This is a genomic window from Pseudomonas sp. TE3728, from assembly GCF_056279145.1.
The window spans coordinates 6142392-6198024 of sequence record NZ_JBWBQT010000001.1 but is presented as its reverse complement, the minus strand read 5'-3'; the positions used below and the strand labels follow the sequence as shown (position 1 = coordinate 6198024).

At 58.8% G+C, this 55633-nt stretch carries 57 protein-coding genes, 1 tRNA gene and 1 pseudogene (2 of these 59 only partly in view); 22 read left to right on the top strand and 37 right to left on the bottom strand.

The features are described 5' to 3' along the window. The 5 genes from prpF to ACZ89R_RS27460 all read right to left on the bottom strand — a co-directional run. Window positions 1–64, bottom strand: the start of a protein-coding gene (gene prpF, locus ACZ89R_RS27480) for a 2-methylaconitate cis-trans isomerase PrpF (protein ID WP_429547512.1). Its footprint begins 1127 nt before the window's first position; 64 of the gene's 1191 nt are visible here — the first part of the coding sequence; its start codon is at window positions 62–64; the stop codon falls past the left edge of the window. 55 nt (window positions 65–119) lie between these two features. Next, window positions 120–2714 (bottom strand): Fe/S-dependent 2-methylisocitrate dehydratase AcnD, encoded by a 2595-nt coding sequence (acnD, locus tag ACZ89R_RS27475; protein WP_429547513.1) that lies wholly within the window; start codon window positions 2712–2714, stop codon window positions 120–122. Between the two features lie 206 nt (window positions 2715–2920). Next, complete coding sequence (gene prpC, locus ACZ89R_RS27470; RefSeq protein ID WP_429547514.1) at window positions 2921–4048, bottom strand: bifunctional 2-methylcitrate synthase/citrate synthase; 1128 nt, start codon at window positions 4046–4048, stop codon at window positions 2921–2923. 174 nt (window positions 4049–4222) lie between these two features. Continuing rightward, window positions 4223–5113, bottom strand: a complete 891-nt coding sequence (gene prpB, locus ACZ89R_RS27465; RefSeq protein ID WP_007902093.1) for a methylisocitrate lyase — start codon at window positions 5111–5113, stop codon at window positions 4223–4225. Then, entirely contained in the window at window positions 5110–5829 is a 720-nt protein-coding gene (locus ACZ89R_RS27460) for a GntR family transcriptional regulator (protein WP_177319500.1), read from the bottom strand. Before ACZ89R_RS27460 ends, prpB begins: the two co-directional genes overlap by 4 nt. A gap of 301 nt (window positions 5830–6130) precedes the next feature. Between ACZ89R_RS27460 and rloA the strand changes: the two genes are divergently transcribed. The 4 genes from rloA (at window position 6131) to pabB (ending at window position 10750) form a co-directional block, all read left to right on the top strand. After that, window positions 6131–6667, top strand: coding sequence for a retropepsin-like aspartic peptidase RloA (gene rloA, locus ACZ89R_RS27455; protein ID WP_007902103.1), 537 nt, complete (start codon window positions 6131–6133; stop codon window positions 6665–6667). Window positions 6668–6672: 5 nt separating this feature from the next. After that, window positions 6673–8208: an osmotic stress tolerance membrane protein RloB gene (gene rloB / locus ACZ89R_RS27450; RefSeq protein WP_123496383.1), complete on the top strand. Its 1536-nt coding sequence runs from the start codon at window positions 6673–6675 to the stop codon at window positions 8206–8208. After that, the gene (locus ACZ89R_RS27445; RefSeq protein ID WP_123496381.1) at window positions 8208–9194 is read left to right on the top strand and encodes an alpha-L-glutamate ligase-like protein; all 987 of its coding nucleotides are present in this window, start codon (window positions 8208–8210) and stop codon (window positions 9192–9194) included. The genes rloB and ACZ89R_RS27445 overlap by 1 nt, the downstream gene beginning before the upstream one ends. Before the next feature lie 218 nt (window positions 9195–9412). Then, on the top strand, window positions 9413–10750 hold the full coding sequence (gene pabB, locus ACZ89R_RS27440) for an aminodeoxychorismate synthase component I (protein ID WP_429547515.1): 1338 nt from the start codon (window positions 9413–9415) through the stop codon (window positions 10748–10750). A 97-nt stretch (window positions 10751–10847) separates the two neighbouring features. Here pabB and thrH read toward each other — a convergent pair whose 3' ends face one another. Beyond that, window positions 10848–11465, bottom strand: a complete 618-nt coding sequence (thrH, locus tag ACZ89R_RS27435) for a bifunctional phosphoserine phosphatase/homoserine phosphotransferase ThrH (RefSeq protein WP_008074130.1) — start codon at window positions 11463–11465, stop codon at window positions 10848–10850. Between the two features lie 174 nt (window positions 11466–11639). Between thrH and ACZ89R_RS27430 the strand changes: the two genes are divergently transcribed. Further along, complete coding sequence (locus ACZ89R_RS27430; protein WP_008074131.1) at window positions 11640–12380, top strand: phosphoadenylyl-sulfate reductase; 741 nt, start codon at window positions 11640–11642, stop codon at window positions 12378–12380. 121 nt (window positions 12381–12501) lie between these two features. On the opposite strand, the gene ACZ89R_RS27425 is transcribed toward ACZ89R_RS27430, so the two are convergent. Beyond that, window positions 12502–13425: a LysR family transcriptional regulator gene (locus ACZ89R_RS27425; protein WP_429547516.1), complete on the bottom strand. Its 924-nt coding sequence runs from the start codon at window positions 13423–13425 to the stop codon at window positions 12502–12504. Between the two features lie 124 nt (window positions 13426–13549). Here ACZ89R_RS27425 and ACZ89R_RS27420 point away from each other — a divergent pair, with 124 nt between their 5' ends. Further along, window positions 13550–14296: a 3-oxoacyl-ACP reductase family protein gene (locus tag ACZ89R_RS27420; RefSeq protein WP_123496375.1), complete on the top strand. Its 747-nt coding sequence runs from the start codon at window positions 13550–13552 to the stop codon at window positions 14294–14296. Window positions 14297–14482: 186 nt separating this feature from the next. On the opposite strand, the gene ACZ89R_RS27415 is transcribed toward ACZ89R_RS27420, so the two are convergent. Continuing rightward, a complete protein-coding gene (locus tag ACZ89R_RS27415; protein ID WP_429547517.1) occupies window positions 14483–15178 on the bottom strand; it encodes an HAD-IA family hydrolase in 696 nt (231 codons plus the stop codon). A gap of 262 nt (window positions 15179–15440) precedes the next feature. Here ACZ89R_RS27415 and ACZ89R_RS27410 point away from each other — a divergent pair, with 262 nt between their 5' ends. Continuing rightward, window positions 15441–20228 (top strand): RHS repeat-associated core domain-containing protein, encoded by a 4788-nt coding sequence (locus tag ACZ89R_RS27410; RefSeq protein ID WP_429547518.1) that lies wholly within the window; start codon window positions 15441–15443, stop codon window positions 20226–20228. Then, window positions 20225–20527, top strand: a complete 303-nt coding sequence (locus ACZ89R_RS27405) for a hypothetical protein (protein WP_429547519.1) — start codon at window positions 20225–20227, stop codon at window positions 20525–20527. The genes ACZ89R_RS27410 and ACZ89R_RS27405 overlap by 4 nt, the downstream gene beginning before the upstream one ends. A gap of 91 nt (window positions 20528–20618) precedes the next feature. Here the strand turns inward: ACZ89R_RS27405 and ACZ89R_RS27400 are convergent, their stop codons facing one another. The 11 genes from ACZ89R_RS27400 to ACZ89R_RS27350 all read right to left on the bottom strand — a co-directional run bounded on the left by ACZ89R_RS27400 (window position 20619) and on the right by ACZ89R_RS27350 (window position 25442). After that, entirely contained in the window at window positions 20619–20963 is a 345-nt protein-coding gene (locus tag ACZ89R_RS27400; RefSeq protein WP_429547520.1) for a hypothetical protein, read from the bottom strand. Between the two features lie 101 nt (window positions 20964–21064). Continuing rightward, the gene (locus ACZ89R_RS27395; RefSeq protein ID WP_063342996.1) at window positions 21065–21289 is read right to left on the bottom strand and encodes a hypothetical protein; all 225 of its coding nucleotides are present in this window, start codon (window positions 21287–21289) and stop codon (window positions 21065–21067) included. A 108-nt stretch (window positions 21290–21397) separates the two neighbouring features. Continuing rightward, window positions 21398–21568 (bottom strand): hypothetical protein, encoded by a 171-nt coding sequence (locus ACZ89R_RS27390; RefSeq protein ID WP_168185114.1) that lies wholly within the window; start codon window positions 21566–21568, stop codon window positions 21398–21400. A 128-nt stretch (window positions 21569–21696) separates the two neighbouring features. After that, on the bottom strand, window positions 21697–22122 hold the full coding sequence (locus ACZ89R_RS27385; protein ID WP_429547521.1) for a glycine zipper domain-containing protein: 426 nt from the start codon (window positions 22120–22122) through the stop codon (window positions 21697–21699). A 187-nt stretch (window positions 22123–22309) separates the two neighbouring features. After that, on the bottom strand, window positions 22310–22675 hold the full coding sequence (locus ACZ89R_RS27380) for a glycine zipper domain-containing protein (RefSeq protein ID WP_192346936.1): 366 nt from the start codon (window positions 22673–22675) through the stop codon (window positions 22310–22312). A gap of 347 nt (window positions 22676–23022) precedes the next feature. Next, window positions 23023–23217 (bottom strand): hypothetical protein, encoded by a 195-nt coding sequence (locus tag ACZ89R_RS27375; protein ID WP_008072999.1) that lies wholly within the window; start codon window positions 23215–23217, stop codon window positions 23023–23025. Between the two features lie 144 nt (window positions 23218–23361). Next, window positions 23362–23682: a YbjQ family protein gene (locus tag ACZ89R_RS27370; protein WP_007902143.1), complete on the bottom strand. Its 321-nt coding sequence runs from the start codon at window positions 23680–23682 to the stop codon at window positions 23362–23364. Window positions 23683–24309: 627 nt separating this feature from the next. Further along, window positions 24310–24516, bottom strand: a complete 207-nt coding sequence (locus tag ACZ89R_RS27365) for a hypothetical protein (RefSeq protein WP_429547522.1) — start codon at window positions 24514–24516, stop codon at window positions 24310–24312. A 28-nt stretch (window positions 24517–24544) separates the two neighbouring features. After that, a complete protein-coding gene (locus tag ACZ89R_RS27360) occupies window positions 24545–25003 on the bottom strand; it encodes a DUF2442 domain-containing protein (RefSeq protein WP_429547523.1) in 459 nt (152 codons plus the stop codon). A gap of 3 nt (window positions 25004–25006) precedes the next feature. After that, window positions 25007–25240, bottom strand: coding sequence for a DUF4160 domain-containing protein (locus ACZ89R_RS27355; protein ID WP_429547524.1), 234 nt, complete (start codon window positions 25238–25240; stop codon window positions 25007–25009). A gap of 112 nt (window positions 25241–25352) precedes the next feature. Continuing rightward, a tRNA-Ser gene (locus ACZ89R_RS27350) sits at window positions 25353–25442 on the bottom strand. A 308-nt stretch (window positions 25443–25750) separates the two neighbouring features. Here ACZ89R_RS27350 and ACZ89R_RS27345 point away from each other — a divergent pair. The 3 genes from ACZ89R_RS27345 (at window position 25751) to ACZ89R_RS27335 (ending at window position 28485) form a co-directional block, all read left to right on the top strand. Continuing rightward, window positions 25751–26440 (top strand): crotonase/enoyl-CoA hydratase family protein, encoded by a 690-nt coding sequence (locus ACZ89R_RS27345; protein ID WP_123496361.1) that lies wholly within the window; start codon window positions 25751–25753, stop codon window positions 26438–26440. A 203-nt stretch (window positions 26441–26643) separates the two neighbouring features. Then, window positions 26644–27366, top strand: a complete 723-nt coding sequence (locus ACZ89R_RS27340; RefSeq protein WP_008073003.1) for a lysophospholipid acyltransferase family protein — start codon at window positions 26644–26646, stop codon at window positions 27364–27366. A 147-nt stretch (window positions 27367–27513) separates the two neighbouring features. Continuing rightward, window positions 27514–28485 carry a magnesium and cobalt transport protein CorA gene (locus ACZ89R_RS27335; RefSeq protein WP_429547525.1) on the top strand — a complete coding sequence of 324 codons (972 nt, stop codon included), beginning with the start codon at window positions 27514–27516 and terminating at the stop codon, window positions 28483–28485. Window positions 28486–28591: 106 nt separating this feature from the next. On the opposite strand, the gene ACZ89R_RS27330 is transcribed toward ACZ89R_RS27335, so the two are convergent. The 3 genes from ACZ89R_RS27330 to ACZ89R_RS27320 form a co-directional block, all read right to left on the bottom strand. Further along, on the bottom strand, window positions 28592–29326 hold the full coding sequence (locus ACZ89R_RS27330; RefSeq protein WP_429547526.1) for an amidotransferase: 735 nt from the start codon (window positions 29324–29326) through the stop codon (window positions 28592–28594). 107 nt (window positions 29327–29433) lie between these two features. Further along, window positions 29434–31575: a 3-hydroxyacyl-CoA dehydrogenase NAD-binding domain-containing protein gene (locus tag ACZ89R_RS27325; protein ID WP_429547527.1), complete on the bottom strand. Its 2142-nt coding sequence runs from the start codon at window positions 31573–31575 to the stop codon at window positions 29434–29436. 38 nt (window positions 31576–31613) lie between these two features. After that, the gene (locus ACZ89R_RS27320) at window positions 31614–32819 is read right to left on the bottom strand and encodes an acetyl-CoA C-acetyltransferase (RefSeq protein WP_429547528.1); all 1206 of its coding nucleotides are present in this window, start codon (window positions 32817–32819) and stop codon (window positions 31614–31616) included. A 637-nt stretch (window positions 32820–33456) separates the two neighbouring features. Here ACZ89R_RS27320 and ACZ89R_RS27315 point away from each other — a divergent pair. Next, the gene (locus ACZ89R_RS27315; RefSeq protein WP_429547529.1) at window positions 33457–34278 is read left to right on the top strand and encodes a c-type cytochrome; all 822 of its coding nucleotides are present in this window, start codon (window positions 33457–33459) and stop codon (window positions 34276–34278) included. A 118-nt stretch (window positions 34279–34396) separates the two neighbouring features. Here ACZ89R_RS27315 and ACZ89R_RS27310 read toward each other — a convergent pair whose 3' ends face one another. From ACZ89R_RS27310 to ACZ89R_RS27270, 9 genes are all read right to left on the bottom strand, one after another. Beyond that, entirely contained in the window at window positions 34397–35206 is an 810-nt protein-coding gene (locus ACZ89R_RS27310; protein ID WP_429433531.1) for a transglutaminase family protein, read from the bottom strand. Continuing rightward, window positions 35203–36153 (bottom strand): alpha-E domain-containing protein, encoded by a 951-nt coding sequence (locus tag ACZ89R_RS27305; RefSeq protein ID WP_010456611.1) that lies wholly within the window; start codon window positions 36151–36153, stop codon window positions 35203–35205. Before ACZ89R_RS27305 ends, ACZ89R_RS27310 begins: the two co-directional genes overlap by 4 nt. 12 nt (window positions 36154–36165) lie before the next feature. Beyond that, window positions 36166–37575 (bottom strand): circularly permuted type 2 ATP-grasp protein, encoded by a 1410-nt coding sequence (locus ACZ89R_RS27300; RefSeq protein WP_007902187.1) that lies wholly within the window; start codon window positions 37573–37575, stop codon window positions 36166–36168. 461 nt (window positions 37576–38036) lie between these two features. Beyond that, on the bottom strand, window positions 38037–38378 hold the full coding sequence (locus tag ACZ89R_RS27295; protein ID WP_007902188.1) for a ribonuclease E inhibitor RraB: 342 nt from the start codon (window positions 38376–38378) through the stop codon (window positions 38037–38039). Window positions 38379–38593: 215 nt separating this feature from the next. After that, window positions 38594–38827, bottom strand: a complete 234-nt coding sequence (locus ACZ89R_RS27290; RefSeq protein ID WP_008073014.1) for a hypothetical protein — start codon at window positions 38825–38827, stop codon at window positions 38594–38596. A 224-nt stretch (window positions 38828–39051) separates the two neighbouring features. After that, on the bottom strand, window positions 39052–39243 hold the full coding sequence (locus tag ACZ89R_RS27285; RefSeq protein WP_007902193.1) for a PLDc N-terminal domain-containing protein: 192 nt from the start codon (window positions 39241–39243) through the stop codon (window positions 39052–39054). A gap of 83 nt (window positions 39244–39326) precedes the next feature. After that, on the bottom strand, window positions 39327–39857 hold the full coding sequence (locus ACZ89R_RS27280) for a hypothetical protein (protein WP_429547530.1): 531 nt from the start codon (window positions 39855–39857) through the stop codon (window positions 39327–39329). Between the two features lie 148 nt (window positions 39858–40005). Then, window positions 40006–40524 carry an ankyrin repeat domain-containing protein gene (locus tag ACZ89R_RS27275; RefSeq protein WP_429547531.1) on the bottom strand — a complete coding sequence of 173 codons (519 nt, stop codon included), beginning with the start codon at window positions 40522–40524 and terminating at the stop codon, window positions 40006–40008. Between the two features lie 129 nt (window positions 40525–40653). Next, complete coding sequence (locus tag ACZ89R_RS27270; protein ID WP_429547532.1) at window positions 40654–42492, bottom strand: long-chain-acyl-CoA synthetase; 1839 nt, start codon at window positions 42490–42492, stop codon at window positions 40654–40656. Between the two features lie 321 nt (window positions 42493–42813). Between ACZ89R_RS27270 and ACZ89R_RS27265 the strand changes: the two genes are divergently transcribed. Continuing rightward, window positions 42814–43092, top strand: a complete 279-nt coding sequence (locus ACZ89R_RS27265; RefSeq protein WP_007898807.1) for a DUF3509 domain-containing protein — start codon at window positions 42814–42816, stop codon at window positions 43090–43092. Between the two features lie 143 nt (window positions 43093–43235). Here ACZ89R_RS27265 and ACZ89R_RS27260 read toward each other — a convergent pair whose 3' ends face one another. From ACZ89R_RS27260 to aroC, 4 genes and pseudogenes are all read right to left on the bottom strand, one after another. After that, entirely contained in the window at window positions 43236–43781 is a 546-nt protein-coding gene (locus tag ACZ89R_RS27260; RefSeq protein WP_429547533.1) for a 1,2-dihydroxy-3-keto-5-methylthiopentene dioxygenase, read from the bottom strand. Continuing rightward, window positions 43778–43906 (bottom strand): annotated as a pseudogene (locus ACZ89R_RS27255) (hypothetical protein); the annotation flags it as partial. The gene ACZ89R_RS27260 and the pseudogene ACZ89R_RS27255, both read right to left, overlap by 4 nt. Window positions 43907–43942: 36 nt before the next feature. Further along, window positions 43943–45088, bottom strand: coding sequence for an MFS transporter (locus ACZ89R_RS27250; protein WP_429547534.1), 1146 nt, complete (start codon window positions 45086–45088; stop codon window positions 43943–43945). A gap of 81 nt (window positions 45089–45169) precedes the next feature. After that, the gene (gene aroC / locus ACZ89R_RS27245) at window positions 45170–46261 is read right to left on the bottom strand and encodes a chorismate synthase (protein WP_030131637.1); all 1092 of its coding nucleotides are present in this window, start codon (window positions 46259–46261) and stop codon (window positions 45170–45172) included. Window positions 46262–46346: 85 nt separating this feature from the next. Here aroC and ACZ89R_RS27240 point away from each other — a divergent pair, with 85 nt between their 5' ends. Together ACZ89R_RS27240 and ACZ89R_RS27235 are read left to right on the top strand one after the other, a co-directional pair. Further along, window positions 46347–47345, top strand: coding sequence for an alpha/beta hydrolase (locus tag ACZ89R_RS27240; RefSeq protein ID WP_429547535.1), 999 nt, complete (start codon window positions 46347–46349; stop codon window positions 47343–47345). Between the two features lie 273 nt (window positions 47346–47618). Beyond that, window positions 47619–48410: a hypothetical protein gene (locus tag ACZ89R_RS27235; RefSeq protein ID WP_192346965.1), complete on the top strand. Its 792-nt coding sequence runs from the start codon at window positions 47619–47621 to the stop codon at window positions 48408–48410. A gap of 102 nt (window positions 48411–48512) precedes the next feature. On the opposite strand, the gene prmB is transcribed toward ACZ89R_RS27235, so the two are convergent. Then, entirely contained in the window at window positions 48513–49421 is a 909-nt protein-coding gene (prmB, locus tag ACZ89R_RS27230; RefSeq protein ID WP_429547536.1) for a 50S ribosomal protein L3 N(5)-glutamine methyltransferase, read from the bottom strand. Between the two features lie 238 nt (window positions 49422–49659). On the opposite strand from prmB, the gene ACZ89R_RS27225 reads away from it, so the two are divergent. The 5 genes from ACZ89R_RS27225 (at window position 49660) to ACZ89R_RS27205 (ending at window position 52431) form a co-directional block, all read left to right on the top strand. Next, entirely contained in the window at window positions 49660–50250 is a 591-nt protein-coding gene (locus ACZ89R_RS27225) for a cysteine hydrolase family protein (protein WP_123496332.1), read from the top strand. 131 nt (window positions 50251–50381) lie between these two features. Continuing rightward, window positions 50382–50702: a hypothetical protein gene (locus ACZ89R_RS27220; protein WP_007898816.1), complete on the top strand. Its 321-nt coding sequence runs from the start codon at window positions 50382–50384 to the stop codon at window positions 50700–50702. A gap of 75 nt (window positions 50703–50777) precedes the next feature. Next, complete coding sequence (locus tag ACZ89R_RS27215; RefSeq protein WP_007898817.1) at window positions 50778–51335, top strand: Smr/MutS family protein; 558 nt, start codon at window positions 50778–50780, stop codon at window positions 51333–51335. Between the two features lie 77 nt (window positions 51336–51412). Beyond that, window positions 51413–51958: a GTP cyclohydrolase I FolE gene (gene folE / locus ACZ89R_RS27210; RefSeq protein WP_007898818.1), complete on the top strand. Its 546-nt coding sequence runs from the start codon at window positions 51413–51415 to the stop codon at window positions 51956–51958. 101 nt (window positions 51959–52059) lie between these two features. Beyond that, entirely contained in the window at window positions 52060–52431 is a 372-nt protein-coding gene (locus ACZ89R_RS27205; protein WP_008076356.1) for a glutathione S-transferase N-terminal domain-containing protein, read from the top strand. A 185-nt stretch (window positions 52432–52616) separates the two neighbouring features. On the opposite strand, the gene ACZ89R_RS27200 is transcribed toward ACZ89R_RS27205, so the two are convergent. Beyond that, the gene (locus tag ACZ89R_RS27200; protein ID WP_429547537.1) at window positions 52617–53783 is read right to left on the bottom strand and encodes an aminotransferase-like domain-containing protein; all 1167 of its coding nucleotides are present in this window, start codon (window positions 53781–53783) and stop codon (window positions 52617–52619) included. 81 nt (window positions 53784–53864) lie between these two features. Between ACZ89R_RS27200 and ACZ89R_RS27195 the strand changes: the two genes are divergently transcribed. Both ACZ89R_RS27195 and ACZ89R_RS27190 read left to right on the top strand, forming a co-directional pair. Beyond that, on the top strand, window positions 53865–54320 hold the full coding sequence (locus ACZ89R_RS27195; RefSeq protein ID WP_429542788.1) for a MarR family winged helix-turn-helix transcriptional regulator: 456 nt from the start codon (window positions 53865–53867) through the stop codon (window positions 54318–54320). Between the two features lie 361 nt (window positions 54321–54681). Continuing rightward, a protein-coding gene (locus ACZ89R_RS27190; RefSeq protein ID WP_192346971.1) for an NCS2 family permease crosses the window boundary here: on the top strand, window positions 54682–55633 show its 5' portion. Its footprint extends 398 nt past the window's final position; only the first 952 of its 1350 coding nucleotides appear in the window; its start codon is at window positions 54682–54684; its stop codon lies off the right edge, out of view.

Below are 55633 nucleotides of genomic sequence, written 5' to 3'. Positions count from 1 at the left end.
CGCCTTTGCTGGTGCCGCCACGCATATAGGTGGCGGGGATTTTAATTTGAGGTGCGTGAGCCATTGGTGCTCCTTATAGACGGACACGGGCCTGAAACCCCGTGTCCGCACTTCGTGATTTAGACGGCGACCGCCGATTCTTCGAGGAAGTCCTGGGCGAAACGCTGCAACACGCCGCCGGCCTCGTAGATCGACACTTCTTCGGCGGTGTCGAGGCGGCAGGTCACCGGCACTTCGACGCGTTCGCCATTCTTGCGATTGATCACCAGCGTCAGCGTCGCACGCGGAGTGCGGTCGCCGATCACGTCGTAGGTTTCGCTGCCGTCGATGGCCAGGGTGTGACGGTCGGTGCCCGACTGGAACTCCAGCGGCAACACGCCCATGCCCACCAGGTTGGTGCGGTGGATGCGCTCGAAACCTTCAGCGGCGATCGCTTCCACACCCGCCAGACGCACACCTTTGGCCGCCCAGTCGCGGGACGAACCCTGGCCGTAGTCGGCACCGGCGATGATGATCAGCGGCTGCTTGCGCTCCATGTAGGTTTCGATCGCTTCCCACATGCGCATCACCTGGCCTTCCGGCTCGACCCGCGCCAGGGAACCCTGCTTGACCTTGCCGTTTTCCCGGACCATTTCGTTAAACAGTTTCGGGTTGGCGAAGGTCGCGCGCTGCGCGGTCAAATGGTCGCCGCGGTGAGTGGCGTAGGAGTTGAAGTCTTCTTCCGGCAGGCCCATTTTCGCCAGGTATTCACCGGCGGCGCTGTCGAGCATGATCGCGTTGGAAGGCGACAGGTGATCGGTGGTGATGTTGTCCGGCAGCACCGCCAACGGGCGCATACCCTTGAGCGGGCGAGCGCCGGCCAGCGCGCCTTCCCAGTACGGCGGACGGCGGATATAGGTGCTCATCTCGCGCCAGTCATACAGCGGCGCGACCTTCGGACCGGTGTCTTCGTGGATGGCGAACATCGGGATGTACACCTGACGGAACTGCTCCGGTTTCACCGAGGCCTTGACCACCGCGTCGATTTCTTCGTCGCTCGGCCAGATGTCTTTCAGACGGATTTCCTTGCCATCGACCACGCCCAGCACATCTTTTTCGATGTCGAAACGGATGGTCCCGGCAATGGCGTAAGCCACCACCAACGGCGGCGAAGCCAGGAACGCGTTTTTCGCGTACGGGTGAATACGCCCGTCGAAGTTGCGGTTACCGGACAGCACTGCGGTGGCATACAGATCGCGGTCGATGATTTCCTGCTGGATCACCGGGTCCAGCGCGCCAGACATGCCGTTGCACGTGGTGCAGGCGAAGGCCACGACGCCGAAGCCCAGTTGCTCCAGTTCTGTAGTCAGCCCGGCTTCATCCAGATACAGCGCCACGGTTTTCGAACCCGGCGCCAGCGAGGATTTGACCCATGGCTTGCGGGTCAGCCCGAGTTTGTTGGCGTTGCGCGCCAGTAGGCCAGCGGCAATCACGTTGCGTGGGTTGCTGGTATTGGTGCAACTGGTGATCGCGGCGATGATCACCGCGCCATCCGGCATCTGGCCGGGTACATCGTCCCACTGGCCGGAAATACCTTGGGCCGCGAGATCGGACGTGGCGACGCGGGCGTGCGGGTTGCTCGGGCCAGCCATGTTGCGCACCACCGAGGACAGATCGAAGCTCAACCCGCGCTCGTATTGCGCGCCTTTCAGGCTGTCAGCCCAAAGGCCGGTCTGTTTGGCGTAATTTTCGACCAACTGCACTTGCTCGTCTTCACGGCCGGTGAGTTTCAGGTAGTCGATGGTCTGCTGGTCGATGTAGAACATTGCCGCCGTGGCGCCGTATTCCGGGGCCATGTTGGAAATGGTCGCGCGGTCGCCCAGGGTCAGCGCCGAAGCCCCTTCACCGAAGAATTCCAGCCATGCACCGACGACTTTTTGTTTGCGCAGATATTCGGTCAGCGCCAGCACCATGTCGGTAGCGGTGATGCCCGGTTGCAGCTTACCGGTCAGCTCGACACCGACGCTTTCCGGCAGACGCATCCACGATGCGCGACCAAGCATCACGCTCTCCGCTTCCAGGCCACCAACACCAATGGCGATCACGCCCAGCGCATCGACGTGCGGTGTGTGGCTGTCGGTGCCGACGCAAGTATCGGGGAAGGCCACGCCGTCGCGCACCTGAATCACCGGCGACATTTTCTCCAGGTTGATCTGGTGCATGATCCCGTTGCCCGGCGGGATCACGTCGACGTTCTTGAAGGCTTTTTTGGTCCAGTTGATGAAGTGGAAACGGTCTTCGTTGCGACGGTCTTCGATGGCGCGGTTCTTCTCGAACGCCTCGGGATCGAAGCCTCCGCGCTCAACGGCCAGAGAGTGGTCGACGATCAACTGAGTCGGCACCACCGGGTTCACTTGCGCCGGATCGCCGCCTTGCAGGGCGATGGCATCGCGCAGGCCGGCGAGGTCGACCAAGGCAGTCTGGCCAAGAATGTCATGGCACACCACGCGGGCGGGAAACCATGGGAAGTCGAGGTCGCGCTTGCGCTCGATGAATTGTTTGAGCGATTCGGTGAGCGTGGCCGGGTCGCAGCGACGCACAAGGTTTTCCGCCAGCACGCGGGAGGTGTACGGCAAGGTGTCGTAGGCGCCAGGCGAAATGGCCTCGACCGCCGCGCGGACGTCGAAATAATCCAGATGGCTGCCGGGCAGCGGTTTGCGGAATTTTGTGTTCATCGTCAGGACTCGGTCACGGTGGTTTCAAAGAGTGGGCGGCAGGCGCAGTTCCCGAAATGAACAAAACCCACTGTGGGAGCGAGCCTGCTCGCGATAGCGGTGTATCAGTCGACATTGATGTTGAATGTCAATCCGTCATCGCGAGCAGGCTCGCTCCCACAGGGTTTCCGGTTTCTTCAGTAGCCAGCGTCAGCGCCCTCCCCCAGTCAGCGTTGTTCGATTGGCACGAACTTGCGCTGTTCGACGCCGACGTATTCGGCGCTCGGGCGGATGATGCGGTTATTGGCGCGTTGTTCGAACACGTGTGCAGCCCAGCCGGTCAGGCGCGAGCAGACGAAGATTGGCGTGAACAACTTGGTCGGAATGCCCATGAAGTGGTACGTCGACGCATGGTAGAAGTCGGCGTTCGGGAACAGTTTTTTCTGTTCCCACATGGTCTTGTCGATGGCTTCGGACACCGGGAACAACACCGTGTCGCCCACTTCGTCAGCGAGTTTTTTCGACCAGGCCTTGATCACCTCGTTGCGCGGATCGTTGTCCTTATAGATCGCGTGACCGAAGCCCATGATCTTGTCCTTGCGCGCAAGCATGTCGAGGGTGCCTTCGACGGCCTCTTCCGGCGACGAAAAGCGCTCGATCATTTCCATCGCCGCTTCGTTGGCGCCGCCGTGCAGCGGGCCGCGCAGGGAGCCGATGGCCGCCGTGATGCAGGAATACAGATCCGACAGCGTCGAGGCGCACACCCGGGCGGTGAAGGTCGACGCATTGAACTCGTGTTCGGCGTAGAGGATCAGCGAAACGTTCATCACCTTGACGTGCAACTCGCTCGGTTTCTTGTCGTGCAGCAGGTGCAGGAAATGGCCGCCGATGCAGGCTTCGTCGGTCACGCAATTGATGCGTTTGCCGTCGTGGCTGAAGCGATACCAGTAGCACATGATCGCCGGGAACGCGGCCAACAGGCGGTCGGTTTTGTCGTGCTGTTCGGAGAAGTCCTGCTCCGGCTCGATGTTGCCCAGAAACGAGCAACCGGTGCGCATCACGTCCATCGGATGAGCGTCGGCGGGGATGCGTTCCAGCACTTCTTTCAGCGCTTGCGGCAGGTCGCGCAGCTTGCTCAGTTTCTCGGTGTAGGCAGCCAGTTGCGCCTTGGTCGGCAGCTCGCCGTACAGCAGCAGGTAAGCCACTTCTTCGAATTGTGCGTCTGCCGCCAGTTCGCGAACATCATAGCCGCGATAGGTCAGGCCAGCGCCCGACTGGCCCACGGTGGACAGTGCGGTTTGCCCGGCCACCTGGCCACGGAGCCCGGCGCCACTGAGTACTTTTGCTTCGGCCATTGCTGTCTCCAATTTTTTTGAATTTGTCAGGGAATCGGCAAATTGTGTTTCATCAGGTTCTTTGTGATGCCGAAAGATCGCAGCCTCGCTTCGCTCGACAGCTCCTGCATTGACCGCGTTCACAGCAGCCCTGTAGGAGCTGTCGAGTGAAACGAGGCTGCGATCTTTTGATCTTTATTTCTTTGCAGCAAACAACGCATCGAGCTTCTGCTCAAAGGTGTGGTAATCGATGCGATCGTAAAGCTCCATGCGCGTCTGCATGGTGTCGATCACGTTCTGTTGCGTGCCGTCGCGGCGGATCGCCGTGTAGACGTTTTCCGCAGCTTTGTTCATGGCGCGGAACGCCGACAGCGGGTACAGCACCAGCGACACGTCGGCAGCGGCGAGTTGCTCGGTGGTGTACAGCGGCGTCGCGCCGAATTCGGTGATGTTGGCCAGGATCGGCGCTTTCACGCGGCTGGCGAACAGTTTGTACATCTCAAGCTCGGTGATCGCTTCCGGGAACACCATGTCGGCGCCGGCTTCGATGCACGCCGCGGCGCGATCCAGCGCAGATTCAAGACCTTCCACCGCCAGCGCATCAGTGCGCGCCATGATCACGAAGCTGTCGTCGGTGCGGGCATCGACGGCCGCTTTGATGCGGTCGACCATTTCCTGCTGCGAGACGATCTCTTTATTAGGACGGTGACCGCAGCGCTTGGCGCCGACCTGGTCTTCGATGTGGATCGCCGCTGCGCCAAACTTGATCATCGACTTCACGGTACGGGCAACGTTGAACGCCGAGGAACCGAACCCGGTGTCCACGTCCACCAACAGTGGCAAGTCGCAGACGTCAGTGATGCGGCGCACGTCGGTCAGCACGTCATCCAGACCGGTAATCCCCAGGTCCGGCACGCCGAGGGAGCCGGCAGCCACCCCGCCACCCGACAGGTAAATAGCCTTGAAACCGGCGCGCTTGGCCAGCAATGCGTGGTTGGCGTTGATCGTGCCAACCACTTGCAGCGGATGTTCGCTGGCGACCGCATCGCGGAAACGCTGGCCTGGAGTGCTCTTGTTGGAACTCATGACTCACCTCGTTCAGTGGCTGTCGGGTTAGCGCCGTCCTGGTAGTGACGGGCGATATTGCGTTTGGAGGCGCCGATGTGACGGCGCATCAACAACTCGGCCAATTCACCGTCACGGTCGGCGATGGCATCGAGAATTCGGTGGTGTTCGGCAAACGCCTGGCGCGGCCGATTGGGCGTGGTGGAAAACTGGATGCGGTACATGCGCACCAGCTGATAGAGCTCACCGCAAAGCATCTGGGTCAGGGTGCGGTTGCCGCTGCCCTGGATGATCCGGTAATGAAAGTCGAAATCGCCTTCCTGCTGGTAGTAACCGACACCGGCCTGAAACGCCGCATCGCGCTCGTGTGTTTCGAGCACCCGGCGCAGTTCGTCGATTTCTTCGACCGTCATGCGTTCAGCCGCCAGACGGCACGCCATGCCTTCCAGGGATTCGCGAATTTCGTAGAGTTCCAGCAGTTCGGCGTGGCTCAGCGACACCACCCGCGCCCCGACGTGCGGCACGCGAACCAGCAGGCGCTGGCCTTCCAGACGGTGAATGGCCTCACGCAGCGGCCCGCGGCTAATGCCGTAGGTGCGCGCCAGCTCCGGCTCGGAGATCTTGCTGCCCGGGGCGATTTCGCCCTTGACGATGGCCGCCTGAATACGTCGGAAGACGTTTTCGGAAAGTGTTTCCGAGTCGTCCTGAATCGTGACCGGGGGATCGAGTTGATCCAGCATATTGTCGACACCTTGAAAACCAATGCCGCAAAAACTAGCGAATATGGCCGTTCACGTCAAAGGATAATTCGATATTGTCGACAATCGTCTAATAACCACGCTGCACCATAAGGAAGCAACACCTCAAGTTATAGCCGCCGGCCAGCGCTGGCGCCATAAACCCACCGTGCTAGAATGCCGCCCGCATTTGCTTGTCATCTGCATTGCCTGTCATAAAAAGCAGATAGGCATACGAGGGAGCTTGTGCAGCAATGCCAGGGCCTTGAATTGAAGAACGGACCGCTGCGCACCAGGATTTATGAGACTCAAGCCCTTCACCACATTCCTTTGTCTTTTTGGCCTGCCAGGTTTCGCCGCGGCAGGGGAAAAGACTGTGTACGGCCTCAATGAGTACGCTTCGCTGGACGGCATCAATCTGGAAGTCGCCGCCAAACTCGACACCGGGGCGAAAACCGCTTCGCTGAGTGCCCGCGACATCAAACGTTTCAAACGCAATGGCGAATCCTGGGTGCGCTTCTATCTGGCTATCGACGCCGCGCATTCGCACCCGATCGAACGACCGCTGGCCCGTGTCAGCAAGATCAAGCGCCGGGCCGGTGACTACGACCCGGAAGAAGGCAAAAAGTACACCGCCCGTCCGGTCATCGAGCTGGATATCTGCATGGGTTCGGCTTTACGCAGCATCGAAGTGAACTTGACCGACCGCAGTGCCTTCCAATACCCGCTCCTGATCGGCTCCGAAGCGCTCAAACGCTTCGATGCGCTGGTCGATCCCAGTCTTAAATACGCTGCTGGCAAACCCGCCTGCGCCACCGACGCACATACCGCAGAGTAATTCCAATGCGCTCTCTTACCCTCCATCTGAAACTGCTGATCGCCATCCTGGTGGTGCTGGGCATTTCAGTTACGGCCTATCAGATTTTCGTGCTCGGAATTCCGGTGACCGAAGACGCTACCGACGACTTGTGGAACATCGACGCCAAGGTCGAGTTCGTCGCCAATGCCAAGGATCCGATCAAAATTCAGATGTTCGTGCCACCGCTGAGCCGCGACTACGTGAGCCTCAACGAGAGTTTCATTTCCAATAATTACGGCGTGGCGGTGAACCGTGTCGACGGCAACCGGAAGGTCACCTGGTCGGCGCGCCGCGCCAAGGGCAACCAGACCCTTTATTACCGACTGGTGCTGACCAAGCGCTACAGCGGCGAAAAATCCAAGGTCAAAGGCCCGACCTTCCGCGACAGCATCGCCGTCGAAGGCCCGGAAAAAATCGCCGCCGAAGCCCTGCTCGCGCCGATCCGCCAACACTCGGCAGACGTTGAAACCTTCATCGGCGAAGCCATCAAGCGCGTCAACAACCTTAACGACGACAACGTGAAACTGCTGCTGGGCGGCGATCCGTCCACCGCGAACAAAGCCAAAATCGTCGAGTTGGTACTGTCCATCGCCCACGTGCCGATCGAAAAGGTCCACACCATCCGCCTGGTGGCTGACCAACCACAGATGCCTGAACTCTGGTTGCGCAGCTTCAACGGCACTGACTGGCTGTACTTCAACCCGGAAACCGGCGAACAGGGCCTGCCCACCGACCGCTTGCAGTGGTGGACCGGCGATGAAAACCTGATAACCGTCGATGGCGGCAAAAAAGCCACCGTCACCTTCAGCCTGAACAACAGCGAAATGAACGCCATTCGCCTGGCCAAGCTGACCGACGAAAATTCCGACGCCAACTTCCTCGAATACTCGCTGTACGGCTTGCCGCTGCAAACCCAACAGACGTTCATGATCATGGTGATGATCCCGATCGGCGTGCTGGTGATCCTGATTCTGCGCAACCTGATCGGCATTCAGACACTCGGCACCTTTACCCCGGTGCTGATCGCCCTCGCCTTCCGGGAAACCCAGCTCGGTTTCGGCATCGTGCTATTTACGATCATCACGACGCTGGGGCTGTCGCTGCGCTCCTACCTTGAACATTTGAAGCTGCAAATGCTGCCGAGGCTATCGGTGGTGCTGACCTTCGTGGTGGTGCTGATCGCGGCGATCAGCCTGTTCAGCCACAAACTCGGCCTGGAACGCGGCTTGTCGGTGGCGCTGTTCCCGATGGTGATTCTGACCATGACCATCGAACGCCTGTCGATCACTTGGGAAGAGCGCGGGGGCGGCCATGCCATGAAAGTGGCGATCGGTACCCTGTTCGCCGCCTCTTTGGCGCACCTGATCATGAGCGTGCCTGAGCTGGTGTACTTCGTGTTCACCTTCCCGGCGATCCTGCTGATTCTGGTGGGCTTCATGCTGGCCATGGGTCGCTATCGCGGTTACCGCCTGACCGAACTGGTGCGCTTCAAGGCTTTCCTCAAGAAGGCTGACGCCTGATGTTCGGTCTCTGGAAAACCTGGAAAGCCCTGGAGGCCCGGGGCATCATGGGGATCAATCGGCGCAACGCAGACTACGTGCTCAAGTACAACAAGCGCAGCCTGTACCCGATCGTCGATGACAAGATCATCACCAAGGAGCGCGCCATCGCCGCCGGCATCCACGTGCCGGAGCTGTACGGGGTGATCTCCACCGAGAAGGAAATCGACAACCTCAGCGAGATCATCGGCGGGCGTACCGATTTCGTGGTCAAACCAGCCCAGGGCGCCGGCGGTGACGGCATTCTGGTGATCGCAGACCGCTTCGAGGGCCGCTATCGCACGGTGTCGGGCAAGATCATCAGTCACGAGGAAATCGAGCATCAGATTTCCAGCATCCTGACCGGCCTGTATTCGCTCGGCGGTCACCGCGACCGCGCGCTGATCGAGTACCGCGTGACCCCGGACCAGATCTTCAAAAGCATCAGCTATGAAGGTGTGCCGGACATTCGCATCATCGTGCTGATGGGCTATCCGGTGATGGCCATGTTGCGCCTGCCGACTCGCCAGTCCGGCGGCAAGGCCAACCTGCACCAGGGCGCCATCGGCGTCGGTGTCGATCTGGCCACAGGCCTGACATTGCGCGGCACCTGGCTGAACAACATCATCAACAAACACCCGGACACCACCAACGCTGTGGACGGCGTGCAACTGCCCTACTGGGACGGTTTCATGAAGCTCGCGGCCGGCTGCTATGAGCTGTGCGGGTTGGGTTACATCGGTGTCGACATGGTGCTCGACCAGGAGAAAGGGCCGTTGATTCTTGAGCTTAACGCCCGGCCCGGCTTGAACATTCAGATCGCCAACGACTGTGGCTTGACGTTACGTACCCATGCGGTCGAAGCGCGGCTGGAAGAATTACAGGCCCGCGGGATAATCGAAACCGTGGAGGAACGCGTGGAATTCGTTCAGGAAATGTTTGGGCATATTCCTGCGGTTGAGGGCTGACCTGTGGCGAGGGGGCTTGCCCCCCGTTCGGCTGCGCAGCAGTCGTCAAATCAGGGAGACTGGATGGGGCCGCTTCGCTGCCCAACGAGGGCAAGCCCCCTCGCCACAAGTAAACCTCCCTCGCCACGGATGTATCTCTTGCCGACATCCCCTCTAGGAGCAAATCCCGCAGAGGACTACAATCGCTCCCCCGCCTAGTTGGCTGATCTGCCCCGCCCATGCTGACCTGTTCCGTACACCCGCTGCCCTATCGCGCCAACCCCGCCGAATACTTCGCGGCGATTCGTCATGCCCCCGGTGCCGTGCTGCTCGACAGCGGCCGGCCGAGCGCCGAGCGTGGGCGTTATGACCTGCTCAGCGCCTGGCCGCTGGAACAACTGGCTGTATTACCGGATGAAAGCGGCAGCCATTTCCTGCAACGCCTTCGCGACACTCTGAAGCGACTCGGTAAAGCCACTGTTTCTTTCGATCTGCCTTTCGCCGGTGGCCTGATCGGTTATCTGAGCTATGACTTCGGCCGGCATCTGGAAAACCTGCCGAGCCAGGCGCGGGACGACCTGCAATTGCCTGACGCACGTTTCGGGCTGTACGACTGGGCCCTGATCAGCGATCACCACTTGGCCACCAGCCAACTGGTGTTCCACCCGGCGCTGATCGACAGCGAGCGGCAGCGGCTGCTCGAATTGTTCACGCAACCAGCACCTCAGAAAATCGAGCCTTTCAAACTGGACAGCCCGATGAGCGCCGACCTGAGCGCCAACGACTATCGACAAGCCTTCGAACGCATTCAGCAGTACATCCAGGCCGGCGACTGCTATCAGGTCAACTTCGCCCAGCGCTTTCGTGCGCAATGCCAGGGCGATCCATGGGCCGCGTACTGCGCGCTGCGGGCGGCGTGCCCGACACCTTTTTCCGGTTTCCAGAGCCTACCCGACGGCGACGCCGTGCTGAGCCTGTCGCCGGAGCGTTTCGTCAAAGTCAGCGAACGCCACGTCGAAACCCGTCCGATCAAAGGCACCCGCCCCCGCGGCCTGACTGCAGTTGAAGATGCGGCGAACGCCGCCGAACTGCTGGCCAGCCCCAAGGACCGCGCGGAAAACCTGATGATCGTCGATTTGCTGCGCAACGACCTCGGCCGTACCTGCCGCATCGGCTCGGTGCGGGTGCCGGAGTTGTTCAGCCTGGAAAGCTATCCGAACGTGCATCACCTGGTGAGCAGCGTTACCGGCGAGCTTGCGGATAACAAGGATGCGCTGGACTTGATTGCCGGCAGCTTCCCCGGCGGCTCGATTACCGGAGCGCCAAAGATTCGCGCGATGCAGATTATTGATGAGTTGGAGCCGACCCGTCGTGGATTGTATTGCGGTTCATTGCTGTACCTGGACGTGCGCGGCGAGATGGACAGCTCCATCGCCATCCGTAGTTTGCTGGTCAAGGATGGACAGGTGTGCTGCTGGGGTGGCGGCGGGATCGTCGCGGATTCGGACTGGCAGGCGGAATATCAGGAATCGATAACCAAGGTGAAGGTGCTGCTGGATACTTTGCGGGGCCTTTAAAAGCTTCGCGGGCAAGCCTCGCTCCTACAGGATTTGTGTCGTTCGCCGGAAATCCTGTAGGAGCGAGGCTTGCCCGCGAAGACGTCCTCGAAAACGACTACAAACTCAACGCCCGATTCGAAGCCTTGATGAACTCTTGCTTCAACTCCGCAAAGCTGTGCACCGCCGGGAACTGTGGAAACTCGCGAATCACATTGTCCGGCGCATGGAATAGAATCCCGGCATCCGCCTCGCCCAGCATCGTCGTATCGTTGTAGGAATCCCCCGCCGCGATCACCCGATAATAGAGGCTCTTGAAAGCCAACACTGACTGACGCTTGGGATCTTTCTGACGCAACTGATAGCCCGTGACCCGACCGGCATCGTCGGTAATCAGACGATGGCAAAGCAAGGTCGGGAAGCCCAGTTGACGCATCAGCGGTTGGGAGAATTCGTAAAAAGTGTCCGACAGAATCACCACCTGAAAGCGCTCACGCAGCCAGTCGACGAATTCGCTGGCGCCTTCCAGAGGCTTTAGCGTGGCGATCACTTCCTGGATGTCGGAAAGCTTCAGGCCGTGCTCGTCGAGAATCCGCAGGCGCTGCTTCATCAACACGTCGTAGTCGGGAATGTCCCGAGTGGTGGCCCTGAGGGAGTCAATCCCGGTTTTTTCGGCAAAGGCGATCCAGATTTCCGGGACCAGCACACCTTCAAGATCCAGACAGGCAATTTCCACAAGACACTCCCATTTTGTACTGTTTATTGAGTCGAGCGAGCAAAAGGACTGCCGAACTCTAGCGGCTCGCCTTCCTCTGTGCAACGCAGAGGGCGCACCAGCTGCCGCAGGATTTTGTTACCATCAGGCATATATAGAGCGCCCAGCGCCACCGACCTGTAGGAAGCCGCCCTGATGAGCCCATCGTTCGATGTCGTGGAACTCGCCACGACCTATGCCAACAAATCCGCCCAGGACATCCTGAAACTCGCATTCGCCGAGTTCGGCGATGACCTGTGGATATCTTTCAGCGGCGCCGAGGATGTGGTGCTGGTGGACATGGCCTGGAAGCTGAACAAGAACGTCAAGGTGTTCAGCCTCGACACCGGCCGCTTGCACCCCGAGACCTATCGCTTTATTGAACAGGTGCGCGAGCACTACAAGATCGATATCGAAGTGGTATCGCCGGACTACACCAAGCTCGAACCTTTCGTGAAGGAAAAGGGCCTGTTCAGTTTCTACAAGGACGGTCATGGCGAGTGCTGCGGCATCCGCAAGATCGAGCCGTTGCGTCGCAAGCTGTCGGGCGTGACCGCCTGGGCCACCGGCCAGCGTCGGGACCAGAGCCCGGGCACCCGCAGCGCGGTCGCGGTGCTGGAAATCGATACCGCGTTCTCCACCCCGGAACGCACGCTGTACAAATTCAACCCGCTGGCGCAAATGACCAGCGAAGAGATCTGGGGCTACATTCGCATGCTGGAGCTGCCGTACAACAGCCTGCATGAGCGCGGCTTCATCAGCATCGGTTGCGAGCCTTGCACCCGTCCGGTGTTGCCGAACCAGCATGAGCGCGAAGGTCGTTGGTGGTGGGAAGAAGCCACGCAGAAAGAATGCGGGCTGCATGCCGGGAACATCATCAGCAAATCCAAGGCTTAAAAATCACAGTCTTAAACCGCGTTATCGTTCATCGCGGGCAAGCCTCGCTCCCACAGGTTTTGTGTCGTTCTGTGGGAGCGTGGCTTGCCCGCGATGGCGACACCTCGGTCCCAAGCCAGGCTCAAAGCGCACTGAACCGCTGCCCCAACCCCTGCTCCGCAAACTGCTCAATGATGAAATCGACAAACGCCCGGGTCTTGCCCGGTAGCAGTTTGTGCTCGGCGTAATAAATGGAGATGTTGCCGTCATCGACGTACCAGTCAGGCAACACCCGCTGCAACGTCCCCGCCTCCAGATAACCCACGGCAAACGGCACGCTCACCAACGCAATGCCCAACCCCTGAGCCGCCGTGGCGCAGGCGGCTTCCGAATCGCTCATGGTCATCCGCGCCTTGAGTGTCAGCGGGCTGTGTTGCCGGGTGCGACTGGTCAATTGCCAGGAACGCACGCGCCCCGTCTGCGGCGAGCGTATCAAGATGCCGTCGTGGTATTTGAGGTCGTCGGGGTCGACGATCGCCTCGTGCTTCGCGAGGTACTCGGCTGAAGCCACCAACACCCGATGGGCGGGCGTCAGCTTGCGCGCCACCACGCCCTGAGGCAGTTCGAACCCGCCACCAATCGCCGCATCGAAACCCTGGCCGATCAGGTCGACCTGGCGGTTATCGAAATGCCAGTCCGGGTTGATCGCCGGAAAGCGCTGCAGAAACTCGCCCAGCAACGGCACGATGTACAAGCACCCGAACACTGTGCCCATGCTGACTTTCAATGTGCCGGCGGGACGTCCTTCGGCGCTGGCCAGGTTGGCCACGGCATTCTGGATCGTGTGCAGGCTGGCGCTGACTTCGCCGAGAAACAGCTGACCGGCCTCAGTCAGCGTCAGGCTGCGCGTGCTGCGCTGGAAAAGCCGCACACCCAGTCGCGCCTCCAGCTTGGCAACGCTCTTGCCCACCGCCGCCGGCGTCAGGCTCAAGCGCCGCGCCGCTTCGGCGAAGCTGCCAACCTCGGCGCTACGCACGAAGCATTCGATACTGCTGAACGTTTCCATAAGCGTCACTATAAACTTCTGGTTTACACAGACTATAGCAATGACGGTCTACCCGCGAAGTAGTGCGAAGCCGATACTCGACTCCGACAACAAGGCAGCCCGCCTTGAATTTCTGGAGATCGACATGACCACTCAACACCTCAGCGGTAAAGTAGCTCTGATTCAAGGTGGTTCACGCGGCATCGGTGCTGCCATCGTCAAACGCCTGGCCGCCGAAGGCGCTACGGTCGCCTTCACTTACGTCAGCTCTACCGCCAAAGCCGAAGAGTTGCAAAACAGCATCACCAGCGCAGGCGGCAAAGCCTTGGCCATCAAGGCCGACAGCGCCGATGCCGTCGCGATTCGCAATGCCGTTAAGGTCACCGTCGAAGCCTTCGGTGGCCTGGACATCCTGGTCAACAACGCAGGCGTTCTGGCTATCGCACCGCTGGAAGACTTCAAACTCGAAGACTTCGACCAGACCCTGGCGATCAATGTGCGCAGTGTGTTCATCGCCACTCAGGAAGCGGCCAAGCATATGACCGAAGGCGGTCGCATCATCAACATTGGCAGCACCAATGCCGAGCGCATGCCCTTCGCCGGTGGTGGCCCGTACGCCATGAGCAAATCGGCGCTGGTCGGCTTGACCAAAGGCCTGGCCCGCGACCTCGGCCCACGGGGTATCACCATCAACAACGTGCAACCGGGCCCGGTCGACACCGACATGAACCCCGCCAGCGGCGACTTTGCTGAAAGCCTGATCCCGCTGATGGCTGTGGGTCGTTACGGCAAAGTGGAAGAAATCGCCAGCTTCGTCGCTTATCTTGTCGGTCCCGAAGCCGGCTACATCACCGGTGCCAGCCTGACCATCGACGGTGGTTTCGGCGCCTGATTCAGGTCACTGTGGGAGCGGGCTTGCTCGCGAAGGCGTCATGTAGGAGCTGCCGAAGGCTGCGATCTTTTGATTTTGGCTTTGTTGATTGATCGGGGTGCAGGCAAGGGCAAGATCAAAAGATCGCAGCCTTCGGCAGCTCCTACACGCCCTCTTCGCGAGCAAGCCCGCACATTTATACCGGCGTTAAGCCCACTCAAGTGCCGGCAAGCCACATGCGCTGGGCTTGAACGCCTTCAACGTACGGAGAATGCCATCGGCGTGTGCGTACTTTTCGTCGGCCATCGCCGCATCCGGAATCGCAATCGCCGTCATCCCTGCCGCTTTCGCTGCGGTAACGCCGAACGGCGAATCCTCGAACACCAGGCAATCCTCAGGCGCGATACCCAGGCGCCGCGCCGCCGTCAGGAAGATATCCGGCGCCGGTTTGGCCGCGCCCACTTCCGGGTCGTCAGCGGTGACGATGAAATCGAACAGCGCGAACCACTCACGGTGCAAGGTGGTTTTCTCGCCGAACGACTGACGTGAAGAACTGGTGCCCACCGCAATAGGAATGTTGTTGGCCTTCAAGTGCCTAACCAGCTCCTCTGCGCCAGGCATCGCCAGCGCCGTCGGAAAACGCTCGCGCATCAGCGGTTCGCGGATCACCAGAAACTCTTCGGCTGTAATTGGCAGGTCCAGTGCCTCGACCACATAGCGCGCTAGATCACCCGCGCCACGACCGATGATGTTCTGTTTGACGCTCCAGTCGAAGGTCCGGCCATAACGCCCGGCAATAATGGACGTGACCTCGGTGTAAATGCCCTCGGTGTCCAGCAGCAAGCCGTCCATGTCGAAAATCACGGCCTTGATCGGGCCGAACTCATCCAAGGGTGCATTCATCGCATCTGATCCGTTTTCTCATGACATCCCAGGAGCGGCTAAGGCACGCCGGGGCCGTGATGGATTAAAGGGTTCAGCAGCATAGCGAGCGCGGTTGGCAGAGAGCAACGGGCAATGCCTGGCGGACACAAAAAACTGTGTCGGGACGCCCGCGATGATTTAGCGATTTCCCCTACACCAAACACCTCCTTTCCCGACTTCTTTTCTCGTTGATCCCCCGCAAAGTCCTGCGCTCCAGATTAATCAGCGCGAGGGACTGCGAATGTTCGAACCTGACAAGGTCCTGGCCTTGAACAATGCCATCGGCTTGCTGGTGGTCGCCGCCATGAACCCCGAGCAGCCGGACGTCGAAGCGTTGCTCGGTGATTTTCGACTCTGCCTCAACGACTACGAGGCCTGGGCGGAAAACTTCTGGACCGGTGGGGCACTGGATGTCGAGCAGGTGTTCAAGGTCGGTAACGAAGTCCGGCTCAGCGCCCCGAAGGACTCCACTACCCCTGTCAGTTCAACGCTCGCCATGTGCCCCGCCAGCGGTCCGTTGACCTTGGTTCATATGTTTGAGGCCGCGCGTTTCGTGCCGATCGGCGATACGCCAGTGATGCTCGAACCGGTTATCTCTCAGCGTAATGGTGAACTGACGTTCGGTGAGCCCGTCCACGAAACCATCGGCCCCGGCGGCATCCTCGAAATCCCCGACTGCTGGCGCGGCCAGCGTTATCGCATCACCTTCTTTCCCACTGTTTGCGCTGATCACGTCAAAGCGCTCTATGCCTCCTATCAAGGCGTGATCGGCGAGCTGGAAGGCTGGTTGCGCAATGAATGGTCGAGCGAATTCGAGCCTTTATGGGCAGGTTTCTCCGAGGCAACCTTCACTCAGCGCTACGGCCTGCTGCAACAGGCCGACTGGCGCGGCCTTGAGCGTGCGCTGCAGGGTTTGTGGGATGACGTGAAGCAGGTCTACGCCCTGGTGGCAGATCTGCAAGCCAATAGCGAAAAACTCCTTGAGTACCTGACCCAAGGCGAGCTCGAGACGCTGCTGAATGCCTCGGCTGAAGCCATCGCCAATGTGTTGCTGATGTTGAGCGATGAACCATTGATGTTCATCCATCTCGCCGCCTTCATCAGTTGGATGAAGATGTTGCCGCCGCAGTACATCGCCGAAGTCGTGGCGCAAATTCGTACAGAACTGTTGATCAGTTTCCTGCTGGTGCGTCTCACCGGCCCTACGGGCCTGAAGCTCGGCATGAGCGCCAAAGTACTGGACAAGATCAAGTCCCGGCAGGCGCGACAATGGTTGGCGGCGGCCAGTTTGCGCCTGGCCGAACTAACGGCCAAATCTGACCTGACAGCCCACGCTGGCGCGCTCAAACCGCTCGTGGTCAGCGCGCGAAATGCACCGCTAAAACCTGCACCAACGGTTCCGCTACAGATCAGCGCCGGCGACTCACCGGTTGTGCAGGTGAACAATCCAGTCGCCATTGCTCGCGACAAGTCCAACGCCATGACCCGGCTGGGGCGTCACGAACTTCACGACGATGCATCGAGTCAGGCGAAAAATCCCAACGGCGACAGCGCCGATTGCGCGGCACTGACCTGCACCAGCGGCTGCCCGGTGTCGATGGTCACCGGTGAAGAGCTGCTGACCCTCACCGACGGTTCGCTGGATGGACTTCTGCCGTTTGCCTTTACCCGGTTGTACCGCACCAGCGCGGCGGAGATCGATTGCGGGCTGGGCTGGGGCTGGAGCCATTCGCTGGCACAGCGGTTGGAGCTGGATGATGAACAGGTCGTCTGGATCGACCATGAAAACCGTCGCACCACTTTTCCGTTGCCGAGCGTCGAGCGCCCGGCGATTCATAACAGCCTGTCACGGGCAGCGATTTATCTTGGGAATGAGTCGCAAGAGTTGATTCTCGCGTTGGCCGGCGAGACGAGCCGGTTCTATCACTTTCGAGAGGGTCGCTTGACGGCGATCAGCGACGCCTACAACAACCGCCTCCACATCACTCGCGACCGTCAGGATCGCATTCAACGCCTCGATAACGGCGCCGGTCGTTCCCTGCTGTTGCGCTACGAGCGCAGGCACCTCGTCGCCATTGAATATCAGTCGTTTCATCCCACCGATGCCGTGGGTGAAGCCTGGAATACAGAGCAGACGCTGGTTTTCTATCGCTACGACGCCCGCCAACGCTTGATCGAAGCGACCAATGCCGCCGGTGAAAGCGAGCGTTACGATTACGACGACCAGCACGTGATTCTGCAGCGGCAACTGGCCGGTGGCGCGAGTTTCTTCTGGGAGTGGGAAAGGTCTGGCAAGGCCGCGCGATGCGTGCGGCATTGGGCGTCGTTTTCCCAGATGGACACGCGTTATGTCTGGGACGACCAGGGCGGCGTCACCGTCCAGAACATCGATGGCAGCCAAGAGGTTTATGTCCACGATGATCGGGCGCGGCTGGTGCGCCGGGTCGAGCTGGATGGCGGCGAACACCTTAAGGCCTATGACGACAATGGCCGGTTGATAGCCGAACAGGATCCGCTCGGGGCGATCACTGAATACCGTTACGACGAAGTCGGACGGTTGGTCGCGCTGGTTCCGCCGCAAGACGAGCCAACATCCTACGAATACCGCAATGGTTTCCTGCACGCGCGCTATCGCGGCAAAGCGGTGTGGAAGTATCAACGCAATGCCCAGGGGGATGTTACCGAAGCCACCGATCCGGACGGCCAGGTCACTCACTACCACCACGACACTCAGGGGCGTTTGCTGTCGATCCGCTTCCCGGACAACAGCCGGCATGTCTTCATCTGGAACGGGCTGGGACAACTACTCGAAGAGACCTTGCCGGACGGCAGTCAGCGGCGCTTTTCCTACGATGCGCTAGGGCGGCAGCTGACCCGTCAGGACGAACACGGTGCGCTCACCCAGTATCAATGGGATGCCGTCGGGCGACTGGTTCAGACGACCCGTCCCACCGGCGCCAGTCGCGCCTTCAGTTACAACGCCTATGGCAAGATCACCGCCGAGCGCGATGAACTGGGCCGCATCACTCGCTATGAATATGCCGACGATTTGCACCTGGTCAGCCGTCGGATCAACCCCGATGGCACGCAACTGCGTTATCGCTACGATAACGCGCAGCTGCTGCTCACAGAGATCGAAAACGAAGCCGGCGAAAAGTATCGCCTGGACTACACGCCCAACGGTCTGATCCGGCAAGAAACCGGCTTCGACGGCCGCCGCACCGCTTACAGCTACGATCTCAACGGCCACCTGCAGGAGAAAACCGAGTTCGGTGATGACGACTCGCAGTTGATCACCGGCTATCAGCGGGACTCGGCTGGACGTCTGTTGGTCAAGACCCTGCCCGATGGCGTCAAGGTCAAGTACCGCTATGACCGCCTCGGCCGACTGGTCAGTGTCGATGACGGCCACGACCATCCGCTGGAGTTCGAATACGACGCCCAGGACAGGCTGATCACCGAGCATCAAAGTTGGGGCACATTGCGTTATCGCTACGACGCGTGCGGCCGACTCAATCACCTGCGCCTGCCGGACAACAGCAAACTCGATTATCACCACGCCAAGGGTGGCGCGCTGACGGCCATTGACCTCAATGGAACACGACTCACCCGCCACCAGTTTGCATTCGGCCGCGAGCAGCAACGCCAACAAGGTCAGCTCACCAGCGAATACTCCTACGATGATCAGGGCCGACTGAAAGCACATGCCGTCAGCCAACAGCAACAAGCGCTCTACCGTCGCGACTATGCCTACAGCCCCAGCGGCAATCTCGACCATATTGCCGACACCCGCCATGGCCAACGCAGCTACCAGTACAACTCGCTCGATCGACTGATCCGCGTCCGCCACTCTCGCGACCAACTACCGGAAAGCTTCGCCCACGACCCGGCCGGCAACCTGCTGATGCAGGACCGGCCCGGCCCGGCCACCGTAAAAGGCAACCGCCTGTTGATGCAGGGCGACTGCCACTTCGATTACGACGCCTTCGGCAATCTGATCCGCGAACGCCGCGGCACCTCGCAAAAACTCGTCACCGAGTACCGCTACGACGGCCAGCACCGGCTGATCGGTGTCACCCTGCCCAATGGCAGTCAAGCCACTTACCGCTACGACGCCTTCGGTCGCCGCATCAGCAAATCCGTCGACGGCAAAACCACCGAGTTCTTCTGGCAAGGCGACCACCTCGTCGCCGAACACAGCCAGGATCACCATCGCAGCTATATCTACGAATCGGGCAGCTTCCGCCCACTGGCCATGCTCGACGGCAAAGGCCCGCGCCAGGCCTGCCCGTTCTACTACCAACTCGACCACCTCGGCACACCGCAAGAACTCACCGACTACAGCGGCGACATCATCTGGGCCGCCCGATACACCGCCTATGGCCGCCTCACCCGCCTCAACCGCGACACCCACCAGGTCCTCGATCAGCCGCTGCGCTTTCAAGGCCAGTATTTCGACGCGGAAACCGGTCTGCATTACAACCGGCACCGCTACTACAATCCGGATGTCGGACGGTACCTGACACCAGACCCGAGCAAGTTGGCGGGTGGGTTAAACGGGTATCAGTACACGCGCAATCCGACGGGCTGGGTTGATCCGTTGGGGTTGAGTGATTGTCCTGGAGGGGATGGGTGTAAGAAGCCGTCGTTTGGGGATGAAGATCCGGCGGGTAAGGTGGGGGTTGATGAGGGGGAGACAAAACTTCCATTTCCAGAAGAAGTCGACTGGACACCACACGGTTACAAGCACAGCCCGTCAAAAAACATGACTTGGAAGGAAACGATAAACTCAACCAAGTCAGGTCCCGCCAAGTACAAGCAAGGAGTCGACATTGAGAGAATGGAACGAGAAGCTTATAAAAATGGCGTCCCTGCAACCAATGGTAAACCTTGGAAAATCAGAGAGTACGAGACCGTCATTGGTGCGAGCGAAGGAAAGCCAAGTCGCTGGATACGTCTAGAGCTAAGCGCCAGAACGATTCATGGACATCCGATTTCGGAGATCGAATTTAGGAGATTGACGAAGTGATTGACCTAACATTTATCAAAGGCAAAATCGTTCACGATGATCTTTCCCCACTGAAAAATATCGATCTCGCCAATCAGATCGACTTACTCAAAGAAGACATGCTGCAAATAGAGTATCCGGGGGCGTTCTTGTTAGATGTCGGCTGGTATCCCTCATTCGACATCACTGGTTCATTTCAAATTAGAGCCATCAAGGACTATGACTGGGATACACCATTATTTTTTGTAAAGGCCGAAACCACTCAGTTACTAATAAAGGAATTGATGGTTGCGCAAAATGTCATCAATAAAAATCAATAATCCAATCGTCTCTGTTATCTAGGATCCGATCACTTATCCCACGAAAAGCCCAGCACATTGCTGGGCTTCTAATCACAAATAACGGGGAGCCCTAACCACCCGAACCATCCGTTCCTCCCCCAGCACTCCCCCCAGAACCACCTGACTCTCCAGACCCACTTCCAGAACCACTCCCCATCGAACTGCCATCGCTCATCGACCCACTTCCCTCCCCCGGGCTGGTGCTACTCCCGTTGGCATCACCACCATTCCCACCACCAATGGTGTCCGGTGGTGGCACCTTCCCATCCGAGGCGCCCGCATTCATTTCCGAGTATGGCGGCATCCCGCCCTTGTCGACCGGCGCATCGCGGCCAGAAGATTGAGCAAACGCCGCCAATGAACTGATCGACAGTAAGCCAACCACCGCCAGGGTCGTCAGTTTTGACCTGATCATGGCGCACCTCCTTTAAAGAGTGCTTTACCTGATGTCTGGCAGCGGTCGCTTTTTAAAGGTGCCGCGCAATCGACGAGCGGCGATGGATCGCTGCGCAGGTTTCAGCTCGGTTCTCCTGATAGATCGTCGCCGGCGATGTCCGGATCATCAGGATGGGCTTCCACATCCCCGCGCTTCACATCATCGGTATCGGTGGGCACCTGCTCCACGCCGGTGTCGTCATCGTCGGGCGGGCGCTGGTCGCGACTCAGGGAGTCGGTGGGTGAAGGCAGCGGGTATTCGGGGGTATCGTCGTCGATATCGGAGTCTTTTGGATCAGCGTTCATAACGCACCTCTCAATGGACCTGAAAAGCAGATCCTGATATTTCGAGGGCAACACGATAGATGCGGTTCGATCAGAAGGACGATCGGTCGGCCGGACCGCAAAGCACGATCACTCGTCGTCTTCCTCGTCGTATTCGTCGTATTCGCAATTGCCCACATCGCCTGCATCATCGGCATCGTTGAGCGGCACCGTGGCGTCGTCCATCAGAGACCCCGGATCTTCGTTGCCAGGATCATTGATTGGACCTTCATCTTCCATGCTTTCGGTTTCCGGAGTCATGACATGCCTCACAACGTTCAGGGGTGTATAGAGTTCGAGGCGTCCTACGGGTAAACGTTCCAGAGTCCTGGTGACAGAAACGAAAAACCCGGCGCTGGGCCGGGTTTCTACTGTCACTCGATGTCGAGTTAGCGATGCTGGTACTTATTCTTATGCTTGTGTTTGTGTTTGCCACCGCCGGAATGCGAGCTGTCGTTGTCATTACCCAGGTTGCTGCCCACCGCACCACCGGCTGCACCGCCCACGCCAGCGCCAATGGTCGAACCGGTGGAGCCGCCCAGACTATTGCCGATCACCGAGCCGCCTGCCGCGCCGATACCGCCGCCAACAGCCGCTTCTGTTCGACTGCCCTTGCGCGCACCGACCGCGCTGCCCGCCGCACCACCGACGCCAGCGCCAACCGCTGCTCCTGTGCTGCCGCCTAATTGACCGCCGACCACGTTACCCAACGCGCCGCCAAGACCACCGCCCACTGCAGCGGTACCGTCGCCGGCAGCCATCGCACCCTGAGCAATCAAAAGTCCTAAAACCACCGTGGACAATGTCAAACGCATGATATGAACCTCTAATTTCCGCATCGGGGGAAGATCGTGCCGCGGATAGGCATCAGTCTGGCATCTGCGTCTGTTGAACAGCAAATCAGATACCGGCTGTAAGAGATTTGAGCCACATACTGCAGAAACGTTCCAAAACGAAGAAGCCCGGCATTGAGCCGGGCTTCTTCAGCGGATCATCTTGGAATCAGTGGCCTTTTTTGGACAGATTGCTGCCCACGCCGCCGCCCAATGCACCGCCCAGGCCGGCACCGATGGTGGAGCCAGTCTTGCCGCCCAGGCTGTTGCCAATCACCGAACCGCCCGCCGCGCCGACACCGCCGCCGATGGCCGCTTTGGTGCGGCTGCCTTTGCGTGCGGCAACAGCACTGCCAGCTGCGCCCGCTACGCCGGCACCAATCGCTGCACCTGTGCTGCCGCCCATTTTCTGACCGACCACATTACCCAGCGCGCCACCCAGACCACCACCGAGCGCAGCGGTGCCATCACCGGCAGCCATCGCACCTTGAGCAAACAAAAGGCCCAGAACCAGAGCAGGCAGTGTCAAACGCATAACGAGAACCTCAAAAAAGGGGGAAACCGAAAGGCCGGAGATTGAATGCTTTAGAGGAGGCAAAGTCCAGACACAAACACAGAACAACCTCGTCATTGGCGACGGTTGGACAGCATTTATGGAAAAGGTTTTATGACAGGCAAAAAAAAGCCCGCTGGGGAGACGGGCCAGGGTACTGCTTTCTAACGGATGAGCTGAGACTACGTAGGCAGGTGTGAAAAGTTTGTGAAAAAACCACTAGTGCTCGCAATGTTGTAGGACATTTCCCCGCATTGCCTCCAAGCATGCTTTTTTCCCTTCAAAAACAAGAAACCCCGCTCAATGGCGGGGCTCGTACGAGTCACTGTTTACTTCCTGGAAGGCGCACCCAGCTTGGGCATGAATTTCGACTTCGGCCCTCGAGTTCGAGGTACCGTAGATTTGATTTTGTTGATTTTGATACGGTCTTCACCGAAGCTCGGCACATAGTCCGTCTGACCACACTGCACGCAATTATTGATTGGAAACTCCGCCCCGTCGTCTTCGATATACGGCTCAGTCATATCTTCGCTCCTCTCAACGGGTCGATACCGGCAAGCCCTATTTGCCTGAAAAATATCGACCACCCAGGATTTTGAGACTAGTCGGTCATTCCCGGACTTGTGATTCAGATTGTTACGTGCCCGACGAATGGCCAGCGCGGCGTCCTACCTCAGCTTGACCGCCGTCCCGGTCACAAACACCACCACCATTCCACCCTTGCCGGCCGGCATGCTGATCTCATAATCGAGCCCTACCACCGCATCCGCCTGAAGTGCCCGCGCCCGCTCCTTGATCTCGTCGGTCGCCTGAATCCGCGCATCTTTCAATGCTCGCTCCAACGTTTGAGAGCGCCCACCGAAAAAATCCCGCATGCCAGCGAACAGATCGCGGATCACGTTGACGCCCTGCACCGACTCGGCGCTGACGATGTCCAGGTAAGCGGTAATTTGCCGGCCTTCGATGGTGTGGGTTGTGGTGGTGATCATGAGATTTCCTTTTTCATAGAGGCACGCATTATTCCTCGGCAGCTAGGTGATGAAAACAAAAGCCCCATATCCGTTGAGCTTGGGATAACGACTCAAGACTACCCGGATAGATGCCGCGCCAATGCCTTAAACGCCGGCAACGTGACAGGATTGTTGGGATGAGTTACTGGCAACAGGATGCGATGCGTAGCTGCAGTGGCGAATGATGACATAAACCCATCAACTAACAGGTGGACGGAACTAGCCTGGAATGGGGCTTTGGGGACAGCTTGAAAAGGTCGTACTCAAAAAGGAGCCAAGTCCTACATATCGTTCGGAAGTTGCCCCCCGTTCGCCCATTGCTCTGGTTTGGAGCGCAAGCCTATAGTCTGGACGTCGCCCAAATGGCGACTCGGGTTTGGCGACTCGACAACAAATGTGCAGAAGCCTCCAGGTTAATTTGCGGAGCGCTTCTGCGCGCAATAAGCTGCTCCATGGTAGCTGTGCGCGGGAGACCTTTGGGTCTGCCGGTTTTCCATTTGTCCGGTTCGCCAACCTGCGTACAGCCGCCACCTATTCGTTTGGCGACGAATGAGTGGTGGTTCTCTCTAATCAGATGGGGCTTCACTCATGCAGCAATACATGGCCCTAACCAGCAACGCCGACGACCAACCCACCCTGTTCTAGTTTGATAAGCGCTGCCGTGACGGTAGATACCGTAACGATCATGCCAATCGCAATTGCCACCGGATACCAGAAGATTTTGCGAGTAATTTTCCCCAGTTCGGGGTTCAGCTTACGCTGCTCGACCACCAACTTCCGGATCTCCGCTCGTAACGTGTCCGATTGATGCACCGAGAGGTTCTCCAGTCGCTACCAAAATCTAGACGCAGCTCGCGCGGCGTCCTTTATGCTCATACTCCCATCCCTTACACGCTAACCCCACATGCTTGGGTATCAACGCCTTCCCACTGCTATAGGCAGTAATGGTTCGCCGAGTAAACCCCAATTCAACAGCTGCCGCCGACAACGAAAGATTGTTGCTCAACATCCAGCGTTTGAAATCGCTGGTAGGCATGACCTCTCCGGATTGCTCCAAAGCCAGCCGATGCAACGTCGTAGCGGCGAGTTCAAGATCATCCCCCCATGTCACATCGAATCCCCACTCGCCTACCGCGGCTTGGCTGAAAAACGCCAAATCCTGTAGTGGCTTGAGCGCAGGAAAGGTTTTGATATGTTCAGTGACATCAACGGTATGCCGCTTACCGTTGCTCCACTCGACGTTAAGGGCATGTTTGCCGGCAACTGGTTGCACAGCAGAAATGCGAAGCTTGCTGGTCATGAGTCAGTTCCTCCGGTTTTGCTCATTCCATACACGCCAAAGATCGGCGGTATGTGCTCTTGCCCAAAGCAGGGCTGCTTTCAAGGCTTTGGTTTCGGCGCCTTTGCCTAAGACAATAAGCCCTTCTATTTGAACCAACGACTCCCCATCTGGCGTCTGCACATGAAAGTGCGGCGGCGCATGGTCGTCGGGATAGATTTTTACTTTCCAGTTTCGTTCGCTATGAAGGGTAGCCATGGGGCGATGCTAGAGAATTTTTTTCCCTAGCACAACCCATGATTTTTTAGGACGCAGAAACCACAAAACCCCTGACTTCTCTCGAAATCAGGGGTTTTGTGTACATCGAATTTGGCGGTGAAGGAGAGATTCGAACTCTCGATACAGTTTCCTGTATACACACTTTCCAGGCGTGCTCCTTAAGCCACTCGGACACTTCACCGTATCTCGTCAAACATGTTCTGTCTGTCGAGGCGCGCTAATGTAGTCGAAAGCTTTTCTGATGGCAAACTTTTTTTGCAGAATTTTCATGCGGTTAGCGATTTAGTCGTTCCGCTGGGTGCCGTGCCATGGCAAACCCGCCAATCTCCGGCTTCGCGCCCTCTTCTATATAGAGGGGAATGCGCGGCTGGCGTGGCCGGCAACGCTTGCCGGGCGGGGAAAAGGGTGACCGGGTGGTCAGTCATGGCGCTTTACCTGGCCTACGGCGGTGGGTAACGTCTGCCCTACTTTATTAGAAGGATTGGCGTCATGAGTGAGTTGATTTCTTACCATCTCGAAGACGGTATCGCGACCCTGACCTTGAGCAATGGCAAGGTCAATGCCATCTCACCGGATGTGATTGTTGCGTTTAACGCTGCGCTGGATCGGGCAGTGGCGGATCGGGCGGTGGTGATCATTACCAGTCAGCCGGGGATTTTTTCGGGTGGTTATGACTTGAAGGTGATGACGGCCGGCCCTAAAGAGGCGATTGCACTGGTGGCTGCCGGTTCGACGCTGGCTCGTCGCCTGCTGTCGCACCCGTTCCCGGTGGTCGTGGCGTGCCCTGGGCATGCGGTGGCCAAAGGTGCGTTTATTTTGTTGTCGGCCGACTACCGCATTGGTGTCGATGGCCCGTTCAGCATTGGTCTGAATGAAGTGCAGATCGGCATGACCATGCACCATGCCGGTATCGAGCTGGCGCGTGATCGTCTGCGCAAGTCGGCGTTTCATCGCGCGGTGATTAATGCCGAGATGTTCAATCCACAGAGTGCTGTGGATGCCGGTTTCCTTGATCTGGTGGTGTCGGCCGAAGAGCTGCAAGGCGCAGCGCTGGCGGCGGCTCGTCAGTTGAAGAAGCTCAACATGACCGCCCATAAAAACACCAAGCTCAAAGTGCGCAAGGCGTTGCTGGAGACGCTGGACAACGCGATCATCCTGGATCAGGAGCATATGGGTTAAGCCCGAACGCGCTGTACCGAAAAGCCCGACCGTCGTGTCGGGCTTTTTCTTGCGTGTCTGGTTCAAAACCTTACAACCGCTCTAAACCATAAGTCGGAAACAAGCGCTCAAACATCGGCTATCTCCCACTTCTATAGCGGCAATTGCCGAAAACAGTGCACATCCGTACACTGCGCCACCTTTTGTCCCGGTGGGCCCTTTAAATGCTGTTTGTGTTTCGTATGTTATTGATGGGCTTGCACTTTATTCTGGCCGGCATGCTTGGGGTGATTCTCGGTCTGTGTCGGCCGTTCAATCCGGACAACAGCCGTTTATGCGCACGTCTGTATGCGTGGCCGGCGATGTGCATTCTGCGTTTGCGGGTGAAGGCCGACGTCGGGCCGTTAATGGATAAGCCTGACAGCTGCGTGATCATTGCCAACCACCAGTCCAACTACGATCTGTTTGTGTTCGGCAATGTGGTGCCCCGCCGCACCGTGTGCATTGGCAAGAAGAGCCTGAAGTGGGTGCCTTTGTTCGGGCAGTTGTTCTGGCTGGCCGGCAATGTGTTGATCGACCGCGGCAATGCGCACAAGGCACGCCAGTCGATGCTGACCACGACTCGCACCTTGCAACATGAAGACACCTCGATCTGGGTCTTCCCGGAAGGCACGCGCAACCTCGGCGAAGAACTGCTGCCATTCAAGAAAGGCGCGTTCCAGATGGCGATTGCCGCGGGCGTGCCGATTGTTCCAGTGTGTGTCAGCAGTTACGTCAAACACATGCGATTGAACCGCTGGCGCAGTGGGAAAATTCTGATCCGTTCGCTGCCGGCGATTCCTACGGCTGGATTGAGTCTGGATGACATGCCGATGCTGATCGCCCAGTGCCGTGAGCAGATGCGCGAGTGCATCGACTCGATGGATCGGCAACTGCAGGCCGCCTGAAAGAAGCCCGCCCTGTGCGGGTTTTCTTTTGCCTGCGAACTCTACAGATTTTGCTGACTCTCAAGCAGCAGACAAGGTTAAGCTGAATCCTGCTTGCCACTGCATTTTTGCTTAATACAAAGCGCTAATAAGAAGTGAACCAAAATCATGGGTAGAGTCGTTGCTGCTGCGGTTTACAGCGCCGGTAAAAAAGTCACCAATATCACCCTCGACGAAGGCGCTGCCTGGGCTGCCAAGCCAGGCCATTTTGTGTGGATTGGCCTCGAAGAACCGAACGCCCAGGAGCTGTTCAATCTGCAACGCCAGTTCAATCTGCACGAACTGGCCATCGAAGATGCCCTGGAAAAACACAGCCGACCCAAGCTGGAGACGTTCGGCGACGCGCTGTTTATCGTCACGTATTCGCCTATCCGCAATGAAGGCAAACTGCAGTTCATCGAGACTCATATCTTCGCCGGCAAGGGTTACATCATTACCGCACGCAATGGACATTCGGCGTCCTACGCGTACGTCCGACAGCGCTGTGAGGCGCGGCCGCTGTTGTTGGAGCATGGGGAGGATTTCGTACTCTATGCCATCCTCGACTTCGTGATTGAAAACTACCAGCCGATGGGCGAAGCGATCCATGCCGAGATCGATGAGCTGGAACAGAACGTTATGTGCGGTTCCCTGAACGAGCGCGACATCCAGAAACTCCACAGCCTGCGCCGCGATGTATTGCGCTTGCGCCGGTATGCGGCACCGATGGTGGAGATCGGTGAGGAACTGCAAAAGCTGAGCTTTCCGTTCATCGACAAGAACATGCGCCCGTATTTCCGCGATGTGCAGATTCATGTCACGCGGCAGATGGAAGACCTGACGACTCTGGCGGACATCGCCAGCCAGACCATCGAGGTCGGGGTGTTGCTGGAGGCGTCACGCCAGAGTGTGGTGCAGCGCAAATTTGCGGCGTGGGCGGCGATTCTGGCGTTCCCGACGGCGGTGGCCGGGATCTACGGGATGAACTTCGAGAACATGCCGGAGTTGACTTGGCATTACGGGTATTTAGGGGTGTTGGGGTTTATTGCAGTGGGGTGTGTGGGTTTGTGGACGAGTTTCAAGCGGTCGGGGTGGTTGTAGTCAGGACCGAGTCGTCTGCGAAAATCGCGAGCAGGCTCGCTCCCACAGGGTTTCGGCGTACCTGTAGGAGCGAGCGGTGCGGCGATCCGACTTGCCCGCGAAGCTTTTAAGGCTTAACCGACTCACCCTCAGGCTTATGCGCCACAAACCGCATCATCCATTCTGCGACGGTAGTGCCGTGATGCTCGTGTTCAAGACTGGCCATACCTTTCGAATAAATCTGCTCGCCCAGCGCTTCCTGACGAATATCCAACAACGCCCGTGAGTAATCGTGAATGAACTCCGGGTGCCCCTGGAAGCACAGCACTTGATCGTTAATGTGGTACGCAGCGAACGGGCAAAAATCGCTCGAAGCAATCACCGTAGCGTTTTCCGGTAGCGCGGTGACCTGATCCTGATGGCTGATCAGCAGCGTCAGCTCTTCCCTCAGTGGGCTCATCCACGGCGCCTTGGCCGCGAGTTTGTAGCTATGGGTGCCGACGCCCCAACCCTGGGTCGCCCGCTCGCTCTTGCCGCCCAACAGTAGCGCCAGCAATTGATGGCCGAAGCACACGCCCAGCAGTTTGTCGCCGCGCTCGTAGCGGTTCAGCAGGTACGTCTTGAGGGTTTGAATCCACGGGTCGGTGCCGAAGGAATCGGCCTTGCTGCCGGTGACCAGATACGCATCAAAGGTCAGGTCATCGCTGGGATAATCGCCCTGCATCACGTTGTACACGGTGAACTCGGCAGCGATGGGTTGCTGCGAAAACAGACGCTGGAACATCTGCCCGTAACCCTGATATTGATCGACCAGTTCCGGACGCAGGATGTCGGTTTCCAGAATGCAGATGCGTAACGACATAAAAAATACCTGACACATGAAGGGAATAATGCACACCCCAGAGCCTGCCTTGAAACACCGTGGCAAGGCAAGCCCCGGAGCGCGTCATCGGTCCCTTAGAACGTCCCTTAAAACAACGCGTCTTTGGCGGCTTTCTCCAGCAGCAGCGCAGGCGGCGTGAAGCGCTCGCCGTACTGCTCGGCCAGGTACTGGGCGCGGGCGACGAAGTCTTTCACGCCATACTGATTGATGAACTGCAGCGCACCGCCGGTCCAGGCCGCGAAGCCGATGCCGAAGATCGAGCCAACGTTGGCATCCGCCGTCGAGGTCAGCACGCCCTCTTCCATGCAGCGTACGGTTTCGATGGCTTGGACGAACAGCAGTCGATCGCGTATGTCCTTCGGCGAAATCTGCCCATCGGCTTTCTCGAAGCGGGTTTTCAGCTCTGGCCACAAATGCTTCTGTCCTGTGGCCGGGTAATCGTAGAAACCACCTCCAGCGGCCTTGCCCGGACGCTTGTATTCCTTGAGCAGCAAGTCAATCACGGCGAACGCCGGGTGCTCAATCAGCGGTTTCCCTTCTGCTCGCAGGTCTTTGGCGGTTTGCTCGCGGATATGGCTCATGAGGCTGAGGGAAACTTCGTCGGAGATCGCCAGAGGTCCGACAGGCATGCCGGCCTTGCGCGCTTCGGTCTCGATCATTGGCGCGCTCACACCTTCGCCGAGCATGGCGATGCCCTCGTTGGTGTAGGTGCCAAATACTCGTGAGGTAAAGAAGCCGCGACTGTCGTTGACCACGATCGGTGTCTTCTTGATTTGCAGGACGAAATCGAAGCCGCGAGCCAGGGTTTCATCGCTGGTATGGGCACCTTTGATGATTTCCACCAGCGGCATTTTCTCCACGGGACTGAAGAAATGCAGGCCGATGAACTTCGTCTGGTCCGGCACGGCGGTGGCCAGGCCACTGATCGGCAAGGTCGAGGTGTTGGAGGCGATGACCGCATCCGGCCCGACGACGGTTTGCGCGGCTGATGAGACCCTGGCCTTCAGTTTGCGATCTTCAAATACCGCTTCAATGATCAAATCGCAACCGGCCAGATCCGCATCGTTTTCGGTGACATGGATTCGCGCCAGAATCGCCTCGCGCTGCTCCCGGGTTAACTGACCCCGCGCAACCTTCTTGTCCAGCAACGCCGCCGAGTGCGCCTTACCCTTCTCTGCTGCGGCGAGATTGATGTCTTTGAGCACCACGTCGATGCCGGCTGATGCGCTGACAAACGCGATGCCCGCGCCCATCATCCCGGCGCCGAGCACGCCGACTTTCTTCGTCACGTAAGGCGCTATGCCTTGGGGCCGCGAGCCGCCGGCATTGATCTCATTGAGCTGAAACCAGAACGTGCCAATGAGGTTTTTTGACACCTGGCCGGTGGTCAGCTCGGTGAAGTAGCGGGTTTCGATCAGGTGCGCCGTATCGAAATCCACCTGGGCGCCTTCCACCGCAGCACAGAGGATTTTCTCCGGCGCGGGCAGACAGCCCTGGGTTTTGCTGCGCAGGATCGATGGCGTGATGGCTAGCATCGGCGCGAGCTTGGGATCCGACGGCGTGCCGCCAGGAATCTGATAACCCTTCACGTCCCAGCGCTGCACAGCGACCGGGTGAGCGACAATCCACGCCCGCGCCTTGGCCATCAGTTCATCGCGATCGACGGCCAACTCGTCGATCAACCGCGCCTGCAACGCCTGTTGCGGGCGGATTTTCTTGCCTTCAAGCAAATACGGCAGAGCTTTTTCGATGCCCAGCATGCGGACCATGCGCACTACCCCGCCGCCGCCCGGCAACAGGCCAAGAGTGACTTCCGGCAAACCCAGCAGCACCGACGGGTTGTCCAGCGCGACGCGGTGATGACAGGCCAGACAGATTTCCCAACCGCCACCGAGCGCTGCGCCATTGATCGCAGCGACCACCGGTTTGCCGAGGGTTTCCAGGGTGCGCAGTTGGCCCTTAAGTGTCAGCACCATGTCGTAAAAGGCTTGGGCTTCGGGTTTGCCGACCTTGATCAGTTCATTGAGGTCGCCGCCGGCGAAGAAGGTCTTCTTGGCCGAGGTGATGATCACACCAATGGCGTCCTTGTCGGCGACCAGTCGGGCGACGCAGGTGGCCATGGCGTCGCGGTAGACCGCGTTCATGGTGTTGGCACTCTGGCCCGGCATGTCGATGGTCAGGACGACAATCTGGTCCTGACCCTTTTCGTAATGGATGGCTTGGGTCATGGCAATTTTCCTTGAGTCGGATTTTCTTAAAGTCAGGCTCAGAGTCGTTCGATGATGGTGGCAATGCCCATGCCGCCGCCGACACACAATGTCGCCAGGCCATAGCGCAGGTGCCGGGTTTCCAGTTCATCGAGTAGCGTGCCGAGAATCGCGCAGCCGGTGGCGCCGAGCGGGTGGCCCATGGCGATGGAGCCGCCGTTGACGTTGACCTTGTCGGAGTCGATGGCCATGTCCTTGATGAACTTGAGCACCACCGAGGCGAACGCTTCGTTGACTTCGAACAGGTCGATGTCTTCGACCCGCAGCCCGGCCTTGGCCAGCGCCTTGCGCGTGGCCGGCGCGGGGCCGGTGAGCATGATGGTCGGGTCAGTGCTGGTGACCGCCGTGGCGACGATTCGCGCTCGTGGCTGCAAACCCAGCGCCCGGCCCTTCGCTTCGGAGCCGATCAGCATCAGCGCCGCACCATCGACGATCCCGGAACTGTTGCCCGGCGTGTGAACGTGGTTGATCCGCTCGATCTGGCTGTAAACCCGCAATGCCGTAGCGTCGAAGCCCAATTGCCCGATCATTTCGAAGCTCGGCTTGAGTTTGCCCAGGCCTTCCATCGTTGAGTCGGCACGAATGAATTCATCGTGATCGAGCAGGATGATGCCGTTCTGGTCTTGCACCGGCACCAGCGACTTGTCGAATGAACCATTCGCCCGCGCCCGCGCTGCCTTCTGCTGGGAGTGCAACGCGAAGGCATCGACGTCCTGACGGCTGAAACCTTCAATCGTGGCGATCAGGTCCGCCCCCACGCCCTGAGGGGTGAAGTGGTTGTGCAAATTGGTTTCCGGGTCCAGCGCCCAGGCGCCGCCGTCGCTGCCCATGGGCACGCGGGACATCGATTCGACGCCACCGACTACCACCAGGTCTTCGAAGCCGGAACGCACTTTCATCGCACCGAGGTTCACCGCTTCCAGCCCCGACGCGCAGAAGCGATTGAGCTGCATACCGGCCACGCTGACGTCCCAATCGGCCACCTGCGTGGCGGTCTTGGCGATGTCGGAACCCTGATCGCCGATGGGCGTCACGCAGCCGAGCACCACATCATCAACCTGACTGGTGTCCAGGGACGTGCGCTGCTGCAGCGCCGTCAGCAGCCCGGCGACCAGATTCACTGGCTTGACGCTGTGCAAGGCGCCATTGGCCTTGCCTTTACCACGGGGCGTGCGTAATGCGTCGAATATCAAAGCCTGGGTCATGACGTCCTCGAACCTGGTGGTGAATGAAGATCAAAAGATCGCAGCCTTCGGCGGCTCCTACAGGAGACCGTGTGACCCTGATCTTTATGCCCTCACCTTATGCCCAGCAGCTGTGGATTCAATGACCACAGTGCTCATTGATGTTGACCCTCACGCTCGGACGAACGGTAGTCGGCTATCGGATAAACCGATTCCCGTCACCAAGCTGTCTAGCAAACGGGCGCCCAAGAAGCTGGCCATAAGCCTCATTCTTTTTTAACAGCGATGAGTGCTCAACACATACGAAATGGATCTAAGCCAAGCGTGACGCGGGCCCTAAGGTAAACCTGTACGAAGTTGTCGTCGGGTTTTGCCGAGGCACTCGTCGCCCTACAGGAAGTGCAACGCTCTGCCGTCATGGATATGCAGGCAGGCACCAGGAAATAACAAAAAAGGCGGTCAAGCCATGTTCAAACATTCGAAAGTTCGTCAAGCCGGGCTCATTCTATTCGCCACTACGCTGTTGTTGATTTTGCCGAACCTGACCAAGGTGATTGGCTGATCGAGCATCAGGGTTTTCATTTCGCCTGATAAAAATGTGATTGGCTCGCTACCCGGGTCAGCGTGGCTGTGCCAACCTTTGCGGCACTTCCACGACATGGACGGCGATCACTTGAAAGCGCTCACTCTATTTGGGGCCTTGCTGCTCAGCATGCCTCTGTCTGCCGCACAGCTGAATCTGGAGCTGGGCGCGAGTTCTCGCACCTGGCAGACCGAGCAATTGCTCAAGCATCCTCAGGTTCAGACCATCACGATCACCAACGACGTTTCCTACAAACGGGACATGAGCTATCGCGCCGTGCCGTTGGCGGCGTTGTTGACGGGCATCAAGCCTGACGATCATCTGCAAGCCGTTGCCCTGGACGGTTTTGCCGCCGAATTGACCGCCGCGCCGTTACTCAATACCCAAGGTGCACGGGCCTGGCTGGCGATTGAAGACCCGGCCAAGCCTTGGCCACCGTTGTCAGAGGGCAAGCACAGTGCGGGACCGTTTTATCTGGTCTGGACCGATCCACAAGCGGGCAATATCAGCCCCGAGCAATGGCCGTTCGAAGTCGCGAGCATCAAGCGCATGGCCCCGGTGGCCGAGCGCTTCCCTGCCCTGCTGCCCGATCCTGCGCTGAAGGCGGACGATCCAGTGAACAAGGGCTTTGCGCTGTTTCAGAAGAACTGCCTGGCGTGTCATCGATTGAATGGCGCGGGGGATGCGCAGTTCGGGCCGGACCTGAATATTCCGTTCAACCCGACCGAGTACTTCGGCGCGGATTTCCTCAAGCGCTACATTCGTGATCCGCAGAGCTTGCGTCAGTGGCCACAGGCGAAGATGCCGGCGTTCGCGACAACGGTGTTGCCAGAGGGGGATCTGGAATTGTTGGTGGGGTATTTGAAGCATATGGCGGGGCGCAAGGTGAAGCCCTGACACCAATCCCCTTGTGGGAGCGAGCCTGATCGCGATAGCGGACGTTCAGTCAGTAAATCTGTGGCTGACACACCGCTATCGCGAGCAGGCTCGCACAGGGGATTTGTGAAATCCCGGATTACTGCTGTTGCACCGAAATCACCGGCGCTGGCGTCGGCGAGACAAACACCTTCGCATGCATCTGCTCGCACCCGCCACCACGACGCATGCCGCGTACCGGGCAGGCGTCGAGATAATCCAGGCCCACCGCCAGTTTCAGGTGACGCTCCGGACGGGCCAGTTCGTTGGTTACGTCGAAGCTGTACCAGGCGTCATCCAGCCAGGCTTCAGCCCAGGCGTGACTGGCCAGGTGTTCACAGTTCTCGCTGTACAAATACCCCGACACATAACGCGAGGGAATGCCCAGGCTGCGGGCGCAGGCGAGAAACGCATGGGTGTGGTCCTGGCAGACCCCGGAACGCCCGGCGAAAGCCTGGGCGGCGCTGGTGTCCACTTCGGTGGAACCCGGCGTGTAGGTCATGTGCTGGTTCAGGCCATGCATCAAATCGATCAGCGCCGTACGATCCCGGCGTTGTTTGCAGGCCTTCTCGGCGAATGCACGCAGCGCTTCGTCGGCCTCGGTCAGGCGCGTGAAGCGCAGGAACGGCAGCGCCGACTGGCTTTCATGCTCGGCTTCGCGCAGTTCGTCGATGTCCACCTGACCACGGGCGCCGATGATGATCGCTTCGTGAGGTTCGTCCAAGGTCAGCACATGCAGAATGTTGCCGAATGGATCGAGTTGCGCGCGCACCGGGCGTGGCAGGTCGAGCTGCCAACTGAGCACGTGCTGACGTTCGCTGTCGTGTGGGGTCAGTCGCAGGTACTGGATGCTCGCCCGCACCTGATCTTCGTAGTGATAGGTGGTCTCGTGGCTAATGGAAAGTCTCATGCAGCCTCCAGGTAGGAACTGTGTATGGCGTTGCCCAACTGGCGCACCAGCGGGATGAACTCGGTCAGCCAGGCATGCAGGCCTTCGTCGAGGATTTCGTTGATACCGGTGTAGCGCAGGCGCGCGTCCATTTCTGCCGCCAAACGCTGGGCAGGACGGCCGTTGGCCCCCGGCAATTGGGCGAGGATCTGGTCGATTTCTTCGGTGCAGGCCCGCAAAGATCGCGGCACGTCGGCGCGCAGCAGCAACAACTCGGCCACATGCCGGGCGCCAGGGGCGTCGCGATAGATCTCGGTATAGGCCTCGAACGACGACAAGGCCCGCAGCAAGGCGCTCCACTGGTAATACGCGTGAGCGGTGCCATCACTGACCGCTTCGGCCTGATCGCCGGCCATTTCGTAACGGGCGTCGAGCAGGCGCAAGGTGTTGTCAGCCCTTTCGATAAAGGTGCCCAGACGAATGAAGCGGAACGCGTCATTACGCATGATGGTGCCGTAGGACGCGCCGCGGAACAGGTGGGAACGTTCCTTGATCCACTCACAGAAACGGCTCATGCCGTAGCGACTCAAGCCCTGCTCGGCGATCCCGCGAATCTCCAGCCAGGTGGCGTTGATGTTTTCCCACATGTCAGCGGTGATTCGCCCACGCACCGCATGGGCGCTGGCTCGCGCGGCACCGAGGCAGCTGTAGATGCTCGCCGGGTTGGCCGCATCCAAAGCAAAAAAGTGCAGCAGCCGTTCGGCATGCAGATCACCGTGACGCTCCAGGTAATCGTCCAGAGTGCCGGTGATCAGCAACGGCATGGCGAGTTCGTGCAAGCCGTCGCCACGACCGTCCTGAGGCATCAGTGACAGCGAATAACTGATGTCAAGCATCCGTGCGAGGTTTTCGGCCCGCTCCAGGTAACGCGACATCCAATACAGATCCGAGGCAGTTCTACTTAACATGGCAGGCTTCCTTCAATCCTCGACCACCCAGGTGTCCTTGGTTCCGCCGCCCTGGGAGGAATTCACCACCAGGGAGCCTTCGCGCAAGGCGACACGGGTCAAACCGCCGGGCACAACCCGGGTTTCGCGGCCAGACAATACAAACGGACGCAGGTCGATATGGCGTGGAGCGATGCCGTTTTCGACAAAGGTCGGACAGGTCGATAAAGACAACGTCGGTTGGGCGATGTACGCGTGGGGTTTGGCTTTGATCCGCTCACGGAAAGATTCGATTTCCGCCGCCGTCGCCGCCGGCCCCACCAGCATTCCGTAACCACCGGAGCCCTGGGTTTCCTTGACCACCAGTTCTGGAAGATTGGCCAGCACGTGGGACAGCTCAGAGGGATTACGACACTGCCATGTCGGCACGTTCTTCAGGATCGGCTCTTCATCCAGATAGAAACGAATCATGTCCGTGACGAAGGGGTACACCGACTTGTCATCCGCGACCCCGGTGCCGATGGCATTCGCCAGCACCACGTTGCCGGAACGGTAGGACGACAGCAGACCTGGAACGCCGAGCATCGAATCCGGATTGAACGCCAACGGATCGAGGAAGGCATCGTCGAGACGCCGGTAGATCACGTCGACGGCTTTTGGCCCGTCCGTGGTGCGCATGAACACCTTGTCATCACGCACGAACAGGTCCGCGCCTTCCACCAGTTCAACGCCCATTTCCCGGGCCAGAAATGCATGCTCGAAAAACGCGCTGTTGAAGCGCCCCGGCGTCAGCACTACCACGCTCGGGTTGTCGATCGGGCTGGAGCTTTTCAGGGTGTCGAGCAACAGGTTCGGATAGTGGTCGATCGGCGCGATGCGCTGGGCTGCGAACAATTCGGGGAACAATCGCATCATCATCTTGCGATCTTCGAGCATGTAGCTCACGCCGCTGGGGGTACGAAGATTGTCTTCGAGCACGTAGTACGTGCCGTCGCCATCGCGCACCAGGTCGACGCCGGAAATGTGCGAATAGATATCGCGGTGCAGATCCAGCCCCTGCATCGCCAACTGGTATTGCTCGTTGGCCAGCACTTGCTCGGCCGGGATGATGCCGGCCTTGATGATGCGCTGCTCGTGATAGAGGTCGGCAAGGAACATGTTCAATGCCTTGACCCGCTGAATGCAGCCGCGCTCGACGACCCGCCATTCGCTGGCGGGGATACTGCGGGGAATGGTGTCGAAGGGAATCAGGCGCTCTGTCCCTTGCTCATCACCATAGAGCGTGAATGTAATCCCGGCACGATGAAATAACAGATCGGCCTCGCGTCGCCGTTGTGCCAAAAGCTCGTCAGGCGTTTCGGCCAGCCAACGGGCAAACTCCCGATAATGCGGGCGGACCTGGCCGCCGGCATCGTACATCTCATCAAAATAGGTGCGGATCATGCCGTACTCCTTGTCACCCGGACATCCAGGCCTTCGCAAGGCCCGTGCCATCGGCATAAACGCTTTGATATCAATCAGTTGGATAATGACGCCACACGCACCGCACCAATTCTGTGCGGTAAATGCCCCAACCAGATTGCCCCCGCTTCATGGCGAAGCAATGCTGTCGCCTATCAGCAGCATAGCCAGAGTTGATTTCACTGCCCGGGGAGCGACGCGGATAATCCGCGCATTCGCTGGAAAACCTGACCGAAACTTCCCTTTAGCCGCCTGCTCAGGCGGTTTTTTTTGTTTTTTTGAAACGTTATGAATCAAAAACCCAGGTCAAAAGATCGCAGCCTCGTTTCACCTGTAGGAGCTGTCGAGTGAAACGAGGCTGCGATCTCTTGATCTTCCCCCCACAAACGAAAACGGCCAACCCAAAGGTCAGCCGTTGCTGAGTGTTGTCACTGTTCATAAAGTTATGCGAGTAGCCCTCGTACCTCCTGCTTGACGCCCCATCCTTCGATGATACCGCCCAGAGGCTCGACCACCGCCTCAAAGTCCTGCTCAAAGTCACCGATCCCGTCGTAGGTGGCGTACATCACTTTGCTCAGTTCCAGATGCCACGCGCCGTCATCGCGCACGCTGATCTGGGCATTCAAGGATTCACCACAAAAATGACCTGCCGCCCTGCGTGCCCGCTCCTCGTCCGGGAAAATGGCGTAGAACTCGATGGGATGGAATCGTGAAAAGTCGAAACCGCCTTCTTTCATGCGGCGCAACACGCTGCTGCTGATGTCTTCTTGATAGGCTGTGCTCATGAAACGTCCCCCTCAGACTGATGGATAGACTTTCCGTATTCCCTGCACTTTCAACCGATTGGTGAGAGCGATACGGCAACAGAGGTTGCCGACGGGAAACAAGCATGTAGCTGACAAGACCAGACCTTAGCGAGTCATTCGCTGATCTCGCTTGCAGAGTAGCCCCAAGATAGAGCTGCTGCCAAGGTCTGGGTGTGAATGTGACAAGAGGTGTATCAGATCGGGGTAATACTGATGATTTCAATGCTGTTCTGGGATTTCAGGCTTTTGACGGTCGGATCATCGGTACGACCCTCCAGATCATTGAGATCCAGTTCGGCAGCGATCGGCAGGCGTCGGGCACGAATGAGTTTGGCGGCTTGCTCGCTATTCGGGCATTCCTCGCACTCGAAGAGTTCGTCCACTGTTTCACCGTGATCATCCACGAAAGTGATTTTCCACTTTTGCATCGGTGCCTCCTCGATAAAACCCATGGATGGGCTTACTTCTATCTGGACTTTACCCCTGATTGATCGTTCAACGGATTACCGCGTGTCGGCATGAAAAAACACAGAACCTGAGGGAACGGGCTTGCTCGCGAAAGCGGTTTGTCTGTTACATCGATACTGAATGTGCCGACGTCTTCGCGAGCAAGCCCGCACACAAGGGAAATGCGTTGTGCTTGAAGATGCAGTCAGATCCGCACGTTACCTCGTGGCCCGGCGATGGCCCAGATGATCAGGCCCAGGACCGGCAGCAGCAGGATCAATAGCACCCAGATGATTTTCATCCCGGTCTCGGCGCCACTTTTAAGCACGTTGATGATGGCCCAGATATCCAGGGCAAGAATAATCAGGCCAACCAGGCTGTTGAACGTGGAACCCATGGTGACGCTCCCGAAGAGTGGTATGCCCTCTTAGGATAGTCGGGCCTTGCGAGGGTTCCGTTTTATTACCGTCCTGGACAGCTTCAGACGTGGATCGCGACTTTCAGGGCTTCCAGGGATGGCGCCGCGGCGATGCCGGCTTCGGCGCACAACTCCAGCACCCGTGGTACGTCGTTACCGTAGACCAGCACCACTTGCAGCTCGTCGTCGAGCAACTGGCTGAAGTTCATCAGCGTGTAACCGCCGTTTTCCTTGTTCATGCTGCTCATCTGCACCTGAATGCGATTGAGCGCCGTCAGGGCTTCGGTCTTGGCCAGTTGCTTGGGTTTGATGTTGAAATCGACACCGGGGCCGAACGAAGCGACGATTTGCGCAAACAGGTCCATGTAGGTGTCGGCCTGGAACAGCACGGTTTCCGGCAAGCTGCCGACGACCACCCACTCACCCAACGGGATCGGGAAGGTGTCGTCGTAGTTGATGTCCGGATTGGCCGTCAGAAAAGCTTCTGGATCGGCGTAGGCCTGAGCCGCTTCGTCAGCGACTTTCAGGATTTCGTCATCGCTCATGCACCCGGAGCTGATTTTGCTGATGAGTTCGACGAGTGCGGCTTTCATGAGGCGGATCCTGTAGCGAGGGAGATTTGAGGGCGCGAAGGATAGCGCAGGTTAAGCATGAAAACGAAAAGATCACAGCCTTCGGCAGCTCCTACATTGGTATGACGTGCGCTCTGGAGCTGCCGAAGGCTGCGATCTTTTAATGTGATCAGCCAAGCAATTTCTGCAATTGTGCAGTGGTATCCACCGCCCCCATGGTTTTGGCCGCGTCCAGCGCGGATACGCCGTTGGCATCCTTGGCTTTCGGATCGGCACCTTTACTGATCAGGTAGTCGATGATTTCGACGCGGTTGAACATTGCCGCCATCATCAACGCAGTGCGACCGTCGAAGGACGAACCTTCCACTTGCGCGCCACCTTCCACCAACGCCTTGACCACCGCCAGATCACCCTTGAATGCCGCGCCGGCAATCGGGCTCTGGCCGTTGTCATTGCGGATTTCCGGGTCGGCCTTGTGCTCAAGCAGGACTTTTACCGTCTCGACATGGCCGTGGTACGCGGCGAGCATCAGCAAGGTGTCGCCCTTGTGGTTGCGCAGGTTCGGCGGTAAGCCCTTGGTCAGCAGCGCAGCCATCATGGCCGCATCGCCCTCGCGCGCTTTGTTGAACACCTGTTCGGCGAATTCAGCAGCCTCTTCGGGCGTCATCTGGCGGCTTTTGTCTGACATTGGGGACTCCACATTCGGTCAATCGGAAAAGCCGATAGTTTCCCGAGCGGTCTGGAACCTGTCACTTCTTTTTTCTCATGAGTGGCCATAGCCACATTCAATAAGAGCCACATTCAATAAAGGCCCGATTCAGTAGCGGTACATGCCGCCGCGAATATCCGCCAGCACCTGCTCGGTGACTTGCACGTAAGTCTGGGTGCCCGGCAGCCAGGCGTAGATGGGGTCATCGCCGGTTTTGTTCGGGTCGAAGGCTTCGTCCTTGAGCCGGGTTTTCTGGTATTTGAAGGTCCCGGTGGTTTCCATTTTCACTTTCACCCGTAGGAATAGTGGCACCGCATAGGCAGGCATTTGCTGCCTGGCGAAAGCCAGTAACTCGCTGAAATCCAGGGTCGCCAGGGATTCAGCCGGCGTGATTGCCGCCATCCCGGCACGCCCGTTGGTGTTGTGGATTTCCACGCCATAAGCCACGGCTTCGGCGATCTGCGGATGTTGCAACAGGATGTTTTCGACCTCGGTGGTCGAGACGTTTTCGCCCTTCCAGCGGTAGGTGTCGCCCAAACGGTCGACAAACTGCGCATGGCCAAAACCGATGTTGCGCAGCAGATCACCGGTATTGAAGTAGCGGTCGCCCTTCTTGAACACGTCGTGGAGCACGACTTTTGCGGTCTTCTGCGGATCGGTGTATCCGTCCAGCGGCGCCTTGTCGTCGATCCTCGCCAGCAGTAAACCCTGCTCGCCCTTGGCCACTTTGCGCATGAAACCCTTGGTATCTCGCGTGGGGGCACCGCTGTCGTGGTCGTACGCCACCAGTTCCCAGGCCATCAGGGAAAAACCGATGGTGTTGTCGAAGTTGAGGATGTTGGTGAAGCCGATATTGCCATCGCTGGCGGCGTACAGCTCGCAGATATGGTCAACGGCAAAACGCGTCTTGAACTCGCTCCACGCGCCGGGGCGCAGACCATTGCCGATCATCTTCGTCACGCTGTGGCGACTGTCGTCGACGCTGCGCGGTTGATCCACCAGGTAGCGGCACAATTCGCCGACGTAACCGAGGGTGGTCGCCCGGTATTTGCGCACGTCACTCCAGAACTGGCTGGCGCTGAACTTGCGGCGGATGGCAAACCCCGACGCCCCGCTGATTGCCGAGCCCCAGCACACGCAGAGCCCGGTGGCGTGGTACAGCGGCAAGGTGCAATAGACGACGTCCTGCGGCTGCATGTCCAGGGCAATCAGCCCGAAGCTGGCGGAGCTGCGCATCCAACGGCCGTGTTTGAACACCCCGGCTTTGGGCAACCCGGTGGTGCCCGAGGTATAAATGTAGAAACAAGGATCGTCGAGAAAAACCTGCTGGCTGCTGACGGGGTTATCGCTGCACGCTTGGGCGCTAGTCGTCATCAGGTTGATGAAGCCATCGGGCGAATTGCCCGGATCACGATAAGTGTCTTGATCAGCGACAAACCAGGTGCGCGCCGCGTCGATGGACACCCGCTCGCGAACCGCATTGAAGACCGGAACCAGCTCTTCTCCGACCACGATCGCTACAGGCGCCACCAGATTCAGGCTATGGGCCAGGGTATCGCGGGTCTGGGAGGTATTGAGCAAAGCGCTGATCGCGCCGACCTTGGCCACCGCCAATATCGTCACCAACAGTTCCGGACGGTTCTCGATAAAGATCGCCACCACATCGCCCTTGCCGATGCCTTGGGCAATCAGGTGATGGGCGATGCGATTGGCCCACTGATTGACCTGTGCATAAGTGAGCGCCACCTCGCCCTGCAGCAAGGCCGGGCCCTCGGGGTTGCGCAACGTCGCCTGCTCGAAGCTCCAGCCGAGGCCACACGGTTGGGTCGGGTCCTTGACGTTGGCGGCTTTCATGCCCTTCACCACGCGAGGAATGGCTTTGGCAATGGAAGGCAGCTTGCGGAGCATCATGCCCCAGGTAATCGTGTCGTTCAGCGTGCGGCTCATGATGCTCCCGTTCGATCTTCTTATTGTCGGGTGGCGTTGATTGAGGCCGAAAATACGTCAGCGGTTCTTGAGCTGTACACGCGGTTTTTGAAATATTTTGTATCCGGAACCCTGGCGTAGCGATTGGTTCCATCGAATTCGCGACCGACCACGCAAAATGCAGGATGCACGATGGGCATTCATGCAGATTGCACGAAAGCATAGAAATACAATTTTTATAACTTATTGATTTATAAGTATTTTTAAAAAATCAGGTGCTGGCACAATCACTGCAACTACCTCTCCATGTAGCCCTTCAAAGCACTCACGGAGCTGATAGACATGAGCCTGATCCAGGAAAAATTTTCGTCGCTATTCTCCAACTTCGAAGTGACCACCCAGCCACGGCCTGACGGCGGCATTCTGCTGACCCTGCGCAGTACGGACGGCAAAGTCTTCAAACGTTCGATTTCCTACCAGCAACTGCATGCCGGCGATCAGCTGTCGTGGGTGATCAGCGCGATACGTCGTGACGTCGCCGAACAGGCCAGCGAACTGCCGCAGATCTCCATGCTGCAAAGCCAGCAACGGTTCGCCTTGCCGACTTATCACTCGGTTTAAACCCTGCGGTTGTATAAATAAACGCGCTACAAACAAACAGGCCGTGAGCGCTTCTGCGTCACGGCCTGAGTTGTTTCTGGCTTTGCACAACCCAGGTTACGTGGTTTACAGGGCAGAAGGCGGGAGCAACGATTGGCCTCTACTCAGTCCTCGAGACGCGGGAAACGGCTGGCGATGTCATCGCCGGTGAAATTAGCCACCCAGCCTTCGGAGTTGCTGAACAGACGGATCGCGACGAAATGCGGATGCTCGCCCATGTCGAACCAATGCGGCGTACCGGCGGGCACCAGGATCAGGTCGTTTTTCTCGCAGAGCACGGCGTAGACGTAATCGTCGATGTGCAGGGAGAACAAACCACGGCCAGAGACGAAAAATCGTACTTCGTCTTCAGCGTAACGGTGTTCATCGAGGAACCTGGCGCGCAGTTCGGCTTTTTGCGGCTGATCGCTGTTCAAACTGACGACGTCGACAGTGAGGTAACCGCGCTCGGTCATCAATTTGTCGATGTGCTCCTGATACGCGGCGATCACTTCTTCCTGGCTGGCACCGGGCTGGATTTTCGCCGTGGCTTGCCAACGGTCGAAACGCACGCCCTGCTCGGCCAGGGTCGAGGCGATGTCCTCGAGGTGGGTCAGGACTTTGTTTGGTATTTCAGGGCTGGAGACGTGATAAACGGACAGGCTGCTCATTCTGGGCAACTCCTTAACGGTTCATGCTTCATGTTCGAGAGCGAGCGCGTCTTCAACTCGCACTCGAACAAAAATTCAAAGGCCTCGATCGGTCGCAGTGCGTCGCTCATGCGCGCGCCCCACGTCGATGATTTCCCGGGCGAGATAATCGCAGGCCAGGCTCATGGCCTGTCCTCTTGCATACGTGTGGCAATGATAACGGCAGCGGCGAAGGCTGCGAGACTGGCAATACTAAAGGTCAATGTGGCACCGAGGGCATTCCAGCTGTAACCGGAATACAACGCGCCCAATGCGCCACCGGTGCCAGCCAACGCGGCATACAACGCCTGGCCCTGCCCTTGCTGACGCGCGCCGAAGCTACGTTGCACGAACTGGATAGCAGCCGCGTGAAAGCTGCCGAAGGTGGCGGCGTGCAGCACTTGGGCGAACAGCAACACCCAGAGGAATTCAGCAAACGAACCGAGCAACAACCAACGCAACGCCGCCAGCAGGAAACTCGCCAACAGCACCCGGCGCACCGAGAAGCGCGCAAGGATCTTGCTCATGGCCAGAAACATCAAGACTTCGGCAACCACGCCGACCGCCCAGAGCATGCCGATCAGCCCACGACTGTAACCAAGTCGCTCAAGGTGCAGGGTCACAAAGGTGTAATACGGCCCGTGACTCATCTGCATCAGCGCTACGCAACCGTAGAATGCCAACACGCCGGGGTTGCGCAATTGCTGAAGGAATCCCTCCCCCGCCAACCGGTCACTCTGAATCGGTTGCGCATTGGGCACCCACAAACTGCTGACCACGATCCCGGCCATGATCAGCACCAGCGCCACCGGATAGATGTCCAGGCTAAGCCATTCGAACAACCGGCCGAGGGCGACCACGGTGATGATGAAACCGATGGAACCCCACAGGCGAATCTGACTGTAGCGAGATGTCTGCCCCTGCAAATGCGCCAGGGTGATGACTTCGAACTGCGGCAACACCGCATGCCAGAAGAACGCGTGCAAGGCCATGACCATCGCCAGCCATGCGTAGCTTTTGCTGACGAAAATCAGTGAGAAGGTCAGCAGCGTACAGACCGCGCCGAACCGCACGATGGCCAGCCGTCGCCCGGTGTAGTCACCGAGCCAGCCCCAGATGTTCGGCGCCACGCAGCGCATCAGCATCGGGATCGCCACCAGTTCGCCAATGCGCGCACTGGAAAAGCCCAAGTGATCAAAGTACAGCGCCAGGAATGGCGCTGTCGAACCGAGCAAGGCGAAATAGAACAGATAGAAACTGGAAAGCCGCCAATACGGAAGCGCCGTCACGTCGTCAGGCACCGGCTGCTATGAGGTTCTGCACAAAAACCGCCTGCGCGACGAGTTTTCGTACAGACCCTGCGTCAGCCATTAAAGCTGACCCAGCACCGGAGTGCTCACGCGCACATCGACGTTCTGCCCGCGGTGACGCAGCAGGTGATCCATCAATACGATGGCCATCATCGCTTCGGCAATCGGCGTGGCGCGGATGCCGACGCACGGGTCGTGACGGCCCTTGGTGACAACCTCAACCGGGTTGCCATGGATGTCGATGGAACGGCCCGGTGTGGTGATGCTCGATGTCGGCTTAAGCGCCAGGTGCGCCACGATCGGCTGACCGGACGAGATGCCACCGAGAATGCCGCCGGCGTTGTTGCTGAGGAAACCTTCCGGGGTCATTTCATCACGGTGTTCGGTGCCGCGCTGGGCGATGCTGGCAAAACCGGCGCCGATCTCAACGCCTTTGACCGCGTTGATGCTCATCAGCGCGTGGGCCAGTTCGGCGTCGAGGCGGTCGAAGATCGGCTCGCCGAGGCCCGGCATCACGCCTTCGGCGACCACGGTGATTTTCGCGCCGACCGAATCCTGGTCGCGACGCAACTGGTCCATATAGGCTTCCAGCTCCGGCACTTTGTCCGGGTCGGGGCTGAAGAAGGCGTTTTCTTCCACCGAATCCCAGGTCTTGAACGGGATTTCGATCGGGCCGAGCTGGCTCATGTAGCCACGAATGACGATGCCTTGGGTGGCCAGGTACTTTTTCGCAATCGCCCCTGCCGCCACGCGCATGGCGGTTTCACGGGCCGAACTGCGACCGCCGCCGCGATAATCGCGCTCGCCGTATTTGTGGTGGTAGGTGTAGTCGGCGTGGGCCGGGCGGAACAGATCCTTGATCGCCGAATAGTCCTTGGACTTCTGGTCGGTGTTGCGGATCAACAGGCCGATGGCGCAACCGGTGGTGCGGCCTTCGAACACGCCAGAGAGGATTTCGACTTCGTCAGCTTCCTGGCGCTGGGTGGTGTGGCGGCTGGTGCCGGGCTTGCGGCGATCCAGGTCGCGCTGCAGATCCTCAAGGGAAATCTCCAGGCCCGGCGGGCAGCCATCGACAATGGCGACCAACGCCGGGCCATGGCTTTCGCCCGCGGTGGTGACAGTGAACAGCTTGCCGTAGGTATTGCCGGACATGCGGGACGCTCCGTGAAATCGAAACTAAAATACGTAATGCGCGCCAGTATACGCAGGCTACCCGACTAGTTCATCCTCGAACCTTATGGGTGCTTGCGAGTCCAACCGGCACCTTGTTGATGATGGCGTGATGATGCTGCGAGTTCTAGCCTTGAGCCTTACCTTGTTTACCGGCTTTGCACAGGCCACTGTCCTACAACGTCCCATCACATTGGACACGGGCAGCGGTGAGCTTTTCGGCTCGCTGTTGCTGCCCAAGTCCGACACGCCAGTGCCGGTTGTCCTGATCATTTCCGGCTCCGGTCCTACGGATCGTGACGGAAACAACCCCGACGGCGGACGCAACGACAGCCTCAAACGGCTGGCCTGGGTGCTGGCCAAACACAATATCGCCAGCGTGCGTTACGACAAGCGCGGCGTGGCGGCGAGCCTGGCTGCGACTCCAGACGAACGTAATCTGTCGGTGGAGGCCTATGTGGCCGACGCCGAAGCCTGGGGCCACAAGCTCAAAACCGATCCGCGCTTTGGCAAACTGATTTTGCTCGGCCACAGCGAAGGTGCGTTGATCGCCAGCCTCGCGGCACCAAACATCGATGCCGCGGCGGTGATTTCCATGTCCGGCAGCGCCCGGCCGATCGATCAGGTACTGCGCCAGCAATTGAGCAATCGCCTGCCGCCACCGTTGATGCTGCGCAGCAATGAATTGCTCGACAGCCTCAAGGCCGGCCACACCGACGACAACGTGCCGCCGCAATTGCAGGTGATTTTCCGCCCCAGCGTGCAGCCGTATCTGATTTCGCTGTTCCGCCAAGACCCGGCGGCGGCCTTCGCCAAATTGAAAATGCCGGCGCTGATCATCCAGGGCAGCAACGACATTCAGGTCGGCGTGGGTGACGCCAGAGCACTCAAGGCCGCAAAACCGGACGCCGAACTGGCGCTGATCGAAGGCATGAACCACGTGATGCGCATCGTGCCCAACGACGTGAAGCGGCAATTGGCCTCCTATAAAGATCCGCAATTACCACTGGCGGCCGAACTCGGCGCGCGAATCCTCGAGTTTATTGACGGACTTCGCGCCAGTTAACCGAGGTCAGGGGGCGTTCTCAACTAGTTTTCACGCCGCGCCGGGCCTGCTGTTGTGCCTTAAAGCGGGCCAGCCTGCGTTGCAGGCCTTGGAAAGGGAACAACCATTACCAGCGGCCTGCGCCTTGCCTGGTCCGCTTTAAGGCGACAACGCGGCGTGAAAACTAGTTGAGAACGCCCCCTAGCCCTCCAGTCCTGAAAAAAACGGCCGATAAGCCTTTGTCGCCAGCGCACTGGCTGGCGGCAAGCAGGGCTTGGACAGGATCTCGCCGTTATGACTGATACCCAGACTTCACCCGACACCACCGCTGAAAAAGACGCACCGCCAGCGGTCGAGCTGCCGTGGGCGGACGTCCACGTCGAGCACCACAAAATGCTCCGTCTGGCGCCGCTGCAAACCGACCGCAACACTGGCGGGCGGCCGTTGCGCTTTGTCGAATTCGGTTACGCCGAACGCAATAGCAAGGAACACAGCCTGCTGCGCATGACCATCAAGCTGCCGGGCCAGCGGGTGCGCAAAGAACAGAATCATCTGGATGTCTGGGTTGATCACGCGGCCAAACGTGTGCATTTCGGCCCGGAAAGTGGCTTGCAGATCGAGCCGATGAACCGTGGCATCGGGCGTTATATGGCCGCTCAGGGCATTACGTGGGCGAAGAAAAGATGGCCCGCCTACACCGTCGACGGCACTGACCTGAACAACAAGGATGCGCTGAACGAAGACACTCGCCTGCGCCGCGATCACTTTCTGCGGGTGCACGGTTTTGACGTGGTCTACGCCGACGCCCAGCATTTGAAGGGCAGCGTTAAAGAGGTGTCGGTCGGTGATTTGCTCGGCGACTGGAACAGCGAAAAGTTGCAGCAGGTGGAAATCCTCGAAGCCGCGCAGATGCTCCAGCAAGCCGAGCAGAATCTGGCGGAACAGGAAGTCAAACTGAAGAAGCACGAAGAAAAAGTCAGCAAGTACAAACGCGAAGACGCCGGGCTGCGTTTTACCATTACCTGTCTGGTGGCGTTTGCGGTGTTTCAGGCGGGGTTGTTGATCTGGATTGCTACGCACCGGTAATGGGAGCCAAGCCTAAAAAGATCGCAGCCTTCGGCAGCTCCTACAGGGTTGGGTGTACACCTGTAGGAGCTGCCGAAGGCTGCGATCTTTTGCTTTTAAGGATTAAACGCGAGAAGCGAACAGCGCCTGGTGATCGCGGCACTGCTGCGCCGCCAGCATGAACACCCCATGCCCACCGCGCTCGAACTCCAGCCAGGCGAAGTCGACTTCCGGGTACAGCGCCTCGACGTGAACCTGGCTGTTACCCACCTCGACAATCAGCAAACCCTTCTCGGTCAGATGATCCGCCGCTTCGGCGAGCATGCGGCGCACCAGGTTCAAACCGTCGTCGCCACAGGCCAGGCCCAGTTCGGGTTCGTGCTGATACTCGTCCGGCATGTCGGCGAAATCTTCCGCATCGACGTAAGGCGGGTTCGACACAATCAGGTCGAAACGTTGCCCCGGCAAGCCATCAAAACCATCGCCCTGAACAGTGAACACGCGCTCATCGACACCGTGACGCTCGATATTCTGGTTCGCCACTTCCAGCGCTTCGAACGACAGATCGGCCAGTACCACTTCGGCGTTCTGGAACTCATAAGCACAGGCGATGCCGATGCAACCGGAACCGGTGCACAGGTCGAGAATGCGCGCAGGTTCGGCGCCGAGCCACGGTTCGAAACGCTTTTCGATCAGTTCGCCAATTGGCGAACGCGGGATTAGTACGCGTTCGTCGACAATGAACGACATACCGCAGAACCAGGCTTCACCCAGTAGGTAAGCGGTCGGAATGCGCTCTTCGATACGACGTTTGAGCAGGCGCTGCAAGTTGACCAGTTCGTCCTCTTCCAGATTGCAGTCGAGGTAGCTATCAGCGATTTCCCACGGCAAGTGCAGCGCACCCAACACCAGTTGACGGGCTTCGTCCCAGGCGTTGTCGGTCCCATGGCCGAAAAACAGATCCTCCCCATGGAAGCGGCTGACGGCCCAACGGATATGGTCACGCAGGGTACGAAGTCGGGAAGTGATCACGGGGCAAACTCCAGAAAAAACGACTGACGATTCTAACAGCCAAAAGACGCCACGACGACGCAGGAAAAACACCGGACCAGATGTAGGACTCTTCTATTTTTTCAGCAAGCTATTGAACAGAACGAGTATCTTGACAAGGCTGCGACCCAACAACGGCGGTGCCTACGATGGTAGCGATTCACAGAAGCGCTCAGCCAGAGGACAATGTCGCAAAAGCCCCACCCGAAGGAGCCCCAGAATGTCCGTTCCAAAAACGATGTTTCAACTCAGCGGCCGTGGTTATGCGGCGGCCAATCTGGGTCATGCGACCCTTGTCATCATCGATGCCCAGAAAGAATACCTCAGCGGCCCCTTGGCCCTGAGCGGCATGGATGCTGCCGTCGCGAACATCAAGCAACTGGTCGCCGCTGCCCGTGCAGCCGGTCGGCCGATCGTGCACGTGCGCCACCTCGGCACCGTCGGTGGGCTGTTCGACCCGCAAGGCGAGCGCGGTGAATTCATTCCGGGCCTTGAGCCGCAGAGCGGCGAAACCATCATCGGCAAACTGCTGCCGAGTGCCTTTCACGGCACCGAACTGTATGACCGCCTGCAGGATCTCGGCTCGCTGGACCTGATCGTGTGCGGTTTCATGAGCCACTCCAGCGTCAGCACCACTGTGCGGGCGGCGAAGAACCTGGGCTTTCGCTGCACCCTGGTGGAAGATGCCTGCGCGACGCGGGATTTGCCTTGCAAGGGCGGGATTCTCAGCGCCGAACACGTTCAACAGACCGAGATGGCGATCATGGCGGACAATTTCGCCACCCTCGCCCAGACCCGCGAACTGATCTGATCGACCGTCGATGAGCGGTCCATGCCGCCGCTCATCCGCAAAAGCCTCTCATTTGCTGTAATTGCCCTAGCCTCAGGAACATCCCGGTCAACTCCCGGTCGAAGGGCCGATACCCATTGAGGAAGGTCGGAATGAAGTTATCCGATGGTTTTGATGCACGCCGCTTGCGGCCCAAAGGCCAAAGCAACTGGCGTTTTCGCTTCGGCGCAGCCATTGCCGCTCTGCTGGCGATGTGCGGCGTGCTGCTGGTGATGGCAGGTGCCGCCAGCCTGCTCGGCCAAGCGCCCGCCCTGGGCGAGTTGAATACCAACCGGGTCGGTTCAGCAGTGATTTTGGCGATTGGCCTGTTCGTGCTGTACATCGGGGTGTGGCTGTGGCGCCGCTGCCGCCGCCGTTCGCGTCAATCGCAAGAGCTGAACATGTCCCCGCATTTGATGAAAAAACACGACTGAGCCGAACGCCACGCGTTTTGTCGCGCCCCATTCGCTTCGACTTGGGTAAACTGGCCGCCCTTCGCGGAGGCTGACATGCAAGACGACGATTTTTCCCTGTTCAAAAGCGCGATCCAAGGCGTCAAGCCGATCAAGCACGATCGCGCCGAAACCGGCAAACCCAAGGCCGACCGCGCGCAAATCGCCAAGCTGCGCCAGGCCGCCACTGTGCGCACCGATGCCACCACCGTTGACGGGCTATCTGATCAGTTCGTCATTGATGTCGGCCCCGAAGATGAGCTGATGTGGGCCCGCGACGGCGTTCAGGAAAGCCAGATGCGCAAGCTCAAGATCGGACAGATTCCGTTCGAAGGCAGTCTCGACCTGCATGGCATGAACGTGGAAAAGGCCCGTGAGACCCTATGGGCCTTTCTGGCCGAAGCGACCAAATTCGAAATCCGCTGCGTACGTGTCACCCACGGCAAAGCGGTGCGCCTGGACGGCAAGCGGCCGATGATCAAAAGCCACGTCAACACCTGGCTGCGCCAGCATTCACAGGTGCTTGGCTTCACCTCGTGCCAACCGAAACACGGCGGCGCCGGAGCGGTTTATGTGATGCTCAAACGCACCATGATGGAAGGTCGCGACGAGTGATGCCGTCGCTTCACGCTTGCAGCGCCGTGTCCGTCACCGTACCCTTGCCCTTTGCGTAAAATCCCACAGGTAGTTTCATGTCCCTGGAACAGAATTACACCGAGATTCTCGGCCAATTGGGCGAGGACGCCTCCCGCGAGGGCCTGCTCGACACGCCAAAACGTGCCGCCAAAGCCATGCAGTACCTCTGCCGCGGTTATGAACAGACACTGGAAGAGGTCACCAACGGTGCCTTGTTCAGTTCCGACAACAGCGAGATGGTGCTGGTCAAGGACATCGAGCTCTACTCGTTGTGCGAGCACCACATGCTGCCGTTCATCGGCAAGGCCCATGTTGCCTACATCCCGAGCGGCAAGGTCCTTGGGCTGTCGAAAGTCGCGCGGATCGTCGATATGTACGCTCGCCGCCTGCAGATCCAGGAAAACCTCAGTCGCCAGATCGCCGATGCGGTCCAGCAGGTCACCGGCGCCCTGGGCGTGGCGGTGGTGATCGAGGCCAAGCACATGTGCATGATGATGCGCGGTGTGGAGAAACAGAACTCGACGATGATCACCTCGGTGATGCTCGGCGAGTTCCGCGAAAACGCGGCCACCCGCAGCGAGTTTCTCAGCCTGATCAAGTAACTCGCAGCACGAAGAAAACCGGCACTGATCGCCGGTTTTTTTTCGCCTGCGAAAATCAGGTAAGCTGCGCGCCTTCTGTTTGCCCCTGTGAGGCTTATACCATGTTCGTTAAAGCGCTTCGTGTCGGCCTTGGCCAACTGATCATCTTCATCGACTTCATTACTCGTCCGGGCAAAAAACAGCGCCCTGCCGAAGCTCAGGCTCAGGTCAACACGGCCGCCAAGGACCTGACCCTGTATCAGTTCCACGCTTGCCCGTTCTGCGTGAAAACCCGCCGCACCCTGCGTCGCCTGAACGTTCCGGTGGCGTTGCGCGATGCGAAGAACAACGAACAGGATCGCCAGGCTCTGCTGGAGCAAGGTGGCAAGATCAAGGTGCCGTGCCTGCGCATCGAAGAGAATGGCCAGACCACCTGGATGTATGAATCCAAGGTGATCATTGATTATCTGGATAAGCGGTTTGCTGCAGCCTGATGATGTGGTGCTGCTGATGGCCTCTTCGCGGGCAAGCCTTGCTCCTACAGGTTGGCGGTGTGTGCGAATGGTCACCTCGCCCCCGTAGGAGCGAGGCTTGCCCGCGAAGGCGTCAGCACAAGCACTACAAATCCTGGGCAAAAATAAACCGGCCGATTGGCCGGTTTGTTGTTTATACCCTCCCCTCAAGCCGCTTCTGCCGCCTGGGCCTCGCGCACCACCGTCGCCAATCGCTTGAGCCCTTCGTCCAGTCGCACCGGGTCGATGTGGCTGAAGTTCAGCCGCAGATGACCGGGATTCTTGTCCGGCTCAGGAAAAAACGGTTCGCCCGGCATAAACGCCACATCCGCCGCCAGCGCAGCCTTGAGCAGCGTGCGCGTATCCAGCGGCTGCTTGAGCGTCAGCCAGAAAAACAACCCGCCCTGCGGCACGTTCCACTGCGCCAGATCGGAAAAGTGCGTTTCCAATGCCGACTGAAACGCATCCCGACGAACCCGATAGAAGTCGCGCAACTCACCCAGATGCTGTTGGTATTTCTCAGTGCCGATCCATTGCAACGCTTGCCATTGTCCGATGCGGTTGGTGTGCAGATCGGCCGATTGCTTGAGCCGCAACAAGTGAGGAAACAGGTCTGGGCTGGCGATCAGGTAACCGACCCGCAGGCCCGGCAACAGGGTTTTCGACACGGTGCCGGTGTAGATCCAGCTGGCTTTGTTCAAGCGGCTGACGATCGGCGTGGCACTGCCGCCGTCGAAGGTCAGTTCGCGGTAGGGTTCGTCTTCGATCAGGGTTACGCCGAACTCGTCGAGCAACGCCGCCACTGCATCGCGCTTAGCCTCGCTGTAGCGCACTGCCGACGGGTTCTGAAACGTCGGGATGAGGTAGATGAACGCGGGCTTGTGTTTTTCCAGACGGCTGCGCAATTGCACCAGGTTCGGGCCGTCGGCTTCCTGCGGGACGGTGATGCAGTCGGCGCCAAACAGCTGAAAAATCTGCAACGCCGCCAGGTAGGTCGGCGCTTCGAGCAGAATCTCGGTGCCTTTGTCGATGTACAGCTTGGCCGCCAGATCGAGGGTTTGCTGGGAGCCGCTGACCACCAATACCTGACTCGCCTCACACGGCACACCCAACGCTCGGGCTTCGGCCGCCAGCGCCTCACGCAGCGCCGGTTCGCCTTCACTCATGCCGTATTGCCCCATGGACAGCGGCATGTCGGCCCACTCGACTTTCGGCAACATGGCTTCGGCCGGTAAACCGCCAGCGAAAGACATCACTTCCGGACGCTGGGCGGCGGCGAGGATTTCACGGATCAAAGAACTTTTAAGGCGCGAGACACGTTCGGAAAAAGCCATGGGGTCACCGGTAGCGAGGCCTGAGGAAAATGAGTCAAACTGGTTGACCGAAATTACGACAGACTGAACGGATACGTCAACATGCTTGACCTTAAAAACCCCAGCACTCAGCAACAAGCCATGGAAGCGTTTTTCTTCGGTTACCAGGCGTTCACCGCCAAAGCCGACGAAATGCTCGAGCGTCGCGGCTTGAGCCGGGTGCATCAACGCATCGTGTTTTTCATCGCCCGCTACCCTGCCCTCAGCGTCAAGGAGTTGCTGGCGTTGCTCGGCGTGAGCAAACAGGCACTGAACATTCCGTTGCGACAATTGGTGGAAATGCATTTGGTGAACAGCGTCGCGTCCGAGACCGACAAGCGTAAGCGGCTGCTGGAACTGACTGCGGAAGGCGCGCGGTTCGAGCAGTCATTGCGGCGCGAGCAGGTGAAATTGCTCGAGCGGGTGTTTGCCGAAGCTGGGGAGACGGCGGTTAATGGGTGGTTGGCGGTGAATCTGGCGTTAGGAGAAGTCACCAGAGTTGACCGGGACGACACCTGACTGTGGCGAGGGAGCTTGCTCCCGTTCGGCTGCGCAGCAGTCGCAAAGAACGATAACGCCGGTATGCCTGAAAAATCGCCACCGCCTGAGTCGGGCCGCTGCGCGCCCCAGCGGGAGCAAGCTCCCTCGCCACAAAAAGCTCGCTACACGTCACATTTCTTATCCATATACCCCGCCTGCCATTTTTTTTGCCTACAAAATCAAAAACATTATTTGCTTTATTTGTATACAAAAGCATAATTCGCTTCGTGCGAGTTCCTGACCATAAGGTCAACAAATTCGCAAGTACCTCAAAGGGTCGCTGCCGCCCTCATGGGTCCGGCCCTGGAAATAACAATAAAACTCTTGAGGAGTACTCGCTGTGGAAAGCCGCAAATCCGAAGCCCCGACGCTGGAACTCTCGCCGCCATTACACAATGGTTGGCTGGAGCGCATCTTCAAACTCAGCTTGCACGGCACCACGGTGAAGACCGAGCTGATTGCCGGTCTGACAACCTTCATCACCATGGCCTACATCATCTTCGTCAACCCGAACATCATGGCCGATGCCGGCATCGACCACGGTGCGGCGTTCGTCGCCACCTGCATCGCCGCCGCGCTGGGTTGCCTGCTGATGGGCCTGTATGCCAACTGGCCGGTCGGCCTGGCACCGGGCATGGGCCTGAACGCGTTCTTCACTTACACCGTGGTCGGCACCATGGGCTACAACTGGGAAACCGCCCTCGGTGCGGTGTTCGTCTCCGGTGTGTTGTTCATGTTCCTGACCTTTTCGCGGATTCGCGAATGGCTGCTCAACAGCATTCCAGTGAGTTTGCGCTTTGCCATGGGCGCCGGCGTGGGCCTGTTTCTGGGGCTGATCGGTTTGAAAACCGCTGGCATCGTTGTCGATAGCCCGGCCACTCTGATCAAGCTTGGTTCCCTGCGCGAACCTGGCCCGTTGCTGGCGGCCATTTGCTTCCTGATGATTGCCGTGCTCAGCTACCACAAAGTGTTCGGCGCGATCCTCATCAGCATCATCACCGTGACCCTGGCCGGTTGGGGCCTGGGCCTGGTGCACTACGAGGGCATCATGTCTGCCCCGCCGAGCCTGGCACCGACCTGGATGGCCATGAATGTCGCCGGCGTATTCAACGTCAGCATGATCAGCGTGGTACTCGCTTTCCTCTTTGTGCACATGTTCGACACCGCTGGGACACTAATGGGCGTCGCCCAGCGCGCCAACCTGGTGAACGCTGACGGCCGGATCGAAAACCTTTCCCGCGCCATGAAAGCCGACAGTGCTTCCAGCGTATTTGGTGCGGTGGTCGGTGTTC

Excerpts from the sequence above, each read along its gene's own strand:
- prpB (WP_007902093.1), bottom strand. The coding sequence starts at position 5,113 with ATGAGTTCCAACAAGAGCACTCCAGGCCAGCGTTTCCGCGATGCGGTC.
- ACZ89R_RS27400 (WP_429547520.1), bottom strand. The coding sequence starts at position 20,963 with ATGATCAGGTCAAAACTGACGACCCTGGCGGTGGTTGGCTTACTGTCG.
- ACZ89R_RS27430 (WP_008074131.1), top strand. The coding sequence starts at position 11,640 with ATGAGCCCATCGTTCGATGTCGTGGAACTCGCCACGACCTATGCCAAC.
- ACZ89R_RS27200 (WP_429547537.1), bottom strand. The coding sequence starts at position 53,783 with ATGGCTTTTTCCGAACGTGTCTCGCGCCTTAAAAGTTCTTTGATCCGT.
- ACZ89R_RS27215 (WP_007898817.1), top strand. The coding sequence starts at position 50,778 with ATGCAAGACGACGATTTTTCCCTGTTCAAAAGCGCGATCCAAGGCGTC.
- ACZ89R_RS27360 (WP_429547523.1), bottom strand. The coding sequence starts at position 25,003 with ATGACCAGCAAGCTTCGCATTTCTGCTGTGCAACCAGTTGCCGGCAAA.
- folE (WP_007898818.1), top strand. The coding sequence starts at position 51,413 with ATGTCCCTGGAACAGAATTACACCGAGATTCTCGGCCAATTGGGCGAG.
- ACZ89R_RS27260 (WP_429547533.1), bottom strand. The coding sequence starts at position 43,781 with ATGAGCAGCCTGTCCGTTTATCACGTCTCCAGCCCTGAAATACCAAAC.
- ACZ89R_RS27355 (WP_429547524.1), bottom strand. The coding sequence starts at position 25,240 with ATGGCTACCCTTCATAGCGAACGAAACTGGAAAGTAAAAATCTATCCC.
- ACZ89R_RS27195 (WP_429542788.1), top strand. The coding sequence starts at position 53,865 with ATGCTTGACCTTAAAAACCCCAGCACTCAGCAACAAGCCATGGAAGCG.
- ACZ89R_RS27320 (WP_429547528.1), bottom strand. The coding sequence starts at position 32,819 with ATGACCCAGGCTTTGATATTCGACGCATTACGCACGCCCCGTGGTAAA.
- ACZ89R_RS27385 (WP_429547521.1), bottom strand. The coding sequence starts at position 22,122 with ATGCGTTTGACATTGTCCACGGTGGTTTTAGGACTTTTGATTGCTCAG.
- ACZ89R_RS27390 (WP_168185114.1), bottom strand. The coding sequence starts at position 21,568 with ATGACTCCGGAAACCGAAAGCATGGAAGATGAAGGTCCAATCAATGAT.
- ACZ89R_RS27295 (WP_007902188.1), bottom strand. The coding sequence starts at position 38,378 with ATGAGCACAGCCTATCAAGAAGACATCAGCAGCAGCGTGTTGCGCCGC.
- ACZ89R_RS27425 (WP_429547516.1), bottom strand. The coding sequence starts at position 13,425 with ATGGAAACGTTCAGCAGTATCGAATGCTTCGTGCGTAGCGCCGAGGTT.
- ACZ89R_RS27370 (WP_007902143.1), bottom strand. The coding sequence starts at position 23,682 with ATGATCACCACCACAACCCACACCATCGAAGGCCGGCAAATTACCGCT.
- acnD (WP_429547513.1), bottom strand. The coding sequence starts at position 2,714 with ATGAACACAAAATTCCGCAAACCGCTGCCCGGCAGCCATCTGGATTAT.
- ACZ89R_RS27220 (WP_007898816.1), top strand. The coding sequence starts at position 50,382 with ATGAAGTTATCCGATGGTTTTGATGCACGCCGCTTGCGGCCCAAAGGC.
- pabB (WP_429547515.1), top strand. The coding sequence starts at position 9,413 with ATGCTGACCTGTTCCGTACACCCGCTGCCCTATCGCGCCAACCCCGCC.
- ACZ89R_RS27205 (WP_008076356.1), top strand. The coding sequence starts at position 52,060 with ATGTTCGTTAAAGCGCTTCGTGTCGGCCTTGGCCAACTGATCATCTTC.
- prpC (WP_429547514.1), bottom strand. The coding sequence starts at position 4,048 with ATGGCCGAAGCAAAAGTACTCAGTGGCGCCGGGCTCCGTGGCCAGGTG.
- ACZ89R_RS27240 (WP_429547535.1), top strand. The coding sequence starts at position 46,347 with ATGGGTGCTTGCGAGTCCAACCGGCACCTTGTTGATGATGGCGTGATG.
- ACZ89R_RS27445 (WP_123496381.1), top strand. The coding sequence starts at position 8,208 with ATGTTCGGTCTCTGGAAAACCTGGAAAGCCCTGGAGGCCCGGGGCATC.
- ACZ89R_RS27415 (WP_429547517.1), bottom strand. The coding sequence starts at position 15,178 with ATGAATGCACCCTTGGATGAGTTCGGCCCGATCAAGGCCGTGATTTTC.
- ACZ89R_RS27345 (WP_123496361.1), top strand. The coding sequence starts at position 25,751 with ATGAGTGAGTTGATTTCTTACCATCTCGAAGACGGTATCGCGACCCTG.
- ACZ89R_RS27380 (WP_192346936.1), bottom strand. The coding sequence starts at position 22,675 with ATGCGTTTGACACTGCCTGCTCTGGTTCTGGGCCTTTTGTTTGCTCAA.
- rloB (WP_123496383.1), top strand. The coding sequence starts at position 6,673 with ATGCGCTCTCTTACCCTCCATCTGAAACTGCTGATCGCCATCCTGGTG.
- ACZ89R_RS27325 (WP_429547527.1), bottom strand. The coding sequence starts at position 31,575 with ATGACCCAAGCCATCCATTACGAAAAGGGTCAGGACCAGATTGTCGTC.
- aroC (WP_030131637.1), bottom strand. The coding sequence starts at position 46,261 with ATGTCCGGCAATACCTACGGCAAGCTGTTCACTGTCACCACCGCGGGC.
- ACZ89R_RS27375 (WP_008072999.1), bottom strand. The coding sequence starts at position 23,217 with ATGACTGAGCCGTATATCGAAGACGACGGGGCGGAGTTTCCAATCAAT.
- ACZ89R_RS27335 (WP_429547525.1), top strand. The coding sequence starts at position 27,514 with ATGGGTAGAGTCGTTGCTGCTGCGGTTTACAGCGCCGGTAAAAAAGTC.
- ACZ89R_RS27305 (WP_010456611.1), bottom strand. The coding sequence starts at position 36,153 with ATGTTAAGTAGAACTGCCTCGGATCTGTATTGGATGTCGCGTTACCTG.
- ACZ89R_RS27410 (WP_429547518.1), top strand. The coding sequence starts at position 15,441 with ATGTTCGAACCTGACAAGGTCCTGGCCTTGAACAATGCCATCGGCTTG.
- ACZ89R_RS27310 (WP_429433531.1), bottom strand. The coding sequence starts at position 35,206 with ATGAGACTTTCCATTAGCCACGAGACCACCTATCACTACGAAGATCAG.
- ACZ89R_RS27285 (WP_007902193.1), bottom strand. The coding sequence starts at position 39,243 with ATGGGTTCCACGTTCAACAGCCTGGTTGGCCTGATTATTCTTGCCCTG.
- ACZ89R_RS27275 (WP_429547531.1), bottom strand. The coding sequence starts at position 40,524 with ATGTCAGACAAAAGCCGCCAGATGACGCCCGAAGAGGCTGCTGAATTC.
- ACZ89R_RS27395 (WP_063342996.1), bottom strand. The coding sequence starts at position 21,289 with ATGAACGCTGATCCAAAAGACTCCGATATCGACGACGATACCCCCGAA.
- ACZ89R_RS27420 (WP_123496375.1), top strand. The coding sequence starts at position 13,550 with ATGACCACTCAACACCTCAGCGGTAAAGTAGCTCTGATTCAAGGTGGT.
- ACZ89R_RS27270 (WP_429547532.1), bottom strand. The coding sequence starts at position 42,492 with ATGAGCCGCACGCTGAACGACACGATTACCTGGGGCATGATGCTCCGC.
- ACZ89R_RS27235 (WP_192346965.1), top strand. The coding sequence starts at position 47,619 with ATGACTGATACCCAGACTTCACCCGACACCACCGCTGAAAAAGACGCA.
- ACZ89R_RS27315 (WP_429547529.1), top strand. The coding sequence starts at position 33,457 with ATGGACGGCGATCACTTGAAAGCGCTCACTCTATTTGGGGCCTTGCTG.
- ACZ89R_RS27265 (WP_007898807.1), top strand. The coding sequence starts at position 42,814 with ATGAGCCTGATCCAGGAAAAATTTTCGTCGCTATTCTCCAACTTCGAA.
- ACZ89R_RS27280 (WP_429547530.1), bottom strand. The coding sequence starts at position 39,857 with ATGAAAGCCGCACTCGTCGAACTCATCAGCAAAATCAGCTCCGGGTGC.
- ACZ89R_RS27330 (WP_429547526.1), bottom strand. The coding sequence starts at position 29,326 with ATGTCGTTACGCATCTGCATTCTGGAAACCGACATCCTGCGTCCGGAA.
- ACZ89R_RS27340 (WP_008073003.1), top strand. The coding sequence starts at position 26,644 with ATGCTGTTTGTGTTTCGTATGTTATTGATGGGCTTGCACTTTATTCTG.
- rloA (WP_007902103.1), top strand. The coding sequence starts at position 6,131 with ATGAGACTCAAGCCCTTCACCACATTCCTTTGTCTTTTTGGCCTGCCA.
- ACZ89R_RS27290 (WP_008073014.1), bottom strand. The coding sequence starts at position 38,827 with ATGCAAAAGTGGAAAATCACTTTCGTGGATGATCACGGTGAAACAGTG.
- ACZ89R_RS27300 (WP_007902187.1), bottom strand. The coding sequence starts at position 37,575 with ATGATCCGCACCTATTTTGATGAGATGTACGATGCCGGCGGCCAGGTC.
- ACZ89R_RS27225 (WP_123496332.1), top strand. The coding sequence starts at position 49,660 with ATGTCCGTTCCAAAAACGATGTTTCAACTCAGCGGCCGTGGTTATGCG.